Genomic DNA, 57,671 nt, shown 5'->3' with positions numbered 1-57,671 from the left:
AACGTTTGCTCTTGCGTGAGGTACGCGTTCTTGACCAATTGTTGGGTCAATGTACTCCCCCCACCACTAATGTAGTTTTGTCGGAGTACTTTATTCTTGGCGTACAGGAAAAAGGCCCGCCCAATCCCCTTAACGGAGAAACCATGTTCGTGATAAAAATTCCGGTCCTCGGTAGAAATCACTGCGCTCTGCACGTTCGTGGTAATTTTCTTAAGTGGGACGTAGGTCCCCTTCTGGGAGTACAGGGTCCCCGCCTTATTATTGTGACGATCATAAATCTGCGTGGGATTTTCCAACGCCGCCTTCAAGTCACCAACGTTAGCCGACTTGGCCATAAACGTTAAGTACCCACTCATGACCAGGACCATACTTAAGATGATCACAATGATCCAGCGGGTCAACTGAAATCGGTGCCAGATGCGCTTAAATCCAGACTTAAATCCGGACCAAGCATTCTCATTCGGTTCTTGGTTATTCATAAAATAGCCTCTTCTATCTCAATTATAATATGGCTATTTTAGCATAGTCATGGCGCTTAACTACGTTTTCAGGCAAACTTTATGAAGCTTTAAATTAGCTTAACGCGACTGACCTATGTAACTGCGCCTATCTCAAACAAAGGGCGTGACCCGACTTTTGCCGACCCACGCCTGTTCAATCCACAATAACGCCTAGTGAACAATTTCTGGATTCATTTCCGCCGCAATTTCATCATGTAGCTTTTCAGCTACTTGAGCACTTGGACTGATGATAAAAATCGTATCGTGACCTGCCAACGTACCAGCAATCTCTGGTAAGTTCAAATCATCAAAGATGGCCGCCAACAGGTTACCGTTACTCGGCAGCGTTTTCAAAATATTAACAAACTCAACTCGGGTCAGGCCCGTCACCACTTCATTAATGGTCTCTCGCAGATGTTCCTTTTCACTACGATTACCCGCTTTAAAGATTGTATAACGCAGGTGACCATGTCCATCTTGAGCCTTTACAATCTGCATTTCTCGAATGTCTCGTGAAATGGTGGCCTGCGTCGCCTGAATACCGACATCCTCCAGATGATCCATTAATTCTTCCTGAGTTCCAATGGGATACTGATTAATTAATTGCTCAATGCGCGCTTGGCGAATACTTTTCTTCATGACGACGACCCTCCCGCATAAAATTTCACTAAGTATAACAAAGGATGCGGAAAAACGCCACATGTCTCTGCATATTTATAAAGCAAGTGTACCAAATATTCGTTTTTAACGCAAAAAAACGAATCGTTGACCTACTATCTTGCTTACGCTTGAGGATTATCGCTGGACATTTTATCCATGCCTTTAGCACCAATATCCGTTCGAAAAATCAAATCACCAGTGGGCACCTGTTCAAGTTGCTCATAAACTCGCTGTTGTGCGGTGGCTAAATCAGCCGCGTGCGCGCTCACTAACATGACCCGACCGCCTGCACTGACTAGCTGACCAGCTTCACCCCGCACACCTGCATAATCGGCCCCGGCAACAGTCGGGACTGCCACGCCTAATTGGGGACAGCTAGGGTAACCCGGCGCCGCCAACACAACACCTAAATAAGTCACGTCTTCTTGCCAAGTTAACCGCGGTTGCCGATGCGCCATCAGGTCTTGAATCCCCTGGTAAAAATCACTGGTCACCTGTGGGAGGATAATCTGTGTTTCTGGATCACCCAGCCGCAAGTTGTACTCGACCACTTGCACACCTGCCGCCGTCAAAATACCACCCACGTAGAGGATCCCGTTGAAACATAAACCTTCTTCTTTTAAGCCTGCCAAAGTAGGCGCAATCACGCGCTGAATAGTCTCTTGGATAATTTCAGGCGTGATCTGAGAAACTGGTGAATACGCCCCCATTCCACCCGTATTTGGTCCTCCATCATGGTTGCGTAATCGCTTATGATCCTGTGCCGTTGGTAACAGGCTGTACTGCTCGCCCCCGACCAATACCATTTGTGAAAACTCAAACCCACTCATAAATTGTTCGATAAGCACCGTATCGGTCGTTTCAAAGGCCTGCGTTAAGGCATCAGCAGCCATCAAATGGTTAACCGCAACCGTCACACCCTTACCACTTGCTAACCCGTCTACTTTGATTACCTGTGGCAACGGTGCCTGGTTACTATAAGCCAACGCAGCAGCAAGGTCGTGAAATAACTGGTAGTCAGCGGTGGGAATCCCATTTCGCTGCATAAATTGCTTGGCAAACACTTTGGAGCTCTCAAGCCGGGCAACAGCTTGAGACGGGCCAAAAACCGCTAAATCAGCTGCTAAAAAGGCGTCAACAATCCCTGCTGCTAATGGCGCCTCTGGCCCAACGAACGTTAAATCAATCTCTTCTTTGCGAACAAAAGCAATTAGTCCCGCAAAGTCTAACTCATCAATCGCAACTAGCCGCAGGTGATCGGCCACCATCCCCGGATTACCAGGCGCACAAAAAACCGTCGTGACTTGTGGACTTGCTAGCATGGTCTTCGCAATGGCGTGTTCTCGACCACCGCTTCCCACAATTAATACCTTTGCCATTCTCGTTTCATCCTTTTTAAGTTTTAGTGGTTTCTTCGCTTTCCTTCCCAATACTTACAGAACATCCTCATCAATTAAGCGTTGAAGAACCGTCGGATATAAGTCGTGTTCAGCGTCATGAATTCGGGTAGCCAGTGAAGCAACCGTATCGCCTGAATTCACCGGGACTACCCGTTGGGCAATGATTTCACCGGTATCAACGCCAGCGTCAACAAAGTGAACCGTCACGCCAGTTTCACGTACACCTGCTGCCAAAGCGTCCGCAATTCCGTGACGACCAGGAAACTTTGGTAGCAGCGCCGGGTGTAGATTCAAGATTCGATGCGGATACCCTTGCAGCAATGTCGGACCCACGATTCGCATGTAACCAGCTAATAGAACGGCATCCACTTGATTTTCTTTCAAGTTCCGCAAAATCCAGTTCTCAGCCGCGACCTTAGTAGAATATGCATGAAAATCCACAATCAGCGTTGGGATATGGGCTTCCTGAGCACGCTGAACCACCGGCGCTTGCTCATGGTCACACACAAGTAGCACAATTTCGGCCGGAATTTGTCGGTCCTTAATTGCCCGATCCAAGGCACTAAAATTGGTCCCCGTACCAGAAGCGAACACGGCTAAACGTTTAGTCATGGTCAGCCTCCTTAAAGCTAACGGTAGGACTATCAATGGTGTCTGGATCATTAATGGCCACTGACCCCACCTCATAAGCTGGTTGACCATTGGCCTTTAAACTGGCCAAAACTTCGGGTACCTTGTCCGCATGAACGACTAACACCATCCCTAAGCCAAGATTAAATGTTTCCCGCATATCGGTTGGAGTTAAATTACCAGCCTTTTCTAGAAAGGTCATGATTGCTGGGACAGGCCAACTGCCAAGTGTAAATTGGGCTTGCAAACCATTGGGAAGTACCCGTGCGACATTTTCAATCAGGCCGCCACCTGTAATATGCGCAATACCAGCAACTAGCTTCTGCTGAAGCAATGGTAGCACCTGGTTCACGTAGATTGTCGTTGGTCGTAACAGTTCCTCCTGCAACGAATGCCCCAAATCTGATATCTCCTGAGTCAACTGATAATCATTTTGCTTAAATAAGATGTTCCGCACTAAACTGAATCCATTGGCATGCAAGCCGTTTGAGGATAAACCAATCAAAATATCACCAGGATAGACTTTCTCTGGATGAAGCAGATCTGGCTGATTAGCCAGTCCCACGGCAAATCCTGCCAAATCATAATGGTCCTGACCATACATATCGGGCATTTCCGCAGTCTCACCGCCAATCAAAGCAACACCAGCCTCATGGCACCCAGCTACGACACCTTCAAGAATGTCAGCGACCCGTTGCTCTTCCGTATGGCCTAATCCTAAGTAATCTAAAAAGAACAACGGGCGAGCCCCCTGTGCTAAAACGTCGTTGACGCACATGGCTACCAAATCAATCCCAATTGACGTATGTTGCTGCGCAGCAATAGCGACCAACAACTTAGTTCCGACACCATCGGTTCCCGCGACTAAAACCGGGTTCTGACCCATGTCAGTTAATGGCAAAGGAAACAGTCCCCCAAAGGCCCCTAGTTGTGCATTACCACTCATCTCTTTGACCGTTTTTAAAACCTGGTACCCCGCGTTAATGTCAACGCCGGCCTCTTTATAAGCATCACTCACGTGCGTCCCCCCTTTTCTGTTATGGTCGTTTTGCCTGACGAATCTCTTCATCATATTCCGCTTGATAGTCATATAGTGGCGTAGGATAGTCCCCATTAAAATAAGCCATGCAGAGGCCACCGTATGGTGCTGATGTTGGTAATCCCACAGCATCAATGACGCCCTGTTCGCTCAAGAATCCCAATGAATCTACGCCTAAACTTTGTCGCATTTCCGCAATGCTCTCCTGCGCAGCAATCAGTTCCTTGGTTGTTTGAATATCGATTCCGTAAAAGCAAGGATATTTAAGGGGTGGCGACGCAATTCTTAAATGTACCGACTTGGCGCCAGCATCCTTCAATAATTTAACAATCTGTCGACTCGTGGTACCCCGAACAATTGAATCATCGATCAAGATAACTCGTTGACCAGCCACCACACCCTTAACTGCAGAAAGTTTCATTCTGACGCCCCGTTCGCGCAACTCCTGGGTGGGTTGAATAAAGGTTCGCGCTGAGTATTGATTCTTGATCAACCCCATTTCGTACGGTAACCCACTCGCTTCCGCATACCCGCTGGCAGCGGAGAGTGATGAGTTAGGAACACCAACAACAATGTCAGCATCTACTGGTTGTTCCTTAGCGAGTTGCGCCCCCATGCGCTTACGGGCGGAATGCACGTTCACCCCATAGATGTTGGAATCTGGCCGAGCAAAGTAGATGTATTCCATCGAACAAATGGCAAGTTGCGTATCGGTGGTATAGTGGTCAATTTTAAGACCCGAATCGTCAACCGTTAGCAATTCGCCTGGTTGTACATCGCGAATAAAAGTTGCGCCCACCGCGTCCAAGGCACAAGTTTCACTGCACACGACAATTCCGCCAGTTGGTAATTCACCAACTACTAGTGGCCGTAACCCGTTCGGATCTAATGCCGCGAATAGCCGATCATTGGTCAACAGTAGGTAAGCAAAGCCGCCATGAATCTGCTGTAACGCAACTTTGACCTGTTCCTGCAACGTGGAAGCTTGGCTCCGCCGGATCAAGTGCATCAAAATTTCACTGTCAGAACTTGCGTGAAAGATGGCACCAGCCTGTTCCAAGTTACGTCGCAACGTCATGGCATTCGTCAAATTTCCATTGTGCGCCAGAGCAAACTGCGCGTCACTAAAGTTAAATTCTAAGGGCTGGATATTCTCCAAACCATGATTACCCGCGGTCGCATACCGGACATGGCCTACCGCCGCGGTTCCTTGTAACCGTCCCAATCGATGAGGATCTCGAAAGACATCTGCTAACAACCCTAATCCCCGTTCGAAGCTTAAGCTACCAGCATTATTCGCCGTAATTCCCGCACCTTCTTGACCACGGTGTTGCAGGGTATGCAGCCCAAAATAAGTTAAGTTTGCTGCATCAGGCGTTCCCCAAACCCCAAAAACACCACACTCTTCATTGAGGCTCTTTATTTCAGTAGACACGGTAACGCCTCCTCCCACAGTTGTTTGGCAACACTGACTGGAACATCAAATGCTTGATCAGCCGTTTGCACAAACAACCGGTCTGTCGCCGTCACATCCCCCAGATAAGTCACCTGAGACTGCATTTGATTTTCAAAAGCGTGTCGTTTTTCCTGCGGTACGGACACCACGAAACGGGACTGCGTCTCCGCAAAGAATTCCACAGCTCGCAAATCACTGATCAGGCTCACCCCTAAATTATTTCCAAAGCAGGACTCAGCAATGGCCACAATCAAGCCGCCCTCTGCAGCATCGTGTGCACTAGCGACTAGTCCTGCTTGAATCGCACCAAGTAGTAAATCCTGATTCCTTTTTTCAGCTTCAAGATCAAAATCAAACAACCTGCCCGAAATAGAACCGGTCAACATCTTCTGTAATTCACTGCCGTTAAAATCAGCATACGTGTCGCAGAGAACGTAGACCGCATCCCCCGGTTGCTTGAAGTCCTGAGTAGTAATATCACGTTGGTGTTTGATTAGCCCCACCATCCCAATCATTGGCGTTGGGTAGATAGGTTGCCCATTTGATTCGTTGTTCAAAGAAACATTTCCTGAAATAACGGGTGTGTTGAAGAGCTGACAAGCGCGACTAATTCCTTGAGCAGATTCATCCAATTCATAAAACTGTTCCGGATTTTCAGGATTCCCAAAGTTCAAACAATCCGTAATTCCCAAGGGCACACCACCTGAGGCCACGATATTTCGGGCCGCTTCAGCAACTGCCATCTCACCACCAACGCGTGGATTCAGGAATAAATAACGACCATTCACATCTGTCGTCATCGCCAATGCCTTATCCGTTTGTCGGATTCTCACGACCCCCGCATCTGAACCGGGTTGCACCACCGTATTGGTCTGAACTTGTGAATCATAAGTCCGATATAAAGCCCGTTTCGATGCAACGGTTGGTTGTTGGAGAATCTGCTTGAGTGTGGTCGTTACATCCGTGACTACTGGACTAAACTGAACATTTGACTGCTGTGCTAATCGTACAGGCACTCTTTGCTCCCGTTGATAGACGGGCGCATCACTCGCCAGAGCATCTACCGGCACATCGGCCACCAACTTCCCCTGGTGCCATAACCGGTACTGATGACCGGTCGTCACGTGACCAATCGTGACTGCGTCAAGACCGTATTTTTCAAAAACAGCGTTGATTTCTTTCTCCGCACCAGCCTGGACACACAGCAACATGCGCTCTTGAGATTCCGATAGCATCAACTCGAACGGCGTCATGCCACTCTCACGTTGCGGAACTAAGTCTAAGTTCAGCTCCAAACCGCTGCCGGCCTTGGATGCCATTTCAGCGGACGAGGACACTAAGCCCGCCGCCCCCATATCCTGAATACCAACCAAGCTCTCACGGTGATCATGAATGACTTCTAAACAGGCATCCATAAGAAGTTTTTCCATGAATGGATCTCCCACTTGAACAGCAGAGCGTTGCGCAGTCTTGGCATCGTTGAATTCCGCTGAAGCAAACGACGCACCACTGATGCCATCACGTCCCGTCTTAGCACCGACGTAGATGACACTATTACCTACACCAGTCGCCTGCCCCTTCTGAATGTCGGACTGGTTTAAGATACCGACACACATAGCATTAACCAAGGGGTTCTTCTGATAACTGGCATCAAAGGCGGTATCCCCACCAATGGTTGGAATACCGATGCAGTTCCCGTAACCACCGATACCGGCAACCACCTGTGACACTAAATACTTCGTCGCTTCATCGGTCAACTCACCGAAACGCAAACTATCCAGTAACGCAATCGGTTTTGCGCCCATTGAAAAGATGTCCCGGATAATTCCCCCAACACCAGTAGCTGCACCCTCATACGGTTCAATGGCCGAGGGATGGTTGTGGCTTTCTGCCTTGAAAACAACTGCCTGACCATCGCCAATATCAATAATACCCGCACCTTCCCCGGGACCTGCCACGACCTGGTCTCCTTGGGTCCAGAACTTCTTTAAGACCGGCTTGGAATTCTTATAAGAACAATGTTCACTCCACATGCCTGAGAATAATCCGGCCTCCGTGTAATTCGGTAACCGCCCTAAAACTTTTTTAACGATCAATTCATACTCAGCGTCTGACAATCCCCACTCACGGTAGATATGGTCATCACGTAAGGTTTCCGGCGTTGGTTCTATATTTTTAAGCATGGGCACCCTCCCGTTGATGGCTGAGCAGCGACTGAAAGATTCCCAACCCCGCGGTTGAGCCCAGAATTGTTTCCACGGCCCGTTCTGGATGTGGCATCATCCCTAAAACATTGCCCTGCCGGTTCGTAATTCCAGCAATATTGGCAATACTTCCATTGGGATTATCCACGTATTCAAAAACAATTTGGTGATTGGCACGCAACTCTGCTAAGGTCTGCGCATCACAATAGTAGTTTCCTTCACCGTGGGCAATTGGCAATGAGATTTGTGTTTGATTCTCATAAGCCGTGGTAAACATCGTCCGTGAATTACGAATGATCAATTCGCTCGCTTGACAGATAAACTGGGCGGAACGATTAGCTTGCAACGTCCCCGGTAATAGACCGGCTTCCGTCAAGATCTGAAACCCGTTGCAGATTCCCAGTACCGGCTTCCCAGTAGCAGCGAAGTCCTTAACCGCTGCCATAACCGGTGAGAACCGGGCAATAGCACCACTCCGCAAGTAATCACCATACGAAAAGCCACCGGGTAAAACGACCGCATCGTAGCCTTCAAGGTTCGTGGCCTGCGCCGAGACCAAATCAGCCGGAACGTTCAAAATATCCCGCAACGCGTTAACCATGTCATAATCACAATTAGAACCAGGAAAGACTGGTACGGCAAACTTCATAACTTAATCCTCCACTTCCACAATTTTAATTTGATAGGTTTCCATATTTACATTTGCTAATAGTCGATCGCACATTTCGTCGACTTGTTCCTCAATTGGTTGGCCATTCCCAGTCACTTTAAGTTCAAAGTATTTACCCATCTCTACCGATTGAACATTACTGTAGCCCAATCGATGAAGAGCGTCGTTAATGGCTTCTCCTTTAGGATCTAAAATTGATTCTTTATACGTAACAGTAACTTTTGCTAAATAGGTCATTCGGGACTCCCTTCAAGGACGCTGAGCCGATCTAATACTTCCCGGTAAACAGTCGTTAAGGAACCTAAATTTTTACGGAAGACATCCTTATCCAGCGACTTTTTAGTCTGCTTGTCGACTAGTCGACAGCTATCCGGAGAAATTTCATCTGCCAGAAGGACGTGGCCGTCCATCGTCAGACCAAATTCCACCTTGAAATCAACCAGTTGAATCCCCATTTCATCAAAAATGGCCTGCAGGCGCTGATTAACTTGAAGCGCCTGACGCTTCATTTCAGCCAAATTTTCAGGACTCACCAAGCCTAACGCTGAAATTTGTGAGTCATTAATAAATGGATCATCCAGTTCATCACTCTTGTAAAAGAATTCCATGACTGGTTGAACCAACGGCTGCAGATAAGCTACCCCAAACTTCCGCTCAAAACTTCCCGAAGCAGCGTTTCGAACCACTGTTTCCAACGGAATCATCTTGACCCGTTTGACCAGTTGGACGTATTCCGAAGGTTGCGCAATGAAATGATTCTGAATACCATGCTTGGCTAAGTCTTGAAAAATCAAACTAGAAATTCGATTGTTCAGCAACCCCTTCTGCTCAACAACGACCTTACGCTTACCATTTAGGGCTGTCGCCTGATCAAGGTAGTCCACCCATAAAACTTCTGGATCGTTAGTCGCGTACATTTTTTTAGCTTTACCGGTATAAAGTAATGCACCCTTTTCAATCGTCATATCGTTAATGTTCTCCCTTCAATTGCGCTAAGCTTGCTAACAGCTGGTTCACATCTGACCCCAAAACCGTCACGTGCCCCATCTTACGTTGCGGTTTAATTTCCGCCTTCCCATAATCATGAAAATGCCAGGTTGGTTCCGTTAACAATGCTTGACGAGCTGTCGTTAAATCTGCCCCCAACAAATTACGCATGACGGCCGGTTGCACCAGTGTAATGTCAGGAATCGGCAACCCACAGATACTCCGAATATGGGCCTCAAACTGTGAAACGTTGCATGCTTCAATTGAGTAGTGACCCGAATTATGCGGTCGCGGCGCCAGTTCATTGACCAGCAAACTACCATCTTCAAGGACAAAAAACTCAATTCCGAGTACACCACGCAACGTCAATGCCTGAGCAATCGTCGTCGCAATCTGTTGCGCCTGACGATGAACCGTAGCACTAACCGCTGCCGGTGCAATGGTCGTATGCAAGATGTGACGGTGATGCCGATTTTCTACCAGTGGAAAGGTTACTACTCGACCGTTGGCTTGTCGGGCAACCATCATGGCAACTTCCAGTTTGAACGCCTGACGAGCTTCTAAAATGCAGGGCACCTGCAATAGCTCTGACACTTCAACTGGTACGACGACTGAATCTAGGTTCACCTGTCCGTGCCCGTCATACCCGCCGGCAGCCGTTTTTAAAATTGCTGGTGTGCCGATTTTTTGAAGCGCTATTGTCAGCTCAGCGCCATTAGCTACAGCTGCAAATGGCGTCACCGGTACACCGTGTTCCCTGAGGAACTGTTTCTCACGCAATCGATTCCCAGTGATGTGAAGTAGGGCCGTCCCTTGTGGCAATTGGGTATGTGCTTGCGCAGCTTGCAGTGCGTGCTCATCCACATTTTCAAACTCATACGTTAAAACATCACTACGCTGCGCCAATTCCATTAATGCCTCATCATTCTGATACTCAGCCACAATTTGAAAATCAGCGACTTGACCAGCGGGTGCCGCTGGTGTTGGGTCCAATACCCCCACGTGATAACCCATTGCCTTTGCCTGTAAGGCCAACATTTGTCCCAGTTGACCGCCGCCAACAATACCAATCGTCGCCGGTGGCAAAATAATGTCCTCAGAACCGTTGTTCACTCTCTTCCGCCTCCCGTCGCTGTTGCTGCCGAAAGTTCTGTACTGCTGTCTGAATAGTTGTATCTTGTAGTCCTAAAATCTGAGCGGCCATTAACGCTGCGTTCTTTGCTCCCGCTGAGCCAATGGCCATCGTGGCTACCGGTACCCCGCCGGGCATTTGGACAATCGATAATAGCGAGTCCATTCCCTGCAACGCGCGCGACTGAATTGGCACACCAATCACTGGTAGCAACGTATTGGCTGCCAGCATCCCTGGCAAATGAGCGGCACCCCCGGCACCCGCAATAATTACCTGCAGGTCCCGTTCAAGTGCCTGCTCGCCGTATAACTGAAGAGTTGCTGGCATTCGATGGGCCGAAATCACACGCCGTTCATAGCTGATTCCCAGTGACGTCAACAACGCCGCTGTCTGTTTCATCGTTGGCCAATCCGAAATTGATCCCATGACTAACCCCACTTGTACCATGTCAATTCTCCTTCATCTATTTTGAGCTTAAGTTTAGCAACTCCCACGTCCAGTGTCAACGAATTTGAGAACTTTACCGACTATAATCTTTTTAATATTCGGAATTAACAATCACCAACACTTTATCATTTAAAATTCGTTCAGCATCATTCCTTATTAGTAGCTCATTCTAGTTATTACAGCTACCATATCTATTTACCATCAGAATCAACCACCCCTACAATATACGAACTTTAGAATATAATGGCTCCCATGTATTTCTACAAAAAAATTGATTAATGACAAAATAAAAAGGATGCCAACTAAATGGCATCCTTCCTACTTCACACATATTTAAACTTACATTTCATCTGGTGCCTGTACGCCTAAGAGACGTAGACTTTCCTTCAAGACCGTCGAAACCGCCTTAACCAGAGCTAAACGAGCTGGCAATTCAGCATCTTCCGTCAAAATCTTGGAGTGTGCGTAATACTTGTTAAAGGTCTTAGCTAAGCGAATGGCGTACTTGGCAATCACTGAAGGTTCTAGTTCAGCACAAGCCATCTTCACAATTGCTGGGAAGTCAGCCAAGGTTTTAATCGTATCCCAAGCTTCTGGGTCATCAATCTGGTTGCCAGCAGCCTGAACGTCGACCTTTCCGGCTTTCCGCAAAATACTTTCAGCACGTGCATGCGAGTATTGGACGTAAGGACCCGTTTCACCTTCAAACTTCAACTGATCAGCCAAAACGAAGTCAATGTTGTTGGTCCGTTCGTTCTTCAAATCACCGAAGACAATGGCCCCAACACCAACTTGACGAGCAACTTCGGCCTTATTTGGTAAGTCCGGATTCTTTTCGTCAATTTCTTCGCCAGCTAATTTAACGGATTCCTCCAGTACCTTTGCCAACAAGATGATCCGACCAGAACGCGTTGATAACTTCTTACCATCAACAGTGATCAGACCAAATGGGACGTGTTGCAGGTTGTCAGCGGACTTTACGCCCATTTCCTGCAAGACAGCCTTCAGTTGCTTGAAGTAGTAGGTCTGTTCGGAACCAACCACGTATAAGTTCTTCGCTGGTGCGTAGGTCCGGTCACGGTACAGGGCCGTAGCGATGTCACGCGTGATGTACAGAGAAGCCCCGTCACTCTTCAAAATCAGTGCAGGGTTAAGGTCATACTTACTCAAATCAACCACTTGGGCGCCTTGAGATTCAACCAACAAATTCTTATCCTTCAGAATTTGCACAACTTCTGCCAACTTATCGTTGTAGAAGGCTTCCCCATTGTAGGTATCAAACTTAACGCCTAATTCATCGTAAACGTCGTTGAATTCTTGTAAGGAAGCTTCACGGAACCATTCCCACAAATGATGGGCTTCTTCATCGCCATCTTCCAACTTCTTAAACCATTCACGGGCCGTATCGTCCAGTTCAGGCTTGTCGACGTCTTCCTTATGGAAACGAACGTAGTATTCAACCAGCTTGTTGATGGGGTCAGCCTTCACGTCGGCTTCGTTCCCCCACAGCTTGTAGGCCGTGATCAACTTACCAAATTGTGTTCCCCAGTCACCCAGGTGATTGTCCTTGATTGGGTGATACCCGTTCTTCGTCAAAATTTCAGCGATTGAATTCCCAATCACCGTTGAACGCAAGTGACCCATGGACATTGGCTTGGCAATGTTAGGCGAAGACATATCGATGGGGACGTTGCCGCCGTTGCCGGCTTCGTTTTGACCGTAACTGGCGCCATCCGTCAACACCGTGTTCAAGGTATCTTCACTGTAAGCACCCTTGTCAAAGAAGAAGTTCAGGTAAGGACCTACAACTTCGACCTTTTCAAACCCAGTTTGATCAAGCTTTTCGGCTAAGTCCTGGGCAATCTGTTGGGGCGCACGGTGCAACACCTTAGCTAAAGTAAACGTTGGGAACGCCATGTCCCCCTTGTCAGAAGTCTTAGGACGTTCCAACTTAGCCGAAATTTCGTCGGCAGTCAGTTGGCCGTCTAAGGCAGTGGCTAAAGCTGCTGTAACTTTTTGTTTATAATCCATGCTATTTTTCCTCCCTGTAATTTGCTTCATCAATGACATTGTGCTCTTAGTCTACACCATTCAACCGACGGGACAAAAAAACGTCCCCTACAAATAAAATTGTAAGAGACGAGAATTCCCGCGGTACCACTCTGATTGACTTAAAAGTCCACTTAAATGATTAATTTGATTGTCACCAGTTGCTCCGTTCCCAGATGCGTCTTACCCGGCTCACAGCCTCCCGGATTCGCTGAAAAGAAAACGTCTGTCTGGTACTCATGCAACTGCTGGTTAAAAGCTTTCGAATAAATAAGAAAGACGACCCTAAGGCCGCCCCATTCGAAAGCGGGTGACGGGAATCGGACCCGCGACGCAAGCTTGGGAAGCTTGAATTTTACCACTAAACTACACCCGCACAACACAGAAAAGTATAGCATACCATCTGTGAGTTGTCATTATTTTTTTGCAAATAAATTCAAAAGAACTTCAGAAAACTAGTTTTTATCCGCTACATTTCCTGTAATCTTAGCAGCTGACTTCCGTACAACTGCCCGGTTGTTCATATCGCCAACCGCTGTCTTGTCCTTAGGGTCATAGTCCCGGATCTCGACTAAAACTGAATTATCATACACTTTGGTGACTTCTCCCGTGAAATTATGCTCCAGGGGGCCAAACTTCTTGGCCGCGATGATATCGCCAATCTTGATCTCTGTTTCTTCAGCCATGGTTCGTCGCTCCTTTCATATGCAAATAACTATTATAGTCATGTTTCCCGGTCATAGCAAGTAAAGCCTTCCTGCTTCGCAATCAAATTGTAAGGTGTTTGAAACAAAAGGCAAAACCCGAATAACTTTTTTGGAACATTAACGTTGGCTCGCAAAACCCAATTGAATTCACCAATCCGCCCAAATTATCAGGCAGTCGTAGCGAGTTTCCGAACAACTTGTAATGTTACATAACCTTGTAAACCATATCCATCTCACCATAAATACGTTATACTTTAGGCGTTGCGTTACAACGTTTTTTATTCAATTGGGAGTAATTTCACAGGAGGAGAAGATAATATGAAAAAATGGCAACGATGGGCCGTTCGGGGAATGGCCCTCACTGCGGGGTGCTTAGGCCTCTTCTGGTCAAGTACAACCGCCAGTGCCAACTCAATCAACACCTACATCGCCAATCAACAGTATGCGACGCCGAAGATCACCACCAACATTTGGCCGACCTTCCCACAATATGGTTACCGAAATGGCAAGCCTGAGGGAGTCGTAGTCCATGAAACGGCTAACCCCAATTCAACCATTTATGGTGAAATCAATTATATGAAGAATAATTACAATTCCGCATTTGTTCACACCTTCGTAGATGCAAGTAGCATTATCAACGTGGCAAACACGAAGTACCTCTGCTGGGGGGCTGGTCCAATTGCCAACCAACGCTACGTGCAATTTGAACAAGTAGAGGTTCACTCCAAGGCGGCCTTCGCTTCCGAGTTGAACAACGCCTCGTACTACACAGCCTACATTTTGAAAAAATATGGTCTGACGCCAAAGCGTCACACCACGGTGCTTTCTCACCATGACGTTTCCACTAACCTAGGTGGCACTAACCATACCGATCCCGACGGTTATTGGTCCAGTAACGCCAAGTCCTACTTTGGGACAACTTACAACATGACGGACTTCTTAGCCTTAGTGAAGACCCAATATGCCGCTCTGGGTGGCAGTGTTGATACTACGACGGACACGACCGATACAACTGACACCACGGATACGTCAACGGACCATACCACGACGACCCCCAAGAAAAAAACGGTCACCTATAACCACGGTAGCAACAACGAAACAGCTACCCTGGCGCAGAATTACACGAAGTGGACCGTCTACAACCACATTAAAGGCACTAGTGGTGCCTACAAGATCGGTTGGAGTCGTCTCTACTCTGATCACCGTGGCACTAAAGTTTACGTCGACAGTCGCGGAGTCAAAAAAGGCGGCTGGAGTGGCACTTGGTACCGCATTCGTTTCAGCAAGAACGCAACAACTAAGTACTGGGTCTACAGCAAAGTCCTGAACTTCCCAAAGGTCACTTACAGTGATGCTAGTGGTACAGTCACGTTGAACAACGCGAAAAACTACCCCATGTACAACCACGTCTTGAACTCGAACTATCTATCCAAGACCACTGCACATACGCAAGATTTCGCTAGTGGCACGACCGTAAAAATCAACAAGGCCGGTTACAAGGCCAGTGACAAGTCTTCCTGGTACCGGGTCACACTAAGTGGCAAGAGCTACTGGTTGAAGGCAAGCAGTGTTAACGGTAACGCTTAATAGGCACCTCTCAAGGGTCTGGGTCAAACGCCCAGGCCCTTGTTGTCTCTTCAAGCTTATATCCACCAACAGGTAGCTACTACCTGCTGAATCACTCTCTCAAAAGGAGTTAATCATATGGGTAAAATTCAATTCTACGGAGCCACGTCACTTGATGGCTACCTCGCAACTACGGATAACAATATTGATTGGCTAACTGGGCTAAACGGCATCCCCGCAGACGTGGGCGCCCAAACCTTGTCACAGATGACCAGTGCCATCATGGGCCGGGTCACCTACGACTATGTTGCTCAATTTGCCCCCAACGCCCCCTTCAATCCACAGAATCCTCAGATGCACAGCTACGTCATGACTCACGCGACCCGCGAAGACACGCCACAGGTCACCTTTACCGCTGGTTCAGTCACAGAGTTAGCAAGTCACCTACGATTGAACCCAGGCAACGTCTGGGTTGTCGGCGGTCAGCAGATTCTGACACCACTACTCGAAGCTGATTTAATCGATGAGCTTTACCTGCAAGTGGCCCCCATCGTGCTCGGCCAAGGAAAACGTCTCTTTGGTGACCTTACCACGACGCATAAATTTGAGTTGACCGCTGTACATCAATACGGTCCCCTCTCTGAAATGGTCTTTCGCCAGGGAAATTAATTCCGCCACCACGCTGAGTATGGTACGCTTAAGATATTGAGTAAGTAAGGGAGCGGTTTTTTATGTGGCTGGCACTACACTTTTGGACGTGGATCATCCTAACGATCCTAGTGATTTTAGGATTGACTCGCCATTCCGAGAAACGCATCACGCAATTTCTGCTCATCGCAAGAATTGCCTATCTTGTCATGATTATCAGTGGGGTCGTTTTAAGTATCCGGACATTTGTTCACGCCCCCTTCCTCATCAGTTTGAAGTTTCTCTTAGGCATTGCGACGATCGCCTTAATTGAAATTAGCTTTGGTCGCAAAATGGAACGGGACACCCCACACATTGTCTACTGGATTCTGGGGGTCGTCGCCCTGATTACTGTTGGCCTTGGACTCACTTTAGCGTTTAAATAAACTGCCCGCTGAGAGCCTCGGTTATATTCAGTTAATTTAAATAAAAATTTCAAGTAAAAACGCCTAGGATTAATTCCTAGACGTTTTTAGCATCTTAAACACTACTAGCGCGTATATTAGATAGCCTCCCATGAGTGATATGCGTAATCCCTTCAGTTCTAATGGCGTACATTGCGAGATTTCACGATTTTCTATGAAGGCAACTGAATCGCCCGTTCCAAAATCTTATAGATATCCTCCGGTCGATCAGCCGTCTGTAATTCTGCGTACAACCCCGCATCCTGTAGTAAGGCTAACAATTGGCTCAAGGCGTGAACGTGCGCGTCCCGATCAACCGGTGCCAGACCAAAGACAACGGCTAATTGGCGGCTCTGCCCTTGTGCAACTAAAGTGGTCGGTTGCTTCAGAAGTAACAGTGACATCCCCAGACTGTTTACGCCATCCTCTGGCTTAGCGTGAGCCAACATCACACCATCTTTGATCATCATGTACGGTCCCTTTGCCAAGGTAATCCCTACAATCCGATCAGCGTACATCGGTTGGACCGTCCCATCGATTTGCAAAGGAACCAGCGACTCATGTACCGCTGCTTGCCAATCCAATTCTTCCGTCGCAATCTGAATCCGTTCCGGCGTAATCAGGTCTGCCAACGAGGGCCGACTGTTCTGCACCGCAGTCGTTTCTAACGGTGTTTTCTGGAAGTAATCCCGCAAACTCGCTGTTAACCCGTTAAAATCATCGACCCGGGCGTAATCCGTAATGATGTCGAGCACCGCGTGCACCAGCTTCGTTTCCTGTGAATTATCCAACAAGCCTAGTTGCCGAAATTCTTGGCTCAACCGCTGAAAATCACTCGAGGTTGGAATGGCCTGGACCCATAGAGTTGGTACGTCCACTGGCTCCTGCAGCTTAGCCGTAGTTAATACCAACTTAGGCGCCCCCTGGGTCAAATCAATTTTCTGAAACTCCTCTAAACTTACTGGCTGAGAGAAGCTAATGTTTGGATAGCGGGCCGATAGCTGTTGATACAGCAACAGACTGGTCCCCACCCCACTGGTGCAGACCAGAATAACGTCCGGCTGCTTCTCCGACTCCAACCAATCCGGTGAGAGCCGTTTGACCTCACCACCGAAATAAACCGCAATCAGTGCCAACTCGTCGCTGGAAACCGGTGCGTGCAAGAATTCCTCAAACGGCTGCAGCGCGTACTTGGTCAGGTTCATCAAGTAACTGTATTCCAGCTTCACATCCGTTAGGTTAGCGTGGTGGTATTGCACATTATACTTGATTCGAAAGTACGTCGAATACAAGTGGGTCGCCAGCGCCTCTAAGAATTTATCAGTCACCATATCGATTCCCGATACAGAACTAAACCGCCGTGCCACCTTCTGCGTAGTCATCAACAATTCCTTGGCAAAGCGGTCATCATCATTAACTTGTTGTAGCTGACCAGCTAGCAACAGTTCCCGCAAACTTCCAACCTCTCCGGGCGTCACCCGTCCATAGCGTGACAACAGGTCCTCACACCATTGGCTGAACCGATCTAACGGATAATTGTTGACTGTCGTCAATGCCCGATCTGCCATCTGGAGTCGATTCAGCAGCCAGGCAATATACCAGATCAATGTCTGGGCAGCGTCCCCCGTGTAATAGTTGCCGGTATCCGCCTGTAACTGAGTCAATCGCTCAGTCAGCATCTGAATGTGCGGCAACTTCTGAATTTTATGAATAATCAGTAAGTTTTGCTGAGCTAGCTGACGGTACACCCACCGGCGTTGCATCACTTCACTACCAGCTAGAGCCTTACCATGACTCGTATTAATGATCTCCGTATCCGCCGGTAATAATGGTGGCAGCGCCCGCAAATCTTTAATAATGGTATTTTTGGAGACGTTTAACCGTTCTGACAGGTTCACCAGCGACAGATGGGCGTCCTGCTGGACTAAGTACCAGATAATCATTTGCCGCCGCTCAGCCACGTTTAACAGGGGCTGTGTTTCGGACTGGTCGTGCTGCTGCAGTTCGTCCAACGTGGACTGCGTCAAAAAGTAGCCGCCCTGTGACAGACGTTGCACATCATCCAAATCCAGCGACTTCAGTGTGGCGTTGACCTGCTTCAGCCAGTAAAACACACTGCGCCTGGAGAGGCCCATCTTAGCCTCCAAATCGGCCACGGTTTTGTACTTCTTCCCCTCGGCCAGAATGGAAACTAATAGATTAATTTGTCCTTTCTTACTAATATTCAGCATAGCATTACCTCAACAATCTCTCTCAATTCCAGCAATTAACCTTCACGTTGATCTGACATAATCACTTATCACCGGCCACCCAACAATTACGATACCACCCAGCGGGAGTCGAACCCGCCGGATAGTTGAGACACGTTTGACTTAATTAGTCTTGATTGTACCACGGCATACAGATAGTCAGACTAAGCAACGTCGCCAAAACTGTCCTAAAAACACTAAACGCATGACGCCAATTTGCCTGGCAACCATGCTGTTTAGTGAACCATTATTCTTTTAGTGCTTCCCAATCATGGTTAAGCCTGAAGGTGCTTTTCCACTAGGGCCTTGACCTCTTCGTTGGTCTGACAAGTGGTGATGGCTTCATCAACAACTTGTGCCCAATCAGTTGTATCAAGGTGTTTCATTTGGCTCCGAACTCGGAGAACGGACGTGGCACTCATTGAGTACTCATCCAAACCCATCCCCATCAGTAATGGAACCGCAACCTGGTCGCCGGCCATTTCTCCACACATCGCCGCAATCTTGCCTTCCTTATGAGCGGCATCGATCACGTTCTTGATCAACCGCAGCAAGGCTGGATTGTAAGGCTGGTAGAGGTAAGAAACGTGTTCGTTCCCCCGGTCAGCAGCAAAGGTGTATTGAATCAAATCGTTGGTCCCAATACTAAAGAAGTCAACTTCCTTAGCAAATTGGTCAGCGAAGACGGCGGAGGCCGGAATTTCAACCATCATTCCGAGCTTGATGTCGTCCGCAACGGGAACCCCGTCAGCGACCAACTTGGCCTTTTCCTCAGAGAAGACTTGCTTGGCTGCGCGGAATTCATCCAACGTCGCAATCATTGGGAACATGATCCGAATCTCACCGTAATGGGAGGCTCGAATCAAGGCCCGTAGCTGCGTTCTGAAGATTTCCTGCCGGTCCAATGAAATCCGGATTGCCCGGTAACCCAAGAATGGGTTCATTTCTTCGGGAAGTGGCAAGTATGGCAAGTGTTTGTCCCCACCAATATCCATGGTCCGAATAACCACGGGCTTACCGTGCATGGCCTCAGCGACCTTCTTGTAAGCCTCAAACTGATCATCTTCGGATGGTAACTTGTCACTGTTCATGTAAAGGAATTCCGTCCGGAACAAACCAACTGCTTCGGCTCCGGCGTCAACAACGGCGTCGATGTCATCGGGCGTCCCAATATTGGCCGCAACCTCAAAGTGTTTGCCGTCTTTGGAGACGGACGCAGCATCCTTGAGTTTCCGCCACTCAGCACGTTCCGCAGCGTATCGCTTAGCCTGTTCCTGATATTGGGCAATTTCAGCCGCATCGGGGGCAACTAAAGCAAAGCCATCCAACCCGTTCAAGACCAGCGTATCGCCATCCTGTACCGTCTGAGTTGCTTGCTCAGTGCCGACGACCGCTGGGATTTCCAAAGTTCGTGACATGATGGCCGAATGACTCGTCCGGCCGCCTAGATCAGTCAGAAACCCCTTCACGTAATTCGTGTCCATCTGAGCCGTGTCAGAAGGCGTCAAATCATGGGCGATCACGATTACTGGTTCGTTGATCAAGGCCGGGTTAGGAAGTGACTTGCCTAACAAATGACTCATGACCCGCTTGGTAACGTCCTTGACGTCTGCCGCCCGTTCTTGCATGTATTTGTTATCCGTCATTCCTTCGAAGATGGTGATGAATTGGTCAGTGACCTCTTTCAAAGCCTCTTCAGCGTTAATCTTTTGACTCTTAATGAGTTCCTCAATCTGGGAAGTCATTTCAGGGTCAGCCAGGATCGTCATGTGGGCGTCAAAGACCTCGGCTTCACTTTCACCTAAGTTTTCAGCCGCCTTGTCCCGGATAACTTTTAAATCATCCGTAGAATCACTCATGGCCTGTTCGAGACGCTTGATTTCAGCATCAGCGTCCGTAATCGACTTCTTTTCAAAACTCAAATCTGGATCTACTAAGCGGTAGGCCTTGGCGATACCAATACCGTCACTTGCCGCAATACCCGTAATTCTCTTTGACATGTAATCCTTCACCTCAAATGCTTATTCCGACTTCTTCCATAATTCTTCGTACTTTTTAACGATTGTATCCGTGTTAAAGCCGAACTTTTCGATGATTTCAGGACCCTTACCACTCAAACCAAAGGTATCCACACCGATATTGGCACCGTTCAAGCCGGTATACTTACCCCAGCCAAACGTACTGTCCATTTCGATAGAGATCCGCTTATCAACTTGTGGTGGTAAGACAGAGTTCTTGTATTCCTCACTTTGTTGCTCAAAGAGTTCGAAACTAGGAATAGAAACAACGGAAACATCGTATTGCTTTTCACATAACTTAGCTTGGGCCTTCAAGGCTAACTGCACTTCAGAACCACTGGCAATCAGAATGCCATCGGAAGCTTCACTCTTAGCGGGTGAAACAACGTAACCACCACGGGCAACGTCTTCTGGATGGGTTTGTTCTAGCAATGGTAACCCTTGACGGGAAAGAACCAGGACAGTTGGCTTATCAGTTGTCTCAGCAATCGTCTGCCAAGCCCCCAAAGTTTCGTGGGCATCGGCCGGCCGAATAACATTGACGTTTGGAATTGCCCGCAGACCGGCTAATTGTTCGATTGGCTCATGAGTTGGTCCATCTTCCCCAACCGCAATGGAATCATGCGTGAAGACGAAAGTTACCGGTAAACCTTGTAAGGCAGCTAAACGAATAGCAGCTTTCATGTAGTCTGAGAATGTGAAGAAGGTACTCCCAAAGACCCGTGAACCACCATGTAAAGTCATCCCATTCAAAGCAGCGGCTTCACCAAATTCACGAACACCGAACCAAACGTTGTCGTTGGCAGGACTTTCGGGACTAAAGCGTCCTTCATCCTTCAACTGCGTCTTATTGCTGGAAGACAAGTCAGCAGCACCACCCCAGAAGTTCGGGTTGTACTTCGCAACTTGTTGCAAAATCTCTGAGTTAGTGACCCGCGTAGCAACTTCCTTGCCAATCGTTTCATCACTCAGTTTAACCTGACTCATGTCTAATTTAGGACCCACTTCTGGGGTAAATTCGGCAGCCAGCTTGGGTTCGTTGCGTTGGTAATTCGTGTAGAGTTCCGTCCATTCATGGTGAGCAGCTTCCCCACGTTCTTCAATTCCCTGCTTGAATTCAGCATAGGCATCTTCGGAAACGGAGAATGGCGTTTGACTCCAGTGATAGAATTCCTTGGTCTTCTTGATATTTTCAGCACCTAAGGCTGCACCGTGGACCTTGTTGGTCCCTGCTTGTGGTGAGCCATGGCCAATTTGTGTTTTAACTTCAATAATCGTAGGTTGGGTTGCCCGCTTAGCTTCGTTAATGGCGTTGTTGATAGCTGCTAAGTCTTCACCGTCTTCGACGAAGAGGTAATTCCAGCCAGCACCCTTGAAACGGTAGCTTTGTGTTTCAACAGAACCATTAGCCAACGGTCCATCCAACGTAATGTCATTTGAATCGTAGAGCACGATTAATTTGTTCAACTTTTCCTTACCAGCAATGTTGATGGCTTCTTGACTGATACCTTCCATCAAGTCGCCATCACCAACAATGGTGTAAGTCCAATGGTCGATCAAGTCGTAATCTGCGGTGTTGTACTTAGCTGCTAAATGCTTTTCAGCTAATGCCATCCCCACAGCCATGCCGATTCCTTGGCCCAGTGGACCAGTCGTTGCATCAACGCCTGGTGTGTGACCGTATTCGGGATGGCCTGGCGTTAATGAACCAGTCTGCCGAAATTGCTTCAAATCATCCAGCTTAACAGCGTACCCACTCATGTGAAGTAAGCTGTAAAGCAATGCTGAACCATGACCTGCTGAGAGAACGAATCGGTCGCGGTTAATCCAGTTTGGACGCTTGGGGTCAGTTTTCATGTGGTAGTTCCATAAAACATAAGCCATGGGTGCTGCATCCAAGCACAGACCTGGGTGCCCTGACTTAGCCTTTTCGATCATGTCCACACTCAACATTCTCAAAGAATTGACGGCTAATTCGTCTTTCTCTGTGAAGTTTGCTTGAACTTCACTTGTGCCTGTATTTGTCATTAACGATTACTCCTTATCCATGGACCAAAATTTTGAAAAGTTGTGACTCAAGGTTATGTTAACCTTCAGCCTTGACACCATCTTTCTTGTCTCCCTTAAGGAAGAAGGACCAGATGATAACGACGACAGTAAAGCCAATGATACCAGTGATAACAGCGGCTTCACCATAGTGACCCAAGTTACCAAGTAAGATACCAGGTACCAAGTAGTCGGTGTCGGCGAAAGTTGAAGCAGCCAACTTCAAACCACCCAGAACAGGCAGGATGAGTAATGGTAACCAACTGATCAGCAGACTGTTAACAGCGGAACCGATGATGGCACCACGACGACCACCAGTAGCGTTACCGTAAATCCCAGCGGCACCCCCACAGAAGAAGTGACCAACAACACCAGGAATGATAACCGTGGTTCCCATGCCGATCATAGCGAACATACTGAGCGTCCCAACGATAAAGCTGACGAAGAACCCAATCAGCAAAGCGTTTGGTGCGTATGGGAAGATGATTGGTACATCCAAGGCTGGCTTGGCGTTTGGAACCAATTTCGTAGCGATCCCTTGGAAGGCTGGCACAATTTCACCCAAGATCATCCGAACACCGGCTAAAACAACGTAGAAACCAGCGGCGAAAGTCCCGGCTTGTGTAAGCGCGTAAACTAAGAAGTTAGTTCCTGAACTCAACTTGGTTTCGATAAAATGTGGACCTGAAACTAGAGCTAAAACTAAGTAAACAATTGCCATAACTAAAGTAATAGAAACCGTTGAATCCCGCAAGAAACTTAAGCCCTTAGGAACGTTGATATCTTCGGTAGACTTCTTAGAGTTACCGAACCACTTACCCATCAAACCGGCAGTTGCGTAACCAATGTTACCCGTATGTCCCATGGCAACCGCGTCACCACCAGTAATCTTACGCATGAATGGTTGACACAAAGCTGGCGTTACGGTTAACAAAGTCCCTTCAAACAACCCACCTAAGAGAATCGTGGTTGCACCGGACTTCATCCCAGTGGAAATCAGGATAACGGCAGTTAAACAAGAAACGTAAAGCATGGCTTGACCAGTTAAGAAGATGTACTTAAACTTCGTGAACCGTGCCAAGAGAACGTTTACAATCATACCAACAAACATGATCAAAGCGGTCGTCGTCCCATACTGTTGCAACGCAATGGCCACAACGGCTTCGTTAGAAGGAACAACCCCTTGAACGTGTAAGGCGAATTTAAACATTGATGCAAATGGTGTCAATGAAGCTTGTAAGATACCAGCACCACCGGTCAGAACTAAGAACCCAACGAAGGTCTTAACAGTTCCTTCCATGATCTTGGTACCAGGCTTCTTTTGCAGTGCCAGCCCTAGACAGGCGATTAACCCAACTAGGATGGCAGGCGTACTAACAATAGAAACAATAAAATTAATAGTTGCTTGCATAATTGCTATTCCTCCAATCAAACGTTATAAACACTAATCGTGCTTAATGCCTTCTCTGTCGAGCAATTCATTGAGCTTTACAGTTAATTCGTCCTTGTCGATGATACTCTTCAAAACGAACACTTTTTCCTGAGGCAAGTCTGAAGCTTGTTCTGCCAAATCGCTACCTAAGAAGAAGTAGTCGGCAGCGTTTACATTCATACCACCAGTATCAAAGTGGGTAACTTCGATGTTGTCCGTGTCAACGTTCTCAGCCTTGAGAACGCTATCAATATTCATTTGAATCATGAAGCTGGAACCTAAACCTGATTGGCATACCGCTGCAATTTTCATTATTATTCCACTCCTTTGAATTCGTTAACCAGTTCTTCAACAGTCGTTGCATTTTCCATTCTGGCAAAACTGTCAGCATCTTGAAGCTTCGTTGCTAATTCTTGTAGCGCTTCCAAATGCTTGGTGTTATCGCTTGCTGCCAGAACGAAGAACAACATAATCGGATGTTCATCACTGACCAAATTGATAGCCGGATCGACCTTCATCAGTGCCATGCCCATTTCGTTGACCCCATTTTCGGGACGCGCGTGAGCTAAAGCAATGTGGGGGCCAATGTTGATGAATGGACCATTCTTCTCAACAACATCAATCATTGCATCAACGTAGGATTGTTCAACCTTCCCTAAAGTTAACAGGGGCGTTGCTGCTTGTTGAATTGCCTCCTTCCAATTAAGATCGCCGGCCTGTCGTACTTGGACAGTATCGGGTGTCAATAACGTTTCTAACATTCTAGTCAACCTCCGCTTCTTAAGACACCTCATACTTTAAACCGTACGGTAAGCGTTTCCAAGTGCAATTAATGCACACGCTATCAGTGCAAGAAGTGCACTCTTTCACTTACGCTTACATCACAAGGATAGCAAAAAACGGGCCTTCTCTGCAAGAGAAAGCCCGCTTTTATGCGATTATTCCTGAACTTGTTGACTTGTGAACGATGATTGATTTAGGGGTCACCCCCGGTTAAAAATCACCTGATTCGGCCGATAACTGCGTTAACAGCCACCAGCCAGTCATCTAGAATCCGTTAGTTTCACTAAAAAACTAGGCTTCTTGACGACTCTTCATTGCCATTTCAATGGTCCGGTCAACTAAGACGGATTGGCCATCGACAACTGGTAATTCAGTTTCAGGTTCACGTTCTTGAGCTAATGATAATTCGGTGCAACCTAAGATAACAATGTCAGCCCCTTGATCTTCAATCATTTCACGAATGATGTGGTGGAATAATTTCGCATCAACAGTATCCTTTTCCTTGATGTCATCGTAGATCAATTGCATGGTTTCTGCTTCGATTTCTTTCGTAGGCAGAACGGGGGTCAACCCAGCCTTGTTAATTTCATCTTCATAAACCTTGTCAGTGATGGTCCCCTGTGTCCCAGTGATCCCAATCTTCTTGGCATTAGGGAAACGACGTTGAACTTCTTTGACCGTTTCACGAGGCATGTGCAGGATAGGAACATCCGTAGCAGCTTGTAATTCGTCATAGAAATAGTGGGCCGTGTTGCAAGGTAACGTGAAGAATTCAGGGCCAAATTGCGCTTGTTGACGAATATCTTCTAACAAGTCAACTGATGGGTTAGGCTTGCTGTGATCCAGAATGTAAGCCGTGCGGTCAGGCACAGTGGCATGGTTTACCAGAACATAATCTAAATATTCTTGATCCGCATGTGCAGGAGTCCGCTTGTTCAACAGATGAATGTAACTTTCTGTAGCCATGGTACCCATACCGCCGAGAATCGTAAAGAATTTTTTCATGATTATTACCCCTTATTTTCTGCAAAGTATTTTTTGAAGTTAACTGTGTAATTATGTTGCATCCATTGGATCAACGCCCAGCGCTTCAGGTTCATATCTTCGTCATACCGATAAGTAGTGCCGTATTTACCAGCGGCAATCAGTTTCAAAGCACGATCTTTGTCCGCATTTTCACGGGTGTACTGCTTGAAGACTTTGACAGGAACACCCATCCATAAAGCATGGGTCTTCTCGTCTTTGTTAGCCCGAACCGTTGGCGCATCAACTAATTCACCCTTAACATAATCCTTCACGACCCAATCAGCCAAGTTATACCCGGCTAAGGTCACGAAGAAACTACTCCGACCCTGACGCAAGTTGATATCAAACAACTTAAAGGTCTGATCACGGTCATCATACTTCATATCGAAGTTTGCATAACCAGTGAATTCAATGGATTCAAGGAATTTCTGAATTTGATCATAGATGGTGTCATTGTATTCAGGAATAATCGCAACGTAATTTCCGATAGCTGATGGTGCGGGATCTTCCAATAATGGATGACCCAAACACATCATCTTCACATGATGGTGTTGGTCAACGTAAGCGTTAACCACACGCATCCGACTGTCATCCCCTGGAATGAAGTCTTGCAAAATCATTTCAGAAGTATAACCAGCGTCATAAGCCTTCTTCAGGATGTCCTGGAATTCAGCTTCAGATTGAATCCGGTAAGCTTTCTTCCGTCCATCGAAGTGGATATCCAACCATTCAACACTGTTAGCGGGCTTTAAAGCCACTGGGTAATCAAATGGTTGATCAACAGGCTTGTTGCCCTCGACATCTGCCTTCGTGATGATTCGCGTAGCTGGATATGGCAAGCCATACTTTTCGCAGACATCGTAGAAGCTCCGCTTTTCACTCAAGGTGATCAACAAGTCGTGATCAATGTATGGGCAGATGAAGACGTCTTCAAGTTCAGCCTTGTGACGACTGATCAGATCGGCGTACCCATCTCCACAACCAATTAAAATAACGGGTTCTGGATGGTTGGCATACCGTTCCTTCAGCTTCCGCATGGATTCAATCCAAACGGGATCTTCATCAAAACCTGGAATTAATTCCAAGTTGACCACCTTCGTGTAACGCGTTGGCGCTAACTGAATGCTGGCAAAGGCTTGAACGGGTTCATGGTAGAGTTCGTAGAATGACCGGGCCATCCCATAAACATTGAAGTCACTACCTAAGAGAATCGGGGTGAATTTTTTTCCATCTTTGGTTTCCATAACGAGTAAAGTCCCTTCGTGATAACTAGATTTTAATGACTAATAACCTGAATTAAATACGTGCTAAGCCCTAGGATTCCGTGAAGAATCCCGTCAGAACAAGGCTTTTCATCACGTCAATAATTAAACACATTATAAAATAGGCGTCGCGAATACAATAAAAACTGCCAGTAAAGCTCTACCGGCAGTTTTTCATCGTGATTAGCAAACCGTTGCCGGTGCTTGGTCTATTAAACTTGTGTGCGGCGAACCAGGTCCACCGTCTTAGCCGTTGTATCTTCTGGGAAGTAAACTTCATACCAGAGAATGAACGTGTAAATCGTAAAGATCTTTTGCATGCTGGACTTACCGTTGATGTGTTCGTGCAAAATATCCATCAAGGCGTCCGTGTTAAAGAACTTGTGGGCTACGTCGGAATTAAACGCTTCAATGATCCGGGACTTGTATGGTTCCGTCTTGATCCACGTTGCGATTGGAGATGGGAAGCCCATCTTTTCCTTCTTAGCAACCCGTTCTGGTAATTCTGCCTCAGCGGCGGTCCGCAGTGAAATCTTCGTTTCATCGGGACGAATCCGCGTCTTAACCGGCATAGTAGCAGCAAACTTCGCCACTTCTTTATCAACTAATGGTGTCCGCACTTCCAGCGAATTCGCCATACTCATACGGTCAGCCTTGTGCAAAATATCAAAAGGCAACCACGTGTTGATATCAAAGTATTGCATTTGCGTCATTTCATCCAAGCCCTTAACGTCGTCAAAGAGGTGCTTAGTGTAAGCACCAGCATCTTGGTTAAGACTAGGGTTCTTCAGAATCTTGTTCCGGTCATGGTAGTCAAAGACGTAGTTGACCCGGTAGTAGCGTTCACTCAATGGTTGCGCACCACGAACCAGGAACCGCCGACCATGGAACCGTGGGAACTTTTCAGCGATGCCACCCAGCATCTTCCGAATCCCCTTAGGAACCCACTTCTGGTAACGTTCGAACGGAATTGCTTCCAGGTAAGTGTTATACCCACCGAAGAATTCATCGGCACCTTCACCAGACAAGGCTACCTTCACAGACTTACGCGTTCCCTTTGACAGGTAATACAATTGCATAGCTGAAGGGTTAGATAATGGTTCATCCATGTAGTACATGATGGTTGGCAAGATATCAAAGTAATCATCACCCGTCATGTACAGTGGCGTATTCTTTTGCTTGATTTCCTTAGCAAATTCTGAAGACCAGCTCAATTCACTGTACTTAGAGTTCTTAAACCCTAAGGAGAAGGATTGAATTGGTTTTAACTTAGAAGCTTCGTTCAAGACGTAGGAAGAGTCGATCCCACTGGATAAGAAACTCCCAACCTCAACGTCGGCAATCATATGCGACTTAACAGATTCGTCAACGATGCTGCGAATCTTCTTAGCATCCTCTTCGATCGTTTGGCTATTGTCGATATGATCATAGCTAAACTTGAAGTAACGGTGCGTTTCAGTTTCGCCATTAGCATGGTGCAAGAAGTATTGACCAGGTAAGACCTTGTAAACATTCTTGAACATGGTGTCGCGTGAAGGAATGAACTCAAAACTCAAGTGGATTGGTAAGAGTGCTTCGTTGAATTCCTTCTTGAAGTTAGGGTGTTCCAAAAACGACTTGATTTCTGAGCCCCACATGAATGACTTGCCGTCATCGTAGTAGTAAAGGGGTTTGATACCAAAGTGGTCCCGGGCACCAAAGACTTCATTCTTAACTTGATCGTAGATAACGAAGGCGTACATCCCCCGTAACCGGTCCAACAACTTAGGACCCCAAGCGTCGTACCCGTGAATCAGAACTTCTGAATCCACGTCCGTTTGGAACTTGTAACCAAGCTTCAATAATTCTTCCCGAATTTCTTGATAGTTATAAATTTCACCATTAAAGGTTAAAACTTTTGTTTGATCATTGTTATACATGGGTTGCTTACCATGCGCCAAGTCGATAATTGACAGGCGCCGGAAACCCATTACGGCTTGTTCATCATGGAAGTAGGCCTCGTCATCGGGCCCTCGGTGTTTGATCCGATCCGCCATATCATTAATTGTTGTGGTCGGAACGTCCTTTTGATTAACATAGCCAACGAATCCACACATGTGCGTATCCCCTTTTTCATACGTAAAATCTTACGACTTAATTAGTTGTTCATTAAATTTAAATAATTCACAATTCCCATTTTAGCAAATTTAATTTGTGAATACCATATTATTAAGGATTCTTAAGGGATAGCTATTGATTCCCTATTCTGGAGCTACAGTAGCGAGTTCATCAGCATCCGTCACCCGAACTTGCCGCCGACCAACCGTTTCGATTACCCCATCAGTGGTCAATTGCCGAAACTTTCTGCTCAACGACTCTGGGGTCATGCCCAAATAAGCGGCCAAATCCTGCTTACTCATCGGCAAGTCAAATGTTCCTGCCTGATGGCCACTCAGCTCTTGCAGGTAGCCTGCAAGCCGGGGCAAAGCATCCGGGATAGCCAGCAACGTTGCTTGTCGCTCAGCCGACTTTAGCCGATCTGCCAGGGCACCCAGTAAATTCATCGAAAGTTCTGGCATCCCCGCAATTAGCTTAGTCAGTGACTGGCGGGAGATTGTGCACAGCTCTGTTTTCTTGGTCGCTTCAGCGTACGACGAATGGACTTCATCAGTGAATAAGGCAATTTCGCCAATAAAGTCGCCAGGATTCAGGACTCGCAAGACTTGTTCACGACCATCATCCCCTAAATGATAGAGACGAACTTGACCCGTGTTGACGATGTATAGCGTCTGGGACACTTCCCCCGTACTGAAGACGGTTCCCCCCTTATCCGCGTGAATCGGTCGCGTAACCTGGGCAACGGAAATCAGCTGTTCATCGGCTAGGCGCTGAAAGATAGGCACCTGTGAGACACATTCTAATTCCCGTTCGATCGAGTGTTCGTGCTGGTGTGCGTGATCCATGACGACATCTCCCTTTTCTAAATAACCAGTGAAACCACAGTCCTAGTGGCTTCACCATCATTATACTCATAATAGCAAACTAAATCGGGTAACCGGTGAAATCCGCTCAACAATCTCATTTATGCTATAGTACTAAATGTTGAAAACTTTTGACTGCCGATTGAACTGGTTCTAACAACATTCATGTTTTCATCCGCCTTACCGGCCGCCAGATATGAGCTGGAACAGTGCGGACACAGCTTGAGCTCATATCTGGCGACCTCTCGGCTTACATCGTACCCTACTGATACTTAACACGTTATCTATTAGCTCATTTATACGGATCTGACCACGAACAATTTGCAGCGGCCAACATGCAACGGAATCAGATCAGCCAGGATCTCTGACTTCCAGAGTGCATCCAAGTCAACAACACTGATGCTTGCTAAGACTAAATTGGAACAAACAATCTATCTTTCAATTTTTTTAGACTAACTAGATGATTTTGCAAGAAGACATCCAGCAAAGTAAAACAACCGGAAGTCGCTAAAACTTAATGACCTTTAAGGAGGAATTCTATGAACCGCCACACCCATCAAGCCTGCACCTCATTTTTAGCCGGCAAGCTCGCCACCATTGATGGCAGTACCCTTATTGCTCGTAACGAAGATAACTTCGTTGCCATCTGGCCCAAACGAGCCCTGAAACACGCTACCGACGCAGTCAATGACTCAGACTTCATTTCCAAAAATAATGGTTTCCACACCCAGCTCCCAACTCACAGCTTTGCCTACACCGCCATGCCCGACACGGATCCCAGCGAAGGCTATTATGAAGAGAGTGGTATCAACGATCAGAACGTGGCCATGAGCGCCACCGAAAGTGCCTATACCAACAGCCACGTCCTAGGTATCGACCCGTTAGTCACCGACGGTATTGCCGAGGACGCCATGTTGACGGTCGTTCTCCCCTACGTTGACTCAGCTCGAACTGGGATTCAACGGCTAGGCGACCTGGTCACCACCAACGGTGCAGCCGAAACCAACGGTGTGCTGTTCAGTGATACTGAGGAAGTCTGGTACATGGAAATCGTCAGTGGCCATCACTGGGTCGCACAACGGATCCCGGATGACGCCTACGCCGTGGTAGCCAATCAGCTGGCCATTGAAGACATCGATTTCACAAACGCCCAAAATTTCATGACCTCGCCAGACATCCGCCACTTTGTTCAGGCTAACCGCCTGAATCCGGACGGTAACCGATTTAATTCGCGTCACATCTTTGGCACCCACAACGCTGACGATGCTCATTACAACACGCCGCGCGTCTGGTACGGCCACAAGCTCTTCACGCCTAGTGCCTTTGAGGAACCCATTAGTATGGAGCTGCCCTTCATTCAGCATGCTGAACATAAAATCAGTATTGAAGAAGTTGAGGCCTTCTTGGGATCTCACTACCAAGAAACCCCATTCGATCCGCTGGGTCACGGGACAGATGAGGAGCGGCATCGTTTCAGAGCTGTTGGACTGGCCCGGACGCAAAACTCCCATATTCTTCAGCTACGACGCCACGTTTCACCCCTTCTGACTGGTGTTATTTGGCAGTGCTTAGGCAACCCTGCGTTCAGCCCTTACGTGCCATTCTACGCGGCTGGAGATCAGCTTGGGTCGGCCTGGTCGGCTAACAACGCTGACTACAGCCCAACCAACCCGTATTGGGCAGCTAAACTGCTTGATGTTTTGAGTGAAGATCACTACCATCAAAACCGCAAGTTGCTGGCTGATTTCCAAAAGCAAGCCCAGATTGCTGGCCTACATCGGTTAACCATTGGTGACGCCACCGGGCAGCCAACGTCAGCTACCCTGGGATCGTTCAACGCGGCCACGGCTGATGAACTAGCTCAAGCTATCCACCAACAGACCGCTAAACTCGTCCAGGCCAACGCTGAGCTGTCCCAACTGACCTTTACAATGGACCAGAACTTGTAAATTGATATCGTTTTCAAGCTAAATGCGCTATAATGAAATCAGCAGCTAGCTTCGAAAGGAATGATAACGATGGATGAAGTAGTATTATTCAACCCAGGCAATTCAATTGGTAACTTTCATGATTATCACGAAGCCGTGCAAACGGCCCAGATTTACCGTGATCGGCATCTTGATTCTGGCCACGTTTTAGTCGTTAAGAGCGAACACGGCGAACCTTCATTTGATATTTTTTTAGCTGAACAGCAACTAAAAGACCAGAAGCAACCGTCAACGACGGAGCGCTACACAGTTTCCAAGAAACTTTAATTTTAAAACATAAGGGCACTAACAGCTTTGACTGTTGGTGCCCTTTTTCTTCATTCATAGATTTGGATGAGCTTAGCGTGCTAAATTTAAACCCTGATGACCCATTAGCTATTTCTCACCACAAATAAGTTGGCTTATAAATTCATCGCCCTATTGGCTGATATTTTTGATATGCTTAACAACAGAACCCTAGAATCGGTTCATCTGGACTAGTTACCCCAAGCAACGTACCAGACTCATCATTTACTTACATAAGGAGACGCTCACTCATGAACAAATGGCTTTCAACATTCTTCGCCGTCATCATTCTCTTCACTCTAACCGGCTGCACCAGTCAGGTGAAGTCGGCCGGCAAGCCCAGTGCGACTAACCAACGGGTCGCTCGCAACGTGGTCAAGAAACTCGGTCACTCGGAAGTCACCGCCAAGGTCGAAACGGATGTCGTCGACAATCAATCAAAAAAAGACAAACGAGGCGACCAACTCCCCCATCAACAGATTCAGGTCATCTTTAAAAACCGTGCTACCATCAAAAAGGTCGAAGCGGCCCGAACTAATCTTCAAAATGACAGTGCCACCAAGTCTGAAAAACGCTTAATTCGCAACTATCAACGGGTTATTAGTGAGGCTGCGCTACAATTAAAAGGCCATGATGTTCTGCTATTAGGTTACGCGGTCAAAACCTCTAACAGTATCGCTGTTATTGCCGAGTCCCGAAATGGTAAGGACGTTGTTCCGGAGGTCGTCGTTTAATCTTATTCTGCCAAAATACGCAAAAAAAGCCGTTCGCTGAATAAATTCAACGAACGACTTTTTATCAGTTATTCATGATGCCCCGAGCAGGATTCGAACCTGTACTTGGTCTCCCAAACAGCGACCTGAACGCTGCGCGTCTGCCAGTTCCGCCATCGGGGCAACTCAACAACAAATAATATATTACACTAAGTCTGTATAAAATGGAACCCCTTATTCAGATTTTTTTTGATTTGGAAATTTAACTGCGGTTCCGTAGCCGTGAACCACGATAAACTTAGGAGCGACGTTCATTTGAGCAATTTCAGTGTTGAACCGCACCTCAATCAAACCATCCGCGCCCATTGTTTGCGCTTGCTTCATCAGGTCTTGCTTCACCTCATCAAACAACCCATCAAACAGCGAAAATTCATCCGGTTTCTCCGACCGCAGCATCGTGTGAGCCGTTGCCGTTAAAATCCCTTGAATTGCATGGGCCCGATTCAACCCACCAGTGGTCATAAACATTGTGTCTCCTCCTCTAATAAACGCTTTCTCAATTTTGTTGCCGGTAACGCTGGACGAGCCACCAACTTGCCGCGCCAATCATAACGCCCAGACAGTTGGTAATCACATCATTAATATCAACCCACCGGCCCAAACTGACGACCCAATTGCCAAGGGCCTGACCAGTTTCCAGTGTCAACCCAGTTGCCAGGCCAACTGCAAACCACTGCCACCAACGACTCCAGCGATGATTTAATTGCCACAGCACGCCTTGAGGCACCGTCATCAAAATATTTAACCAAAACGAGATGTCCATACTTGCGGCCTGCAAGGGGTGGATGACCCAGATTCCTCCAAACCACCAGTGGGTCGTAATTTCACCAATGGTGCCCCCAAAGTTCAGGGCCACGGGTGTCCAGGTTAAGCTAGCTAGTCCCCAACAACCCAACCACCACAATGCCTGCCGGTACTGTCGTCGTGAAATTGTTCGAAAAATCAAGCTGACCAAAACCAGACTGGTAACACCATACGGTAACCAACGATCCATACGCACCCTCCTCAATATTTATAGTATACCGACTTCTCCAGCCAGCGACAATAAGAAAAGCCAGCTCCCCCAACCGATACTTATCTCTGCCGGCTTAATCACTACCTAAAGGTTGAAAGTTCGAAAACCGTTATCAAGCCAAGAATAGTAAGGTGCTATAGACTTAAAACTAGTCTTCTCCATCCACCTACGGCTGTCAGAGATTTCGCCTGCTGTGGGGAACGCCTACGGCCTGAAAAACGGTCCTTCGGCTCGGTTTGAAGCCTGGAAAAACCACCAGTCTCCCAACACGTCCCACGATGTAAGCCAAGAATCGGCTAACATCGTCGACACAGCTGGCTCCATCTCTGACCTCCTCCGGTTAAACGGGCTCCTGAAAACTCAGCTAGCTTAAATGCCTGAGTGATAGCACTTGCTCAATATTATTGGCGCGCCACTAGGTAGCCGAGAGTGAGTCAAATTTGGACACAACCGTGAGATTTTCAAGTGACTTTCTTGAAAATGGCGACTTGAAGACATGCTTTTCGGCTTCAAGCGAGGGGCAAGACCGCCCTTTGGCTTGTCCCGTCCTTCCCACCGCGTTCCAGTCCAAATTTGACGAATGGCAAGGCGGTAATTTCCCACTATATCTGGCTAAATTCCAATACCAAACTCTTATTGTATCAGACATAGTTGGTGTTTCAGTGCTTTCAATCTTTAGTCACTACTAAAAAAGCCAAGACGATTGTCCCGACTTTCCTGTGTACAAATTCATCAGCTTATTCATGACGCCGTTTTTGCCAACCAGCTAAACCTAGCGCCCCCATCAGGGAAGCTAGTCCTGCTGCCACAATGCCAACACTGGATTGTTCATTGGTTTGTGGCAAAGTCGTCTTAGCTGACTGCTTAGCCACGCTCCGACCATCAGTTGCCAGGTTAACCGCCTGAGCGCCTTGACTAGCATGAGCAACCTGCGAACCAGCAACCGTGCTCTGACTCTTTTGATGGTCACTAGCAATAACTGCGGCTTGACCACTGGTACTCTTCTTCACCGTTTGACCAGTCTTCTTAGTAGTTGGTTTATCTGCTGGATCAACCGTATCTGCACCGTCACCAGTCGTGACAGCACTGTAGGTGAAGGTCACCGTCGTTCCATTAGCCGTATAAACGCCAGAAGCTTGACCGCTACCGTTAATTTGGTAACCATCGATACTGTCCGCCTTAACCGTGTAGCTGTCACCAACGGTTCCAGTTTGAACCCGCTTGCTAAGCACGTTGCCATTTTGATCAACGTTGACGATAGTAACTGTCCCGGTCGTTTCACCCGGCGTAGGCGTTTCCGGCGTCCCCGGATCAACCGGTGGTGTCGTCATTTGATTGTCAACCGTAAATGCCACCCAAGCGTTATATTGACCACTGGTATCACCGGCCGTCATCACCCGAACAACATAGTTGCCGGACTTTGCCTTACTATTAGCTACCAGTGAGAACCCTTGCGCATTCTTTGGATCAGCCACTACCGTGAACCAACTGGAGGCATCCGTTTGCGTCGCTGCCCAAGCTGGATAATCTGTGAGACCAGCCGTACTGCCAGTCGTGTAAACAATCGTCACACCATTGCCAAAATTACCCAGGGTATTTTTCACAGACTTATCTGCCTGACCAGTCGTAAAGTCTTGATAACTGATCACGTTGGTAACTGGGTCCAGACTTGGTTGACTGTTCGTCACTGCAAATTTACCGGCATTTAAGGATTGACCACCAGCACGAACGCTACCATACTCTTTATTTGCAATTGACTCAGGTGAAAGCCCCATTGAAATCATGTTCCGGGCATAGTCGACGGAGTGCAAATTAGCAGCACCTAGGTCTGGCAAGACCCCAGTCAGCAAATTGTCACTGAAATCCACCGTGGTCAATTCTGGTGTCCACGTCCCGATTTCTGGGATACTTCCAGTCAATTGATTATTGTTTACTCTGAAGAAGCTTAGCTTCGGTAGGTAAGCATATGAGGCGATTGTGCCCTTTAAGTTAGCGTGAACCAAGTCGATAAATTGCAAATCTTGATAACTAGACAAATCAGGCATCACATCGGCCGCGGCCGCTGTACTGTCCAAGTGCGTCAAGCTTAAAAATTGAAGCTTTTGATTGCCGGACAGGTACTTTTGCACGGTCTCATTGGCCGATGAGTTCCAAGTCGTCCCACTAAAGTCAATCTGGAAAGAAGTCAGGTTCTGTGCAAATGCAAACGAAATCATTTCTGATTCAGGTACTTGGAATGTATCCGCGCCTAAAATAAATTGATTCAAAACGGTAAAGTACTCCAGTCCAGTCAAATCGGTAATTGGACCCTTAGCAGCAACTCCAACCTCACGAACGTTAACACCGGCCTTAAAGCCAGCATAGTTCACACAAGTCCACAAATTACTGTCATTGATGGCTTGAGTCCCACTGTAATATTGGTAGTTTAAATTATCTTCAATCAATTGACGAAGGTTCGCATCTGGCAACCAAATTGATGCATCTTGATTATAGATATCTGCCTGGTCACCGGCCACGGTTCCCAATAAAACAGGGGCTGCTGGCGCCGCCATTCTGGCCATCTTTTTAGGGGCTGCCGGTTGATCATTGTCAGACTTTACATTTTCTGGCTCCTGATTAAGGGCGTCACCATTCTGAGTAGGTTGCTCCTCTTTTACCGGATTAACCACTGGCTTCTCATCCTGCTGTGGCTGTTGAACAGCTCCCACTTCAGAAGTAACAGGTTGCTGTTCTGGCTTGGATTCCGCCGTTGTCGGCGTCTTTTTGTTAGCGCTTCCATCGAACTGTTGCCCAGAAACTTCATTTTGCTTTTGTTCAGGTGCTCCCGCTTGTTCACCTGCTTTAGCCAGGTTAACTTGCTGTTCAGACTTATCAACTTGGCCACCAACTGCAGTTGATTCAGCCGTACTGTCCGCAGCCGCATCTGCTTTGGCAGTCACATTAACACCCGTCACACCTAATCCTAACGAAATAACCGTAATGCTGGCAAAAACCCAGCGTTTGCCTGCCTTGTAGCTCTTGTAATGTTGCTTAGATTCACCCAAAACACGCTTCATCATGATAGCATCCTCCTTGTGAAGTTTGCCACTATATGTAAGTGGCTTCCCTAGTAAGCACATAGATTAAAATAACTGAATCAGCAGATAGCTAGTTAACCTCAACTTTCTAAATCAAATCGTTCATAAAATATTTACTCACACATTCACTGATTTGGATAGTTTGATTACACCCTCATTGTACCTGATTTATAGTAAATATCAAGCATAATTGTATAGGCATGCAACTGATTCCCCCATGTTACTTATTGGATATTAACAATGCCTAATAACAATCAAAACTATCGTCTGATAAAGTTTTCACATTGTGAGGTTACTTTTTGTCAGGAAGTCACTCAGGACGGGGTTTCTTTGTATAATTTCACTAATTTTACTTTTCTTTTACAATAGGTCTGCTATACTTAGATTGGTTAGAAAGATAACTAACTTATAATGATGCCAGCTTATTTTTAGTGTCATTTTTGTTAATTCGTTACAGTGATGATGGGACCTTTTAAGAATAAATTTAACTAGAATCATTTGGTTGAATCAACCTTAATCTTTAGCTGATCCCGCCTACCAAAATAGCGTAAAATAAGCTTTTTGATAAATAGAAACTTATTTTATCAATAATCATTGTGATTGGTTATCATTCTACTGTACAATTATTCTGAGGTTACGTTATCGTGAAATTGTGGTCATGCATTAGTGCTTTTTCGTTAACGGTTCATTAGAATATCAATAATTAAAGGTTTATTGCTTGCCAGTAGCAATTTAATTGTATACAATACTCTTCGAAAGTATTTGAAAGGAGGCCTGTGCCATGCCCAAAGTTTCCCCAGTTTTGCTGGACGAACAGTTATGTTTCTCTATTTACTCCGCCAGCAAAAAATTTAATCACTTCTACCAAAGCGCGTTGGCACCCTTTGGTTTAACTTATCCGCAGTACATTGCAATGCTGGTGCTCTGGGAAGATGCACCGTTGACGGTTCATCAGCTTGGTGAACGCCTTGAGCTTGATAGTGGGACGTTAACGCCCCTCCTCAAGCGCCTTGAAAAGCAAGGATGGGTCACACGTGTTCGGAGTCGAACTGACGAACGGCAAGTGCTCATTCATTTGACTGAAACTGCTGAAGCCAAGCGTGATGAAGTCTATTCTCGAATTGGCCAATGCCAAACATTATTGGGAATGACCGACAATGAGATCGATAGCATGATGACTGAGTTAGTCACCGTCAAAGATCAACTGGATACGGTGAGCCATCAACGACTGATTGCTAAAGAAGTCGACAAAGATTAGTTTTTAGGAACCAACGACCATTTTGGGCGCTGATTCCTTTTTTTTGCATTTAACCAGTTAGATTAGTCCTCAAATCATAAAATCAAGCAACACCGTTGCGACGGCAATCAATTGTTTGCAAAAAAAAAACGGCCCTCACTGGACCGCCAACTTATTTTAGTCTATTCGTTCTCCTACCAACCGGTTACCTATAGGTTATCCCATCTATGCCGGCAATGCCGGTAGCCAATCAATGGCCAAGTGTCGTTAGCATAATAGCAACAGCAATCAGGTTATTAAAAGCGTGCATTAGGATCGTACTCTGCAATTTACCTGTACGTTTATAAACGTAGGCGAAAGTTCCGCCCATCACTGCGTAAATAATCCAGCTCACGGGATTATTACTGGCATGGGGAATGGAAAAGACAATCCCACTGATTACAATGGGTAGCCAAAATGACTCCGCTGAGAAACACCCGTCAATTAACAGACCTCGGAACGTCAGCTCCTCGATGATTGGCGACGCACAGACCGCTGTTACCGCTAAAAGCACCATCGTCAGCGTGCCACGATCCATCAATGTCGTAATCGTCTGATTGTTCTGCGTACTCGTTTCATGGTAGAGCATTTTATTCAAGACGCCCAACACAATTTCCGCAAAAATCATGAATGCGTAGCCCTTGATCATTAACCCCCAATCCTGGCCAGTCAATCGTTGCCATTTAGGATGTAACCGATGATATTGCCACCCACCAATAGCAATCGTGACCACGAAACCTAATAGGTAGATTATCGACCACATTGTCCGGTCAAGTGTCGTTCCGTGGTTTAACTTGAGCAGTGGTAATTGCACCACACTAACTAAAAACACCATTAGGATGATCCAACCCCAACTCATAAAACTTCCGACTTTTGGCTGATTTCTTTGCACAATATTCGCCCTCTCTTTTTTGTTATGCAGGCTAACTAACTCGGGTAAAGCCTGTTAATAAGCGACAAAACGTTACTTTACATTAGTTAGCCAAATCGATTTTATGAATTATTTATTTTTTAATAGCATTTTTATATAGAATGCGGTACTATATGGTTGCGGGCAAGTTTAGCTTGTTCGTGAGGCTTCTGTCCTCATTCAACAGACAGATTTCATTTTACTCCCCCAAAGTAGATGAAATTTTTTACAACATAATCCCCCAATTATGTTGTAACCTTACTCTTTGGCCATTGCGATTTCTCGTAATGGCTTTTTTTGTTGGGTTAAAGACAGAAGTCTTAGACTCTTTTTGCTCGCCAAATGTATCTAGCTAAAGGTTGAAAGCGCTGAAATACCCACTATACCTGATACAACAAGGGTTGATGGTTAGTCAGAACTAGTGGAAAGTTACTGCCTTACCGTTCGCCAAATTTGACTCACTCTCGGCTACTCAGTGTGGGCGCCTTTAATGCTGAGTAAGTGCTGTCATTCGGGCATCTGAGCCAGCTAACCTGTTTAACCGGAGGCAGTCAGAGGTGGAGCCAGTTGTGTCGATGGTGTTAGCCGATTCTCGGCTTACAGCGTGAGACGTGTTTGAAGACTGGTGGTTCTTCCAGTCTTCAAACTGAGCCGAAGGACCGCTTTTCAGGCCGGAGGTGTTCCCCACAGCAGGCGGAATCTCTGACTACCTCCAGTGGCTGGGTGAGATTAATTTTAAGTCTATAACGCCTTACGATTCTTGGCTTGATAACGATTTTCCAACCTTCAACTCTTTAGTATCTAGTCGAAACGTGTGACAACAGGCAGTCAACTCCGCTTGTTTCACTCTTTTTTATTGCCCTCATTCGTCCTCTTCGGACTCCTCGGACTCAAGTGACGTCGACCGTGGCCATAGGAACCAAAAAAGCCCCAGGTTGACCAATGTACTGAGCGTTAACCCAGCAAACCCTAGCAAGGCTTCCAGCCAAGCCACTAGCTGTAAGCTCAACATCAGCCAGAGGGTACCGCCTACCAACCCGGCAGTCAGTAAAACCATTAATACGGTGGTCACAACTTTCAAAGTCATTCACGCCCCTTTCTCAGAATCGCTGGTCAACCACGCCCGTTTAAAAAACAGACGCTTGAGGTCACCACACCCTTTAGCATGGTGACCTCAATTTGCTTAGATACAGCGATAGCCTATAAAATTGAGCCATCCGTGAATATTGGAGATAGCAGTTGATGCCTTCTTTAGACGTTCAGTCAGATCAGCGATTCGCTTCAAAACAAGCGTAATTGGTGTTTTAACTTTCTTCAGCCAAAATAGATCATTGTTCATCCCGTTCATTTCGTTGTAAATGAAGCGACTAGCATCACTGTTACGTTTAATCAGCCGTTTTTGTCCGGTTGAAGGAAAGACTCTAACCTTAACCCCATAATGATAAGGTAATTGTGCCATCGTTTTCGCCATAAACTGCCATATCCCTTTGCTTGATAACCAGCGTACCATATGAGTATACTATATCCAATAGTAAAGTGTCTTACAATAATATTTATGGAGGTAACATATGAGCAAAACTATTGGCGGAGTAATTCACGAACGAGGCTATGTTTACAACTTTCATTTTCACTTAGTCTGGGTCACTAAATACCGGCACGAATCGTTTACAACACCAAAGTTAGTCGCTGAAATGACTGACATTCTAACAAAAATAGCCCGACTGAACGAAGTGACCATTGAGCAAATAGAAGTAATGCCTGACCATATTCACTTACTACTAAGTTTTAAGCCCAAGTACGCACCAACTAATATTGTCAAAGCCTTTAAGGGCGGTTCGGCTCGCTTATTTTTCGAACTACATCCAGAGATAAAGGCTCAAAAATTCTGGGGTGGACATCTTTGGTCTCCTAGTTACTTCATGAGTACCCTGGGTGACATGAGCAAGACGACCGTGGAAAAATACATTGCCAATCAACAAAAAGTATAAGGGCATTCATCCCTTGTTTGAAAGTAAGGGAATTCTGCCTAATTTATATTAAAAGCTTACCACGTTTAATCCGACATTTCATAGGAGAAATTCCGGATGGCGTGCTTTCTCTGATGAAAGCGGATACAATAGAAGTAGTACCTATTCAATGAAGGAGTGACATGTATGAGTCGTGTATTTGTCAGCGCACCAATTCCCCAGTCGGCCCTCGATATTCTAAATCAGGCGGGCCTGACAGTTGAAAGCTACAGCGGTGATGGCTTGATTACCAAGACAGAACTCCTGCAGCACGTCGCCAACATTGACGCTCTGATTACCCCCCTATCCACTCAGGTTGATCAAGACGTTATTGATGCAGCACCTCAGCTAAAATTGATTGCCAACTATGGTGCTGGTTTTAACAACATCGACACGGCGTACGCCAAGAGTAAAGGCATCCCCGTCACCAATACCCCTAAGGTCTCGACGACCTCCACGGCTGAAGTAACGACCGGTTTGATTATCGCCCTGGCCCACCGGATCGTTGAAGGTGATCAGCTGATGCGGACCAAAGGTTTTGCCGGTTGGTCCCCACTCTTCTTCCTGGGTCACGAGTTAGCAGGCAAAACTTTAGGTGTCATTGGTATGGGCCAAATTGGCCAAGCGGTGGCGAAACGGTTAGCTGCGTTTGACATGCGGATCATCTACACCCAACGCCATCCCCTACCAGCCGCTACGGAAGCCAGCATGCACGCTTCCTATGGCACCTTGGATGAAGTCTTGGCGCAAAGTGATGTCTTAACCATCCACTGTCCCCTGACGCCAGACACACATCACTTGCTGGGAGCAGCCGCCTTCAAGCAAATGAAAGACTCCGCCATGTTGATCAATGCTGCACGGGGGCCCGTAATCGATGAAGCTGCTCTGCTGGCTGCCCTGCAACGCGGTGAATTAGCCGGTGCTGCCCTAGACGTCTACGAGGCTGAACCGCACGTTGACGATGGCTTTAAGGCACTGAACAATGTCATTTTGACTCCGCATGTCGGCAATGCAACCGTTGAGGCTCGAGACGCCATGGCCACCATCGTGGCTAACAATGCAGTCAGAGTCGCAAGTGACGAACAACCGTTATACGTCGTCAATCCTTAATTGATCCGTGATTGTGTGCAATCGCCTTACCGGCCGCCAGCTACGGACTGGAACGCGATGGGAAGGACGGGACAAGCCAAGAAGCGGTCCTGTCCCTCACTTGAAAATACCACGGCTAGGTACTAATTTGACTCACTCTCAGCTACCTAGCGGATTACCGATAATATTGAGTAAATGCTGTTGTTCAGGCATTTAAGCTAGCTTAGTTTCCACGAACCTGTTTAACCTAAGACGGAATCTTTGACAGCCGCAGGTGGACGGCAATTGACTTCAATTAACTTAAACTTTTTCAATTCGGAGTCTGAGACGTAATCGTTTCAGACTCTTTTTATGCCAAATATTTTCAATTGACTATGCTAAACCACTTTTAGACGCCTAGTAAGGCCACTTTACCCATCCAGGCCAAAATACTGCAATCGGTTGCAATGGCGCCATTTAGCCATTTATAAGTAAAATTATTTTTAACGAATTGAAGGGGATTAATTGCTTATTGTCTGGCGGTAGCCTAAGATAAATGGTGAAGAATACGCTAACATTTAGCAGAAAGGATGACGAATTAATTTGAAAATCATTACATTACACGTCTTAGATGACTCCTTAGAAGTCAGTTATCAACCCGCTGATCGGTCCGGACAACGTCAATTTATCATTGCCTATAACGCTGAACAAACCATTGGCGAGAACCTCGAAAATTTACGACTTAAACTCGCTGGCTTGGATGTGGACGCTGCTATCATTGACAACGCCCTCAGCTACCCATTTTCAGACACAGTCGTCGGCATCAACCACCAACGAATTGACATTGGCTTGGCCATCACTAACATGTTGAACATCCCCGTCGTTAGCAATCAGGCCATCGCTGAACACGGCTTGACCAAGGCCCTAGCCGCCAAGCGCGACTATCTTAGCTGGCATCTTGATTATTACGGTCAGTATGCTGGCAAACGCAACTATGGTCAGGAAGCGATGCTGACAGTTGGCAACGGTTTCTTTGGCCTTCGTGGTGCCTATACGGAGGCCCACGCTGATGCAGACAACTATCCGGGCATGTACACCGCTGGACTCTACGATCAACTGACGACCAATCTCAACGGCCGGCAGGTTAAAAATGAAGACTTAGTCAATTTACCAAACGCTCAAGCCCTCTCATTTGGTGTCGACCATCAAAATCCCTTTCAAATCAAAGCGGCCGACATTCAGGATATTTATCGCAGTCTCGACCTGCACACTGGCACGCTGACTACCACCATGCTGGTTCAGCTCTCAACCGGACACGCCCTGCGGATTCGGACATCTAAACTGGCCAACTTCAAAGACTGGCACCGTTTGGCCATTAGGTACGAAATCACACCTCTTAACTTCGCCGGGACCTTGCAGGTCTACTCTGCCATTGATGGCGGCGTCGTTAACGGTAACGTTGAACGCTACAATGCCTTTGACCAGCATCATATTCAGGTCACCGGTACCAGCCAACAACCAGACCGAATTTTCCTGGAAGGTAAAACGCGGTCTTCGCAGGTTCACTTTGCCATTGGTTCGCACCTGAGCGGACCCGGTGATGCTTTAGCTGCTCCAGCCAATTCACCCGTAGATGGCCAACAGGTTCGACAAATGCGCTCCGTTAGTGTCGAACCGCAACACACTTATACCTTTGAAAAAAACGTTGTGCTCTTCACCAATCGTGAAACCACCGGTGACCTTCTGGAAACGGCGACGGCAGACTTGCAGGCTGCGTCCTACGACGATACCTTGCAAAGCAGTACCCATTACTGGGAGCAACGTTGGGCAGATGCTGACATTCAGATTAAGGGCGATATTACGTCGCAAAAACTGACCCGCGTCAACCTCTACCACTTATTTTCCGCCGTGCAATCAATTCGCTCCGGTAAAATTGATGCTTCCATCAATGCTCGGGGGCTTGACGGTGAAGCGTACCGTGGTCACGTCTTCTGGGACGAAATGTTTGATCTCCCCGTCTTCGCGCTACACGATCCAAAATTAGCGCGGCAACTGCTCATGTATCGGTACCGGCGCCTACCCGCTGCTAAGAAGAACGCACAAGCGGCTGGCTATGCTGGTGCCATGTATCCCTGGCAATCTGGTGAGATTGGCGACGAACAATCGCAAATTGTCCACCTGAACCCCCTCACCAATACCTGGGATCCCGACTATTCCTCGTTACAACGTCACGTTTCGCTAGCCATTGCGTACAACGTCATCATGTACACCCGCATTTCTGGTGACTGGGACTTCATGGCAAAGTACGGCTTGGAAATGTTGCAAGAGATTGCGCAATTCTGGCTGAGCAAAGTTAAGTTCGACCAGTCCAAGCACCGTTACACCATTGACAAGGTCATGGGTCCCGATGAATTCCACGAAAATTATCCTAACTCAGATACAACTGGCTTGGCCAACAACGCCTACACTAATTTAATGGTTGCTTGGCTGTTTAATCAGCTGGCAGACATTCGCCAGCAGCTTTCAAAAGAAACGCTAACAGTGGTTGACCAAAAGACCGCCGTCACACCGGAACTTTTACAGAAACAGGCTGACGTGGCGCATCATCTTAAATTGGACATTAATAGTGACGGTATCATTGGCCAATTTGAGGGATACTTCAAGCTCCCTCGGCTCGACTTCGGTAAGTACCGGCAAAAGTACGGCGACATCTCCCGGATGGACCGAATCTTAAAGGCCGAGGGGAAGACTCCCGACGCCTACCAGGTTGCCAAGCAGGCTGATGCCCTAATGGCGTTCTATAACTTGGACGCGCCTCAGGTGTTGGGCTTATTAAAACAATTAGGCTATGACTTGCCGCAACAGGCGCTGTTAAACAACCTACAATTCTACCTGGATCGCACCACTCATGGGTCCACCCTCTCCCGGATCGTGTACGCAGCGTTGACCGCTATGGCTGGCAATATGGATCAATCGTGGCGCTTCTTCTCACAAGCTTTGTTCTCCGATTACTATGATATTCAAGGGGGCACCACTGCTGAAGGCATTCACCTTGGTGTCATGGGCGCTGTCACACTAATGTCCACCCGGTTCTATGCCGGTGTTGATTCACTGGCTTCTGAGTTGACAATCAATCCACACCTGCCAGCAGCTTGGCAGAGTGTGCAGTTCCACCAACTCTTACGGGGAACCCGATTCACCTTCAACATCGACCATCACCAAATCACCGTGACGGCCGATCACGCGGCCACCATCAAGGTAGGCACTCATTCTGTTTCACTTAAACCTGATGCTTCACAAACTATTACCTATTAAGGAGTGTTTTACATGACAAAATTTGCTGATATTAAAGGATTCGTCTTCGACCTCGATGGGGTCATTACTGATACCTCAATCCTCCATGGAACCGCTTGGCACCAACTCGCCGACAGTCTCGGTGTTGCTTGGAGTAAAGAACTGGGCGACGGTCTCAAGGGTATTAGCCGGATGGACTCTTTGGAAATGATTCTAAAGGCTGGTAGCAAGGAAAACGACTACACCCAAGCTGAGAAAGAAAAATTGGCTGCTCAGAAGAACACCAATTACGTCGCTGAAGTCGACAAGATGACGCCTGCCAATATTTTGCCTGGCATGAAGGACTTCCTCGATAGCCTGCGGGCCAAGGGATACGACCTATCATTGGCTTCCGCTTCAAAGAATGCGCCACGCGTGTTAGGCAAGCTACAGTTGGCCGATTACTTCCCTAAGATCGTTGACCCAGCAACGTTGACACATGGTAAGCCAGATCCTGAAATCTACACCCGCGGTGCTGAACTGCTGAACCTCCCACCAGAACAATGTATTGGTGTGGAAGACGCTGCCGCTGGGGTGGCTGCCATCAACGCGGCTGGTGAAGTCTCCTTGGGAATTGGTGATGCCAAGGAGCTCGGTGCTGCAGATATGGTCTTTAGCAACACGGCTGAGGTTACCCTGGAAAACATTGCAAAGAAATTAGGCTAAATCACGCGTTTAGATTAACCACTTAGTCATTAAGGAGTTGAGATAATTTCTCAACTCCTTTTTTTAATGGCCCTGCCACATTGACCTAAACGAACGACTCATTTATTACTAACGAAATCTAGCGAAGATTTGTCACCCACTTTCTAACATCTTAAGAATTCTTTACTTATCCATCCCTCCAAACAAAAACAGCCATGGCCAGCGCCATAGCTGTTTCTTGGAATTAAATAAAAATGCTCATGATTCAGCAGTCAAAGGTGGTGATTTGCTTCCTTGGACATTAGTCACAACGACAAGCTAACAATCGTAAATTGAGCATTCTCCTACTACCACCGAGACGGCCTACAATTACCAACTAAGCCGATAGGTTGGCAGATATGGGCTCAGGCGCGAAATTATTCTTAGTCGGCGGGTGATTTCCCCACTGGCTTAGAATAAGGCCAAGCTTGTAGACTCGTGGTTTTCGAGGCTTCAAGTTGTGCCCGCACCGTTCCAGCCCATATCTGCCAACCGGCAAGGCGAGAAGAGTGTCTACTTGATGAGGCCAAAGTGCCGGAGGCCATGAACGATACCGTCCGTTGTATTCGTTGTTGTCACGTACGCAGCCTTCGCCTTGGCCTCGGGAACACCATTCCCCATGGAGATGGGCACGTCGACCTCATCAAACATCTGGAGGTCGTTGTAGCCATCCCCGAAGGCATAGGTCTTAATTCCCTGCAAGCCGGCCTTGTCAATCAACGTGCGAATGCCAGACTGCTTGCTGACACCGTGAATCATGGTATCCAGGCAGCGCGGATTGTTACGCACGAGATCTAGCTTACCTGCAAATTTTGCCTGATAAGCCTGATCCTTGTCTCGGTTAAAGACGTTCAAAAAATTAATTTCCTGGTCCTGATACCACTCGGCATCGACCACCGGATGCAGCCGTAAAAGCTGAAAGTTCTCCGTTGTATCAGCATTGGCCTGACTCAACCGAAACCCCTGGCTGGTATAGTACGCCAACGGGTCCCCTTGCTCGCTCGCAAACGCTGTGATATCATTTAGCGTCTGCTGGTCAATCACGGATGCGGTCAGGCGTTTGCCTTCTAACTGGACATAACTGCCATTGGCCCCGACCACGGAATCAATCCCCGTGGCGTCCAAAACATATTGAATCTCAAAAATGTTTCTTCCAGTCGCGATAACTGGTAGAATATGATGTTGTTGCATCTCGTGAATAGCGGCGATGCTGGCTGGCAAGACATTCTTGTCGTCGTCAAACAACGTACTATCTAAATCAAAAAAGACAATTGCTTGATACATACCATAACCTCCTAATCAACAACTCTACGGCTCCATTATACAGCCTAACCAAAGTTAACGAAATGGAGAAAAATCTGTCTAGCAGATGTAGTACAGAGCATTTTTATGGTACACTATATCTTGTATTTCTAATTAAAGAGGGGCTATCATGGTGATAATTACAGCTGGAATGATTGGTGTCGGTAAAACGACCCTTACTGGAAAGATTGCGACACACTTGGGAACTCAGGCATTTTTCGAGCCCGTTGGGGACAACCCTGTGCTGCCACTTTACTACCGGGATCCTAAGCAATATGGTTTCTTACTGCAAATTTACTTCTTGAACAAGCGTTTCAGCATGATTAAGCGAGCGCTTGCCGACGACAACAACGTCCTCGACCGTTCCATCTATGAAGATGCCCTCTTCACGCGCGAAAACAACGCTGAAGGGAACATCACGGATACTGAGCTTGAGGTTTACTTAAACCTCCTCGACAACATGATGAACGAGCTGGACGAATTGCCAAAGAAGGCGCCAGACTTGTTAGTTTACGCTGATGCTGACTTTGACACGATTCTTCACCGGATCAAGAAGCGTGGTCGTGACTACGAACAATTCGATAACAATCCAGAATTGGAAAGTTACTACAAGAAGATGTGGACCGCCTACCAGGGCTGGTTTGCCGACTACGATGTTAGTCCTAAGATTAAAATTGACCTGCAAAAGTACGACTTAGACGTACCTGGCAACACCGACCTTGTTTTAGCACAAATCGATGACGCCTTAAAGGATATTCGCTCCAACGCTACCGTTTAGGAACCACAAAAAAAGATCACAAGCTGTCAAAGCTTGTGGTCTTTTTGTTTTATCTATCAGCTGTTTCGGATGGTAAAAGAATAATCTGGCTGTCACCATCATCATAAGCCAATACCGTTTCCGGGAGCTCGGGGGTATACCCAAATTCAGTATCAAATCCCGCCCGTAACGTCATCTGTTTATCATCCGTTTGAACATACTCGAACGTTGTGTTGCCCTGATTGTTGTGCAACTTAAACGTCAGCAGGTTATCCAACGGGAATAGCCCTTGGAGGTCGCGGTCAATAATCTGCCAAACGGCATCGATCATATCACCAGGCATGGCCGCAACGGTACCATAGCTGGCATACCGCGCATGATTGGTTTCAAACATCTTCTCGCCTCCACTTTCGGTCATTTAGCACTATTATACCGTAAGTTATTTGAAAACGGGAATATTTACGCTTACCTCTAGACAACGTCCTGGGTGCTCCGTCGATCTAAAATATTCACCAAAAATGAAATGACAATCAACAAGGCTCCTGCGATGAAGATGGCATGTAACCCCTGATACAAAATACCGTGAAGCGTTGGTAGCAGATGGGCTGGCAAGTCTTTTGCCGTCTGCGGATTGATCAATTTGTTCATCATTGCCATGGTCGTTCCTGGGTGACTGGCCACACCACGCGTCATCGCAACGTTCATGATGATTCCAAAAATAGAGACCATAATGGTCTGTCCCAGTGTCCGGGCTAACGTATTAAAGGAAGTCGCCACACCCACTTCATCAGTCGCCACGTGACTTTGGACGGTCACGGTGGTCGTAGTAATCGTAATCCCAAATCCAGTCCCACAGATGGCCGCAATCACGAAGAAACTCCAAAACGGCGTGCTCATAGGCAAGACTGCCATGGTGACCGCACCAATGATAACCAGTGTTAACGCAATGTTCACAATCTGATAGGGTGAGCGGTCCAACAACAGTTTACCAGCAATGAATGACCCAACGATCCACATTAAGGAGCTGGGCGTAATGGCAAACCCTGCTTGCGACGCTAATAAACCAAGAAGTCCTTGCGTCCAGGTTGGCAAGTACACTTCAAAACCCATGATAAATCCACTTAGCAGTGCCGCAATTAAATTTTGAATGACAAACGTGCGGTCTTTAAATAATGACATTGGAATCAAAGGATCCGCTACCCGCCGTTCCTGATGAATAAACAGGCCAAATGACACCACGGCCACGATAAAGCCTACAACGACCCACGTCAGACTAATACCACCGTCACCCAGCAACTGGAACGTTAACATCATAGCTAGTAACCCGACTGAAAGCCAGATACATCCCCCCCAGTCCATCGTAAATGCCTTGCGCTGGGTGGATTCGTTAAGGTTGAACCAAATCAGCGCCATGGTAATCAACCCAATTGGAATATTAATGAAGAAGATCCAATGCCAGGAAAGTTGGTCCACGATAAAGCCCCCCAGTAACGGGGCCACCACGGCCGCTATTCCCCACGCTGAGCCGTTTAGTCCCATAACCCGGGCCCGTTGTTCGACCGGATAAATATCGGCTAAAATCGTAAATGAGACGGGCATAATGGCCCCAGCCCCAATTCCCTGCAGAGCTCGCCAAGCAATTAAGGTTTCCATGCTATGAGACATCCCCGACAGCATCGATCCCAAGACAAAGACAAACAACCCCACCAAGAAAACCAGTTTACGACCCACTGTATCAGCCAACTTACCGTAAATAGGGGTGGCTAACGCACTGGTTAGCAGAAAAATTGAGAAGACCCAGTTCATCAAGGCCACCCCGTGCAAATCACCGACAATGGTGGGCATGGCAGTCGAGACGATGGTTCCTTCAATGGCGGACATAAAAGTTGCGACGAAGACGGCGCCAGTAACGACACCAACGTTAGTTTGTTTCTTAACCATAATTTCCTCCTACCGTTGGCCCCGCCACACAACGTATTTGAGTGGCCAAAAACTGCCACTTCCCAATTTCTATTCGAGATAGTAATAGATTAATTATCAGGGGTAACCTTTGAAATATCAAGAGTTTATGCTTAATTATTTGCGACATCCCCGTCAACACACTTCCCGCGACCCGCCGGAGCCAGTCTGTTGTTGGCGGTCTCCCCTAACCGACACTAAAAAGTTCCGACCACCCCATGGGCAATCGGAACTCTTATAGATTTTAAAAATTATTTTGTTGCTACTTCACAAGCCGCCTTCAAAGCGTCGACCTTATCAAGGTGTTCCCAAGGCAAATCGATGTCGGTCCGACCAAAATGGCCGTATGCGGCAGTTTGCTTATAAATTGGCCGTTGTAAGTCGAGCATCTTGATGATTCCGGCTGGACGAAGATCAAACAAGTCACGAACGGCTGCGGATAATTTACTTTCCGCAACGGTCCCCGTGCCAAAGGTGTTCACGTACACAGAAACTGGTTCGGCCACACCAATGGCGTAGGCAATCTGCACTTCACATTCGGATGCCAACTTAGCAGCCACAATGTTCTTAGCAATGTACCGCGCTGCGTAACTAGCAGAACGGTCAACCTTCGTGGCGTCCTTCCCTGAGAAGGCCCCACCACCATGATGAGCAGCACCACCGTACGTATCAACGATAATCTTCCGACCCGTTAAACCAGCATCCCCTTGGGGACCACCAATAACGAACCGGCCAGTTGGGTTGATAAAGTACTTGGTCTGATCATCAAGCAGGTTAGCTGGAATAACTTCCTTAACCACTTGATTGATCACGTCTTGACGAATTTGGTCTAACGTCACGTCAGGATCATGTTGCGTACTCAAAACCACCGTATCGACTCGCATTGGCTTGTCATTGTCATCGTATTCGACCGTAACTTCAGCCTTTGCATCTGGCCGTAGGTAATCAATCTCGTTAGTCTTCCGCAACTTAGCGATGCGTTGCATCAAGGCGTGACTTAACATGATTGGCAGTGGCATGAGTTCAGGCGTTTCATCAACTGCGTACCCAAACATTAACCCTTGGTCACCAGCACCAATTTGGTCCAGTGGATCCACGTCACCCTTCCGCGTTTCCAAGGAATCATCGACCCCTTGCGCGATATCAGGTGATTGTTCATCAATGGCAACTAAAACGGCACAGTTGTCGCCATCGAAACCATATTGGCCGTCCGTGTAGCCGATTTCTTTAATCGTTTGGCGAACAACCTTTTGGATGTCAACGTAGGCCTTGGTGGAAATTTCACCGAAGACCAGGACGAGCCCCGTCGTAACGGAAGTTTCACAGGCAACCCGTGAATCGGGATCTTGTGCAAGCAACGCGTCTAAAATGGCATCACTGATTTGATCAGCGATTTTGTCTGGATGGCCTTCAGAAACGGATTCCGAAGTAAATAAATGTCTTTCTTGCAATGGATATTCCCCCTAGATAGTGTTGACGGCAAGTTGACCGATAATCTCGTCGCCATTCGGTTACAAGGCAGCTTCACTAAACTCGTGAATCCTATCGGGAATTGACTCATAACCCAAGAATTTTAACATAAATCAGGCCGATTTAACAAGGAAGGGATGTGAATTTTCAAAAACAAACGTTGACCAAACCCATAATTTTCACTAAGATAAAAGGCAATACTATAACCAGTCGAAACGGAGCGATTCCATGACCACACTCATGGCCTTCTTTAAAAACCGCACAGTGCAGCAATTATTTATCTTCACTCTGTGTCAAAATATTCTTTGGTGGGTCGCCGGTTCGACGGCTTCTACCGGCAATCCTTTAGGAACCGACGTCAAGTTCTTCCTATTAGTGTACGGCGTTTTCTTAGCAGCCGGCTACTTTCTCATCTTGAAGCGCCATTTTCAAACAGCGGTTGGCCCAATTCTCGTCGTTGCTGCGGGAACGATGGGTTTTCTCGCCGCTCCCCAAGCTCACTTGGTACAACTCTTTGCCCTGCTGATCTGCATTTTTCTCGTGTTAGCTTGTATCCCACAGTTAGGTCTACAATCGGTGTACGGGCTAGTTGTCTTTAGCTTTCTCGCCGGTTTAGGGGTTCCCGTAGTCCTGTTCTTTCTCAGGAACCACTACCTGGCCGTCCAATTTCTCGCACCATTAATTCCGCTAATGGCCAGTTACCTGGCATTCTTTGAACCATACTACGTCACGGGTACTCAGGACTGGCGGCGACGTTTGATTACCCCATTGATTTTTGTGGTCACCCTATTTTGGTTGCCCTTCAGTTGGCGCATCATCTTGATTATTTTACTGACCGCCGCTCACTGGTGGCTCCAAGGTCGTCTGAATCAGCGCTACCGTTTGGTCACGACGGGCCTCTTTCAACTGATTGTTGGTCTGTTAATCCTTCTATAGCCTCAGTCTTTTAAAGTTTCGCTAAACTCCACAGTTGAACGCCCGCTTGTACCACTAGCTGTGCTAGAATGGGGCATCATCTAGTTAATGGAGGAACGGAAATGACGGAAATCAAAGTGATTGGCGACATCTTAAGCGGCAAATTTCAGCCTAGCTTAACCGGTAATCAAATTGTAGATGCGGCCCTGATCGATCACTTTTGTCAGAATCTGGCAATTGCTTTACAACTCTCTAGCGACACCATTCAAGCCGAACATCACTGGGATCTGACGATTAACCCAAATGTTGTCTATATTATTGACACCCAAATTTTGCGCGTTAGCGGCCATCAAAGAGGCAACGGGAACGTTATCCCAGTTAGCCACACAGACCTACTACGTGGGCAAATTACAGCTACTAAGCAACAGTTAATCTCCCAAGACTCGCTACACTATTCCGTTAACTAATTGGTCCGGCCATCGCATGGTTGGACTTTTTTGTTGTCTTAATTAACGCAGATTCTGATACCAGCGATAGAATCGATTTTCCTCATCCCCTCAGGTCAGATCGGCGATCCGAAAATTGGGCCCCTGAGGCCAATCCTTCACCTGATTAATCTGTTTCTGTAATTGCATTAACCCCTCGTCGACTAGCACTCTTTTGCCATTCACAAAGAACTGGGTCTTCTTCCAGTAAATCCGCGTATCTACTATTGTAAAGGACCTACGAATACGATAGCCCACTAGCGGGTAGAAAAGGGTCTCCACTAGATCCCCCTCCTCTGCTTGGACAAACCGAGCATCTCTCAGCCGGTCCTTGGTAAAGCTATGCTTGCGGTGAGACTTTCGATCCCATACTTCCAGCTGATAGCCTATTCCCAAAACGTCGATTAGTTTTTGAATGGGACCAGCGAAGAAGTTGAGCCGAAAGTAAGCCAAGTCGCGAATGTCCTCGTAAAGTAAATGCTGGTTACGAAACTCCGACCACCCCGCCTCGGGGAGATAATCATACAAAGCTTGTTCGGATTGCTTACACGCCATGACATTTTTCTGATGAGCTGCTCCGAGCTTAATGGCTGTGTGATCAAACGGTGATGGGGCTGCTTCCAAATTGTGGCTCCTCACATCAGATTGAAGCTTCATATTCTTATTCATGAATTCTCCTCATCGCTGCCCTTAATAGAAGCTGACGATAGAGTTAAAGATAGCACGTTTAAGCTGAACTTAATAGTCCTAATTATTAATAAACCGCACTTCAAAAAACCTCAAAAATAGACTTGTCATCAAAATAATGTATCTTATTCCCGCGAGACTTCTAGTAAGACGTATAAACAGCCAAATGGCTCCGCCTTCATGCACTTTTGTCATATAAATAGACTAATTGAAGAGTTTAAACTTATTTTTTCTTTAGTCACTTGTCGTTGCTATTCCTGCCATATATGGGTATATTAACTACATCACCTGAGGAGGAATTACTATGTCAGATATTTTAGTCACTACTACCGAGAACATTCCCGGCCATCAATACGAAGTTATCGGTGAGGTCTTTGGACTCACCACCCAGTCTAAGAACTTAATCAGAAACATTGGTGCTTCACTAAAGAACGTTGTGGGTGGGGAAATCCGTGACTACACCAATATGCTCGATGAAGCCAGAAACGTTGCCGTCGATCGTTTAAAGCTAAATGCTGCAAATATGGGAGCCGATGCGGTGGTTATGATGCGGTTTGATTCCGGTTCCATTGGCACGGACATGCAATCCGTGGCCGCTTACGGGACCGCTGTGAAATATATCTAAACTTTCGTATTTTACGCAAAAACTAGCCACTTTCGCCATTGTGTTGCATACAATGTTCGTTACACTTCGAATTAGTTGCCCAAATATACCAACAATCCAGCCCAATCAGCCGCCAAACCGCGGCAGACCGGGCTGGATTTTATTTTGGCCAAAAAGATTGAATTGGACACCCGGTTACGTAGTTATCTTTATAGCCACAATCATTGATGTGTAACCATTTATCCCCACACAAAAGGCTTTCTGGGACAATGTTTGTCCACAATCGAATTATTGTCCCCCGGAAACTATCCATACTCGCTTATGTGTCCGTCCTACTCCTTTGGAACCCGTTCTATACTTATGTCAGTCAATAAGATAGCAAGCAATTGAAAAAGAGATAATTCGGATTTTAAGAAAGCGGGTATTCATCATGTTAGAAAAAATCATTAAAGGGACAGTCTTAATCGTCGCAACCATCGTCTTAACTTTAGCAGCATGTAGCTCAACCATCTTCGCCGCAGCTAAAGCACCTGTTACACCTTCATGGGGTAGCTGGAAAGACACCACTATTACATATAAGACTAGCAACACTTCTTCTTACTACAAGGGTGTTTGGAAGAACGCCGTTAAGCGCTGGAACAAAGTTGGCGTTGTTCAATTGAAAGCTGCTAAGAGCGGCGAAAAGGCTGACATCACATTAACCTCTTCCGCTTCACTCAGCACCAAGAGCGGCAAGTTAGCTGGTTACACCAACTACTCATACATCAACAAAGGTAACGACAACAACCAAATCGTTTCTGCTAAGTCTACTTTGAACCGTAGCTTACTTACCAAGTACGGTTACACCAAGAACCAACGGACGAACGTTGCTACTCATGAAATTGGCCATGCCCTCGGCTTGAGCCACTCATCCAGCAAGAAGAGCGTTATGTACGCATCCGACCGTTACGCATCCATCGACCACCAAGACAAAGTTGGCTTGGACCAAGCTTACGGCGAATAAGAACCAAACCTCTATCTAACATTGACATAGTAATACCCGCGAAAGCCTAGCCGTCCCGCTAGGCTTTTTTAATACGCTAAATTTACTATACATAGTCAACGCACAACTGCAGCCTGACTAGATAGCACCACACAACCTGTGAAGCCCCAGAAACTGGCTAAACCAGGAGCACCGTGACTTTCCCTACCCATCACTCTTGATGCCAACGAAGTAACTCCCTACTCTCTGAATACCTTTCAAAAAGACACCGGTTGAAGCAACTTTACTGATCAGCTTAGGATAGTAAACTAGCAGTCCCCAGCAGAAATTGCCTTTGAGTACGCATTACCCACGATTTGCCGAGTGCTCTCTCAGCTTCAGTGATTCCAGCGAAAGTAGTCGCTGACATAACCGCTAAATAATTCAGCATTAAACGTCTTTTCACCAAAATGAGCTTATCTTCCTTCCTAAGCGTTTTTATCACATTCAGGTATACTTACCTAAAAAGAATAGAAAAGTCTCTGTATCACCAATTCTCGAGGCCGTTTTTCGACATATTCGTCATTTTCACACGATATCGGTTAGTCACTCCGAAAGATTCCTCATCATTTACTACATCGATGAGGGATTTAATCTATAACAAAACTGATACTGAAAACTAGTATAACGGCAGCTTGCTAAAACGACTTAACCGATCACCAGTCACCTTGTCCCATGTTCATTGTACATTTGTTAAATACCGATCCATGCAAAGCGCAACTGTTCCTGGGATGATTTTAAAAAAAACTAGGACCTTACTACTCCAGTCTGTCTGAAACGGATCTATTTTTTCAAATAGCGCTTAATTTGCAACTTTACCTTTCCATTTGCCATTCATTCCACAACTTTCCTTTGCCTATTAAAATTGGCTCCCAACCTTCATGGTAAGGATCCTAAGACAACTCTCTACTAGAAAGAAACTGAGAAATGTGTCAGTTCACCTGCACCTGTCAAGCCATTAACTTTGCTTAGCAGCCGCCATTAGCCCTTAGCCCTGTCAATTCTCCGTGAACGTCCCTCAGCGGCTCACTGACACAACTGATAACCTCAGATAGCGTCTCAGTTACAGTCATCACGGCCGCCTATCCGCAATCAATACAGATTACGCCTAAAAATACGCAAAAAAAAAGCCATTGCCTAATGCAATGACTACCGAGATGAAACTTCTTATACCGGAGGTGGGGTTCGAACCCACACGTCCTCAACGGACACTGGATTTTGAGTCCAGCGCGTCTGCCAGTTCCGCCACTCCGGCAAAAAAATTCTGATTGGATACACCCAGTCAAAGGTGGTAATCGGATTCGAACCGACGATGAAGGTTTTGCAGACCTCTGCCTTACCACTTGGCTATACCACCATAATCGTCTATCCAATCTGACTGGACCAACTGTTTCTTGAAGATGCCCCAATCTAGGGCGGTATGTGGGAATCGAACCCACGCGTGCCGGAACCACAATCCGGTGTGTTAACCCCTTCACCAATACCGCCATCACATTACAAACAGGGATAGTAGGAGTTGAACCCACATCGACGGTTTTGGAGACCGTTGTTCTACCATTGAACTATATCCCTATAATGATGGTGGGGAGTGGATTCGAACCACCGAACCCGAAGGAGCGGATTTACAGTCCGCCGCGTTTAGCCAGACTTCGCTACCCCACCATAAATGGCGCGGGACGGAATCGAACCGCCGACACATGGAGCTTCAATCCATTGCTCTACCGACTGAGCTACCGAGCCAT

51 protein-coding genes, 8 tRNA genes and 1 riboswitch (1 of these 60 running past the window's edge) are annotated in these 57,671 nt (G+C 46.9%); of the genes, 16 read left to right on the top strand and 43 right to left on the bottom strand.

Translation table 11 applies throughout. The features are described from left to right. The 15 genes from EKM75_RS07580 to EKM75_RS07510 all read right to left on the bottom strand — a co-directional run. Nucleotides 1-479 carry the start of a PBP1A family penicillin-binding protein gene (locus EKM75_RS07580; RefSeq protein WP_125693426.1) on the bottom strand. It extends 1,609 nt beyond the left edge of the window, so 479 of the gene's 2,088 nt are visible here — the first part of the coding sequence; it begins with the start codon at nucleotides 477-479; its stop codon lies off the left edge, out of view. 192 nt (nucleotides 480-671) lie between these two features. Beyond that, complete coding sequence (locus tag EKM75_RS07575) at nucleotides 672-1,139, bottom strand: arginine repressor (protein ID WP_125683904.1); 468 nt, start codon at nucleotides 1,137-1,139, stop codon at nucleotides 672-674. Nucleotides 1,140-1,282: 143 nt separating this feature from the next. Further along, nucleotides 1,283-2,539 (bottom strand): phosphoribosylamine--glycine ligase, encoded by a 1,257-nt coding sequence (gene purD / locus EKM75_RS07570; RefSeq protein WP_125693424.1) that lies wholly within the window; start codon nucleotides 2,537-2,539, stop codon nucleotides 1,283-1,285. A 54-nt stretch (nucleotides 2,540-2,593) separates the two neighbouring features. Next, entirely contained in the window at nucleotides 2,594-3,172 is a 579-nt protein-coding gene (purN, locus tag EKM75_RS07565) for a phosphoribosylglycinamide formyltransferase (protein ID WP_125693422.1), read from the bottom strand. Next, complete coding sequence (gene purM / locus EKM75_RS07560; protein WP_125693420.1) at nucleotides 3,165-4,208, bottom strand: phosphoribosylformylglycinamidine cyclo-ligase; 1,044 nt, start codon at nucleotides 4,206-4,208, stop codon at nucleotides 3,165-3,167. The genes purN and purM overlap by 8 nt, the downstream gene beginning before the upstream one ends. Before the next feature lie 19 nt (nucleotides 4,209-4,227). Then, on the bottom strand, nucleotides 4,228-5,664 hold the full coding sequence (gene purF, locus EKM75_RS07555) for an amidophosphoribosyltransferase (RefSeq protein ID WP_125693418.1): 1,437 nt from the start codon (nucleotides 5,662-5,664) through the stop codon (nucleotides 4,228-4,230). After that, a complete protein-coding gene (gene purL / locus EKM75_RS07550; RefSeq protein ID WP_125693416.1) occupies nucleotides 5,649-7,868 on the bottom strand; it encodes a phosphoribosylformylglycinamidine synthase subunit PurL in 2,220 nt (739 codons plus the stop codon). Before purL ends, purF begins: the two co-directional genes overlap by 16 nt. Beyond that, nucleotides 7,861-8,538 (bottom strand): phosphoribosylformylglycinamidine synthase subunit PurQ, encoded by a 678-nt coding sequence (purQ, locus tag EKM75_RS07545; RefSeq protein WP_125693414.1) that lies wholly within the window; start codon nucleotides 8,536-8,538, stop codon nucleotides 7,861-7,863. The genes purL and purQ overlap by 8 nt, the downstream gene beginning before the upstream one ends. Nucleotides 8,539-8,541: 3 nt before the next feature. Continuing rightward, nucleotides 8,542-8,796, bottom strand: coding sequence for a phosphoribosylformylglycinamidine synthase subunit PurS (purS, locus tag EKM75_RS07540; protein ID WP_125693412.1), 255 nt, complete (start codon nucleotides 8,794-8,796; stop codon nucleotides 8,542-8,544). Continuing rightward, entirely contained in the window at nucleotides 8,793-9,524 is a 732-nt protein-coding gene (gene purC, locus EKM75_RS07535; protein WP_125693410.1) for a phosphoribosylaminoimidazolesuccinocarboxamide synthase, read from the bottom strand. Before purC ends, purS begins: the two co-directional genes overlap by 4 nt. A 4-nt stretch (nucleotides 9,525-9,528) precedes the next feature. Then, nucleotides 9,529-10,659 carry a 5-(carboxyamino)imidazole ribonucleotide synthase gene (gene purK, locus EKM75_RS07530; RefSeq protein WP_125693408.1) on the bottom strand — a complete coding sequence of 377 codons (1,131 nt, stop codon included), beginning with the start codon at nucleotides 10,657-10,659 and terminating at the stop codon, nucleotides 9,529-9,531. Further along, nucleotides 10,643-11,125, bottom strand: a complete 483-nt coding sequence (gene purE, locus EKM75_RS07525) for a 5-(carboxyamino)imidazole ribonucleotide mutase (protein WP_125693406.1) — start codon at nucleotides 11,123-11,125, stop codon at nucleotides 10,643-10,645. Before purE ends, purK begins: the two co-directional genes overlap by 17 nt. Nucleotides 11,126-11,464: 339 nt before the next feature. Next, nucleotides 11,465-13,156 (bottom strand): arginine--tRNA ligase, encoded by a 1,692-nt coding sequence (argS, locus tag EKM75_RS07520; RefSeq protein ID WP_125683926.1) that lies wholly within the window; start codon nucleotides 13,154-13,156, stop codon nucleotides 11,465-11,467. Nucleotides 13,157-13,479: 323 nt separating this feature from the next. Further along, nucleotides 13,480-13,550 (bottom strand) — tRNA-Gly (locus EKM75_RS07515). Between the two features lie 79 nt (nucleotides 13,551-13,629). Next, complete coding sequence (locus EKM75_RS07510) at nucleotides 13,630-13,860, bottom strand: DUF2187 family protein (RefSeq protein ID WP_125683928.1); 231 nt, start codon at nucleotides 13,858-13,860, stop codon at nucleotides 13,630-13,632. A 339-nt stretch (nucleotides 13,861-14,199) separates the two neighbouring features. Here EKM75_RS07510 and EKM75_RS07505 point away from each other — a divergent pair, with 339 nt between their 5' ends. From EKM75_RS07505 to EKM75_RS07495, 3 genes are all read left to right on the top strand, one after another. Next, the gene (locus EKM75_RS07505; protein ID WP_125693404.1) at nucleotides 14,200-15,468 is read left to right on the top strand and encodes a peptidoglycan recognition protein family protein; all 1,269 of its coding nucleotides are present in this window, start codon (nucleotides 14,200-14,202) and stop codon (nucleotides 15,466-15,468) included. A gap of 117 nt (nucleotides 15,469-15,585) precedes the next feature. Beyond that, the gene (locus EKM75_RS07500) at nucleotides 15,586-16,116 is read left to right on the top strand and encodes a dihydrofolate reductase family protein (RefSeq protein WP_125693402.1); all 531 of its coding nucleotides are present in this window, start codon (nucleotides 15,586-15,588) and stop codon (nucleotides 16,114-16,116) included. 62 nt (nucleotides 16,117-16,178) lie between these two features. Continuing rightward, entirely contained in the window at nucleotides 16,179-16,520 is a 342-nt protein-coding gene (locus EKM75_RS07495) for a DUF1516 family protein (RefSeq protein WP_125693400.1), read from the top strand. Between the two features lie 191 nt (nucleotides 16,521-16,711). On the opposite strand, the gene EKM75_RS07490 is transcribed toward EKM75_RS07495, so the two are convergent. The 10 genes from EKM75_RS07490 to EKM75_RS07445 form a co-directional block, all read right to left on the bottom strand. Continuing rightward, nucleotides 16,712-18,769: a BglG family transcription antiterminator gene (locus EKM75_RS07490; RefSeq protein WP_125693398.1), complete on the bottom strand. Its 2,058-nt coding sequence runs from the start codon at nucleotides 18,767-18,769 to the stop codon at nucleotides 16,712-16,714. Nucleotides 18,770-19,062: 293 nt separating this feature from the next. After that, the gene (ptsP, locus tag EKM75_RS07485; RefSeq protein WP_125693396.1) at nucleotides 19,063-20,787 is read right to left on the bottom strand and encodes a phosphoenolpyruvate--protein phosphotransferase; all 1,725 of its coding nucleotides are present in this window, start codon (nucleotides 20,785-20,787) and stop codon (nucleotides 19,063-19,065) included. Between the two features lie 21 nt (nucleotides 20,788-20,808). Continuing rightward, the gene (gene tkt, locus EKM75_RS07480; protein ID WP_125693394.1) at nucleotides 20,809-22,833 is read right to left on the bottom strand and encodes a transketolase; all 2,025 of its coding nucleotides are present in this window, start codon (nucleotides 22,831-22,833) and stop codon (nucleotides 20,809-20,811) included. Nucleotides 22,834-22,891: 58 nt separating this feature from the next. Further along, complete coding sequence (locus EKM75_RS07475) at nucleotides 22,892-24,262, bottom strand: PTS ascorbate transporter subunit IIC (protein WP_125683943.1); 1,371 nt, start codon at nucleotides 24,260-24,262, stop codon at nucleotides 22,892-22,894. Nucleotides 24,263-24,295: 33 nt separating this feature from the next. Next, nucleotides 24,296-24,595 carry a PTS sugar transporter subunit IIB gene (locus EKM75_RS07470; protein WP_125693392.1) on the bottom strand — a complete coding sequence of 100 codons (300 nt, stop codon included), beginning with the start codon at nucleotides 24,593-24,595 and terminating at the stop codon, nucleotides 24,296-24,298. Between the two features lie 2 nt (nucleotides 24,596-24,597). Continuing rightward, nucleotides 24,598-25,044: a PTS sugar transporter subunit IIA gene (locus EKM75_RS07465; RefSeq protein ID WP_164508758.1), complete on the bottom strand. Its 447-nt coding sequence runs from the start codon at nucleotides 25,042-25,044 to the stop codon at nucleotides 24,598-24,600. 313 nt (nucleotides 25,045-25,357) lie between these two features. After that, the gene (locus tag EKM75_RS07460) at nucleotides 25,358-26,071 is read right to left on the bottom strand and encodes an aspartate/glutamate racemase family protein (protein ID WP_125683949.1); all 714 of its coding nucleotides are present in this window, start codon (nucleotides 26,069-26,071) and stop codon (nucleotides 25,358-25,360) included. Between the two features lie 5 nt (nucleotides 26,072-26,076). Then, complete coding sequence (locus EKM75_RS07455; RefSeq protein ID WP_125693388.1) at nucleotides 26,077-27,336, bottom strand: carboxylate--amine ligase; 1,260 nt, start codon at nucleotides 27,334-27,336, stop codon at nucleotides 26,077-26,079. A gap of 230 nt (nucleotides 27,337-27,566) precedes the next feature. Then, nucleotides 27,567-29,450 (bottom strand): asparagine synthase (glutamine-hydrolyzing), encoded by a 1,884-nt coding sequence (asnB, locus tag EKM75_RS07450; RefSeq protein WP_125693386.1) that lies wholly within the window; start codon nucleotides 29,448-29,450, stop codon nucleotides 27,567-27,569. Nucleotides 29,451-29,594: 144 nt separating this feature from the next. Continuing rightward, a complete protein-coding gene (locus EKM75_RS07445; protein ID WP_125693384.1) occupies nucleotides 29,595-30,296 on the bottom strand; it encodes a Crp/Fnr family transcriptional regulator in 702 nt (233 codons plus the stop codon). A 557-nt stretch (nucleotides 30,297-30,853) separates the two neighbouring features. Between EKM75_RS07445 and EKM75_RS07440 the strand changes: the two genes are divergently transcribed. The 3 genes from EKM75_RS07440 to EKM75_RS07430 all read left to right on the top strand — a co-directional run bounded on the left by EKM75_RS07440 (nucleotide 30,854) and on the right by EKM75_RS07430 (nucleotide 33,321). Beyond that, nucleotides 30,854-32,263, top strand: a complete 1,410-nt coding sequence (locus tag EKM75_RS07440; protein WP_125693382.1) for a C69 family dipeptidase — start codon at nucleotides 30,854-30,856, stop codon at nucleotides 32,261-32,263. 69 nt (nucleotides 32,264-32,332) lie between these two features. Continuing rightward, nucleotides 32,333-32,569 (top strand): hypothetical protein, encoded by a 237-nt coding sequence (locus EKM75_RS07435; protein ID WP_125693380.1) that lies wholly within the window; start codon nucleotides 32,333-32,335, stop codon nucleotides 32,567-32,569. A gap of 269 nt (nucleotides 32,570-32,838) precedes the next feature. After that, nucleotides 32,839-33,321, top strand: a complete 483-nt coding sequence (locus EKM75_RS07430) for a hypothetical protein (RefSeq protein ID WP_125693378.1) — start codon at nucleotides 32,839-32,841, stop codon at nucleotides 33,319-33,321. A gap of 78 nt (nucleotides 33,322-33,399) precedes the next feature. Here the strand turns inward: EKM75_RS07430 and EKM75_RS07425 are convergent. The 4 genes from EKM75_RS07425 to EKM75_RS07410 all read right to left on the bottom strand — a co-directional run bounded on the left by EKM75_RS07425 (nucleotide 33,400) and on the right by EKM75_RS07410 (nucleotide 37,434). Continuing rightward, a tRNA-Leu gene (locus EKM75_RS07425) sits at nucleotides 33,400-33,483 on the bottom strand. A 51-nt stretch (nucleotides 33,484-33,534) separates the two neighbouring features. Continuing rightward, the gene (locus tag EKM75_RS07420; RefSeq protein ID WP_125683962.1) at nucleotides 33,535-33,828 is read right to left on the bottom strand and encodes a heavy metal-binding domain-containing protein; all 294 of its coding nucleotides are present in this window, start codon (nucleotides 33,826-33,828) and stop codon (nucleotides 33,535-33,537) included. 28 nt (nucleotides 33,829-33,856) lie between these two features. After that, nucleotides 33,857-34,354, bottom strand: a complete 498-nt coding sequence (locus tag EKM75_RS07415; RefSeq protein WP_125693376.1) for a VanZ family protein — start codon at nucleotides 34,352-34,354, stop codon at nucleotides 33,857-33,859. Between the two features lie 758 nt (nucleotides 34,355-35,112). Then, nucleotides 35,113-37,434 (bottom strand): MucBP domain-containing protein, encoded by a 2,322-nt coding sequence (locus tag EKM75_RS07410; RefSeq protein WP_164508757.1) that lies wholly within the window; start codon nucleotides 37,432-37,434, stop codon nucleotides 35,113-35,115. A gap of 799 nt (nucleotides 37,435-38,233) precedes the next feature. Here EKM75_RS07410 and EKM75_RS07405 point away from each other — a divergent pair. Continuing rightward, entirely contained in the window at nucleotides 38,234-38,710 is a 477-nt protein-coding gene (locus EKM75_RS07405; RefSeq protein ID WP_125693372.1) for a MarR family winged helix-turn-helix transcriptional regulator, read from the top strand. A gap of 229 nt (nucleotides 38,711-38,939) precedes the next feature. On the opposite strand, the gene EKM75_RS07400 is transcribed toward EKM75_RS07405, so the two are convergent. From EKM75_RS07400 to EKM75_RS13105, 3 genes are all read right to left on the bottom strand, one after another. Next, the gene (locus EKM75_RS07400; RefSeq protein ID WP_225426676.1) at nucleotides 38,940-39,620 is read right to left on the bottom strand and encodes a CPBP family intramembrane glutamic endopeptidase; all 681 of its coding nucleotides are present in this window, start codon (nucleotides 39,618-39,620) and stop codon (nucleotides 38,940-38,942) included. An 880-nt stretch (nucleotides 39,621-40,500) separates the two neighbouring features. After that, the gene (locus EKM75_RS07395) at nucleotides 40,501-40,725 is read right to left on the bottom strand and encodes a hypothetical protein (protein WP_225426675.1); all 225 of its coding nucleotides are present in this window, start codon (nucleotides 40,723-40,725) and stop codon (nucleotides 40,501-40,503) included. 96 nt (nucleotides 40,726-40,821) lie between these two features. Further along, nucleotides 40,822-41,109, bottom strand: coding sequence for a helix-turn-helix domain-containing protein (locus EKM75_RS13105; protein WP_382338500.1), 288 nt, complete (start codon nucleotides 41,107-41,109; stop codon nucleotides 40,822-40,824). A 97-nt stretch (nucleotides 41,110-41,206) separates the two neighbouring features. On the opposite strand from EKM75_RS13105, the gene tnpA reads away from it, so the two are divergent. The 4 genes from tnpA to pgmB all read left to right on the top strand — a co-directional run bounded on the left by tnpA (nucleotide 41,207) and on the right by pgmB (nucleotide 46,711). Then, nucleotides 41,207-41,626: an IS200/IS605 family transposase gene (gene tnpA / locus EKM75_RS07385; RefSeq protein WP_125693368.1), complete on the top strand. Its 420-nt coding sequence runs from the start codon at nucleotides 41,207-41,209 to the stop codon at nucleotides 41,624-41,626. Nucleotides 41,627-41,791: 165 nt separating this feature from the next. Next, nucleotides 41,792-42,754, top strand: a complete 963-nt coding sequence (locus EKM75_RS07380; RefSeq protein ID WP_125693366.1) for a 2-hydroxyacid dehydrogenase family protein — start codon at nucleotides 41,792-41,794, stop codon at nucleotides 42,752-42,754. 561 nt (nucleotides 42,755-43,315) lie between these two features. Beyond that, nucleotides 43,316-46,027 carry a glycoside hydrolase family 65 protein gene (locus EKM75_RS07375; protein WP_125693364.1) on the top strand — a complete coding sequence of 904 codons (2,712 nt, stop codon included), beginning with the start codon at nucleotides 43,316-43,318 and terminating at the stop codon, nucleotides 46,025-46,027. 12 nt (nucleotides 46,028-46,039) lie between these two features. Further along, nucleotides 46,040-46,711 (top strand): beta-phosphoglucomutase, encoded by a 672-nt coding sequence (pgmB, locus tag EKM75_RS07370; protein ID WP_125693362.1) that lies wholly within the window; start codon nucleotides 46,040-46,042, stop codon nucleotides 46,709-46,711. Nucleotides 46,712-47,242: 531 nt separating this feature from the next. Here pgmB and EKM75_RS07365 read toward each other — a convergent pair. Further along, complete coding sequence (locus EKM75_RS07365; protein WP_125693361.1) at nucleotides 47,243-48,013, bottom strand: Cof-type HAD-IIB family hydrolase; 771 nt, start codon at nucleotides 48,011-48,013, stop codon at nucleotides 47,243-47,245. Nucleotides 48,014-48,161: 148 nt separating this feature from the next. Here EKM75_RS07365 and EKM75_RS07360 point away from each other — a divergent pair, with 148 nt between their 5' ends. Next, nucleotides 48,162-48,809: a deoxynucleoside kinase gene (locus EKM75_RS07360; protein ID WP_125693359.1), complete on the top strand. Its 648-nt coding sequence runs from the start codon at nucleotides 48,162-48,164 to the stop codon at nucleotides 48,807-48,809. A gap of 49 nt (nucleotides 48,810-48,858) precedes the next feature. Here EKM75_RS07360 and EKM75_RS07355 read toward each other — a convergent pair whose 3' ends face one another. From EKM75_RS07355 to metK, 3 genes are all read right to left on the bottom strand, one after another. Further along, nucleotides 48,859-49,182 carry a DUF960 domain-containing protein gene (locus EKM75_RS07355; protein WP_125684954.1) on the bottom strand — a complete coding sequence of 108 codons (324 nt, stop codon included), beginning with the start codon at nucleotides 49,180-49,182 and terminating at the stop codon, nucleotides 48,859-48,861. A 77-nt stretch (nucleotides 49,183-49,259) separates the two neighbouring features. Beyond that, the gene (locus EKM75_RS07350) at nucleotides 49,260-50,729 is read right to left on the bottom strand and encodes an MDR family MFS transporter (protein ID WP_125693357.1); all 1,470 of its coding nucleotides are present in this window, start codon (nucleotides 50,727-50,729) and stop codon (nucleotides 49,260-49,262) included. A 269-nt stretch (nucleotides 50,730-50,998) separates the two neighbouring features. Further along, nucleotides 50,999-52,198, bottom strand: coding sequence for a methionine adenosyltransferase (gene metK / locus EKM75_RS07345; RefSeq protein WP_125693355.1), 1,200 nt, complete (start codon nucleotides 52,196-52,198; stop codon nucleotides 50,999-51,001). Continuing rightward, nucleotides 52,196-52,315: riboswitch (SMK box riboswitch) on the bottom strand. (Overlaps the previous gene by 3 nt.) A gap of 130 nt (nucleotides 52,316-52,445) precedes the next feature. Here metK and EKM75_RS07340 point away from each other — a divergent pair. Further along, nucleotides 52,446-53,153: a hypothetical protein gene (locus tag EKM75_RS07340; protein ID WP_125693353.1), complete on the top strand. Its 708-nt coding sequence runs from the start codon at nucleotides 52,446-52,448 to the stop codon at nucleotides 53,151-53,153. Between the two features lie 101 nt (nucleotides 53,154-53,254). Beyond that, on the top strand, nucleotides 53,255-53,599 hold the full coding sequence (locus EKM75_RS07335; RefSeq protein WP_125693351.1) for a hypothetical protein: 345 nt from the start codon (nucleotides 53,255-53,257) through the stop codon (nucleotides 53,597-53,599). 90 nt (nucleotides 53,600-53,689) lie between these two features. Here EKM75_RS07335 and EKM75_RS07330 read toward each other — a convergent pair whose 3' ends face one another. Next, the gene (locus tag EKM75_RS07330; RefSeq protein WP_125693349.1) at nucleotides 53,690-54,286 is read right to left on the bottom strand and encodes a hypothetical protein; all 597 of its coding nucleotides are present in this window, start codon (nucleotides 54,284-54,286) and stop codon (nucleotides 53,690-53,692) included. Between the two features lie 322 nt (nucleotides 54,287-54,608). Between EKM75_RS07330 and EKM75_RS07325 the strand changes: the two genes are divergently transcribed. Together EKM75_RS07325 and EKM75_RS07320 are read left to right on the top strand one after the other, a co-directional pair. Then, nucleotides 54,609-54,929, top strand: coding sequence for a heavy metal-binding domain-containing protein (locus EKM75_RS07325; protein WP_125684942.1), 321 nt, complete (start codon nucleotides 54,609-54,611; stop codon nucleotides 54,927-54,929). A 409-nt stretch (nucleotides 54,930-55,338) separates the two neighbouring features. After that, nucleotides 55,339-55,911 carry a matrixin family metalloprotease gene (locus tag EKM75_RS07320; protein ID WP_125693347.1) on the top strand — a complete coding sequence of 191 codons (573 nt, stop codon included), beginning with the start codon at nucleotides 55,339-55,341 and terminating at the stop codon, nucleotides 55,909-55,911. 1,188 nt (nucleotides 55,912-57,099) lie between these two features. Here the strand turns inward: EKM75_RS07320 and EKM75_RS07315 are convergent. From EKM75_RS07315 to EKM75_RS07290, 6 genes are all read right to left on the bottom strand, one after another. After that, a tRNA-Leu gene (locus tag EKM75_RS07315) sits at nucleotides 57,100-57,184 on the bottom strand. 31 nt (nucleotides 57,185-57,215) lie between these two features. Then, nucleotides 57,216-57,286 (bottom strand) — tRNA-Cys (locus EKM75_RS07310). 57 nt (nucleotides 57,287-57,343) lie between these two features. Beyond that, nucleotides 57,344-57,416, bottom strand: a tRNA-His gene (locus EKM75_RS07305). Between the two features lie 14 nt (nucleotides 57,417-57,430). Continuing rightward, a tRNA-Trp gene (locus tag EKM75_RS07300) sits at nucleotides 57,431-57,501 on the bottom strand. Nucleotides 57,502-57,508: 7 nt separating this feature from the next. Continuing rightward, a tRNA-Tyr gene (locus EKM75_RS07295) sits at nucleotides 57,509-57,591 on the bottom strand. A 5-nt stretch (nucleotides 57,592-57,596) separates the two neighbouring features. Next, nucleotides 57,597-57,669 (bottom strand) — tRNA-Phe (locus EKM75_RS07290). Between the last annotated feature and the right edge of the window lie 2 nt (nucleotides 57,670-57,671).

Origin of the sequence: Levilactobacillus tongjiangensis (assembly GCF_003946345.1) — a bacterium.
Classification (GTDB): Bacteria; Bacillota; Bacilli; order Lactobacillales; family Lactobacillaceae; genus Levilactobacillus; species Levilactobacillus tongjiangensis.
The sequence above is the reverse complement of the archived record's forward strand: the minus strand, read 5'-3'. Positions and strand labels throughout refer to the sequence as shown.

What these genes read in the sequence shown, in the direction of transcription:
- EKM75_RS07490 (WP_125693398.1), bottom strand. Translation starts at nt 18,769, where the DNA reads ATGCTGAATATTAGTAAGAAAGGACAAATTAATCTATTAGTTTCCATT.
- EKM75_RS07445 (WP_125693384.1), bottom strand. Translation starts at nt 30,296, where the DNA reads ATGGATCACGCACACCAGCACGAACACTCGATCGAACGGGAATTAGAA.
- purN (WP_125693422.1), bottom strand. Translation starts at nt 3,172, where the DNA reads ATGACTAAACGTTTAGCCGTGTTCGCTTCTGGTACGGGGACCAATTTT.
- argS (WP_125683926.1), bottom strand. Translation starts at nt 13,156, where the DNA reads ATGGATTATAAACAAAAAGTTACAGCAGCTTTAGCCACTGCCTTAGAC.
- asnB (WP_125693386.1), bottom strand. Translation starts at nt 29,450, where the DNA reads ATGTGTGGATTCGTTGGCTATGTTAATCAAAAGGACGTTCCGACCACA.
- EKM75_RS07330 (WP_125693349.1), bottom strand. Translation starts at nt 54,286, where the DNA reads ATGAATAAGAATATGAAGCTTCAATCTGATGTGAGGAGCCACAATTTG.
- EKM75_RS07495 (WP_125693400.1), top strand. Translation starts at nt 16,179, where the DNA reads ATGTGGCTGGCACTACACTTTTGGACGTGGATCATCCTAACGATCCTA.
- EKM75_RS07505 (WP_125693404.1), top strand. Translation starts at nt 14,200, where the DNA reads ATGAAAAAATGGCAACGATGGGCCGTTCGGGGAATGGCCCTCACTGCG.
- purS (WP_125693412.1), bottom strand. Translation starts at nt 8,796, where the DNA reads ATGACCTATTTAGCAAAAGTTACTGTTACGTATAAAGAATCAATTTTA.
- purQ (WP_125693414.1), bottom strand. Translation starts at nt 8,538, where the DNA reads ATGAAGTTTGCCGTACCAGTCTTTCCTGGTTCTAATTGTGATTATGAC.
- EKM75_RS07470 (WP_125693392.1), bottom strand. Translation starts at nt 24,595, where the DNA reads ATGAAAATTGCAGCGGTATGCCAATCAGGTTTAGGTTCCAGCTTCATG.
- purD (WP_125693424.1), bottom strand. Translation starts at nt 2,539, where the DNA reads ATGGCAAAGGTATTAATTGTGGGAAGCGGTGGTCGAGAACACGCCATT.
- EKM75_RS13105 (WP_382338500.1), bottom strand. Translation starts at nt 41,109, where the DNA reads ATGGCGAAAACGATGGCACAATTACCTTATCATTATGGGGTTAAGGTT.
- tkt (WP_125693394.1), bottom strand. Translation starts at nt 22,833, where the DNA reads ATGACAAATACAGGCACAAGTGAAGTTCAAGCAAACTTCACAGAGAAA.
- EKM75_RS07435 (WP_125693380.1), top strand. Translation starts at nt 32,333, where the DNA reads ATGGATGAAGTAGTATTATTCAACCCAGGCAATTCAATTGGTAACTTT.
- tnpA (WP_125693368.1), top strand. Translation starts at nt 41,207, where the DNA reads ATGAGCAAAACTATTGGCGGAGTAATTCACGAACGAGGCTATGTTTAC.
- EKM75_RS07510 (WP_125683928.1), bottom strand. Translation starts at nt 13,860, where the DNA reads ATGGCTGAAGAAACAGAGATCAAGATTGGCGATATCATCGCGGCCAAG.
- EKM75_RS07320 (WP_125693347.1), top strand. Translation starts at nt 55,339, where the DNA reads ATGTTAGAAAAAATCATTAAAGGGACAGTCTTAATCGTCGCAACCATC.
- EKM75_RS07325 (WP_125684942.1), top strand. Translation starts at nt 54,609, where the DNA reads ATGTCAGATATTTTAGTCACTACTACCGAGAACATTCCCGGCCATCAA.
- EKM75_RS07575 (WP_125683904.1), bottom strand. Translation starts at nt 1,139, where the DNA reads ATGAAGAAAAGTATTCGCCAAGCGCGCATTGAGCAATTAATTAATCAG.
- EKM75_RS07420 (WP_125683962.1), bottom strand. Translation starts at nt 33,828, where the DNA reads ATGTTTATGACCACTGGTGGGTTGAATCGGGCCCATGCAATTCAAGGG.
- EKM75_RS07440 (WP_125693382.1), top strand. Translation starts at nt 30,854, where the DNA reads ATGAACCGCCACACCCATCAAGCCTGCACCTCATTTTTAGCCGGCAAG.
- purC (WP_125693410.1), bottom strand. Translation starts at nt 9,524, where the DNA reads ATGACGATTGAAAAGGGTGCATTACTTTATACCGGTAAAGCTAAAAAA.
- EKM75_RS07395 (WP_225426675.1), bottom strand. Translation starts at nt 40,725, where the DNA reads ATGACTTTGAAAGTTGTGACCACCGTATTAATGGTTTTACTGACTGCC.
- EKM75_RS07455 (WP_125693388.1), bottom strand. Translation starts at nt 27,336, where the DNA reads ATGGAAACCAAAGATGGAAAAAAATTCACCCCGATTCTCTTAGGTAGT.
- EKM75_RS07500 (WP_125693402.1), top strand. Translation starts at nt 15,586, where the DNA reads ATGGGTAAAATTCAATTCTACGGAGCCACGTCACTTGATGGCTACCTC.
- EKM75_RS07340 (WP_125693353.1), top strand. Translation starts at nt 52,446, where the DNA reads ATGACCACACTCATGGCCTTCTTTAAAAACCGCACAGTGCAGCAATTA.
- EKM75_RS07410 (WP_164508757.1), bottom strand. Translation starts at nt 37,434, where the DNA reads ATGATGAAGCGTGTTTTGGGTGAATCTAAGCAACATTACAAGAGCTAC.
- EKM75_RS07415 (WP_125693376.1), bottom strand. Translation starts at nt 34,354, where the DNA reads ATGGATCGTTGGTTACCGTATGGTGTTACCAGTCTGGTTTTGGTCAGC.
- EKM75_RS07405 (WP_125693372.1), top strand. Translation starts at nt 38,234, where the DNA reads ATGCCCAAAGTTTCCCCAGTTTTGCTGGACGAACAGTTATGTTTCTCT.
- EKM75_RS07365 (WP_125693361.1), bottom strand. Translation starts at nt 48,013, where the DNA reads ATGTATCAAGCAATTGTCTTTTTTGATTTAGATAGTACGTTGTTTGAC.
- ptsP (WP_125693396.1), bottom strand. Translation starts at nt 20,787, where the DNA reads ATGTCAAAGAGAATTACGGGTATTGCGGCAAGTGACGGTATTGGTATC.
- pgmB (WP_125693362.1), top strand. Translation starts at nt 46,040, where the DNA reads ATGACAAAATTTGCTGATATTAAAGGATTCGTCTTCGACCTCGATGGG.
- EKM75_RS07465 (WP_164508758.1), bottom strand. Translation starts at nt 25,044, where the DNA reads ATGTTAGAAACGTTATTGACACCCGATACTGTCCAAGTACGACAGGCC.
- purL (WP_125693416.1), bottom strand. Translation starts at nt 7,868, where the DNA reads ATGCTTAAAAATATAGAACCAACGCCGGAAACCTTACGTGATGACCAT.
- EKM75_RS07360 (WP_125693359.1), top strand. Translation starts at nt 48,162, where the DNA reads ATGGTGATAATTACAGCTGGAATGATTGGTGTCGGTAAAACGACCCTT.
- EKM75_RS07355 (WP_125684954.1), bottom strand. Translation starts at nt 49,182, where the DNA reads ATGTTTGAAACCAATCATGCGCGGTATGCCAGCTATGGTACCGTTGCG.
- EKM75_RS07460 (WP_125683949.1), bottom strand. Translation starts at nt 26,071, where the DNA reads ATGAAAAAATTCTTTACGATTCTCGGCGGTATGGGTACCATGGCTACA.
- EKM75_RS07335 (WP_125693351.1), top strand. Translation starts at nt 53,255, where the DNA reads ATGACGGAAATCAAAGTGATTGGCGACATCTTAAGCGGCAAATTTCAG.
- EKM75_RS07475 (WP_125683943.1), bottom strand. Translation starts at nt 24,262, where the DNA reads ATGCAAGCAACTATTAATTTTATTGTTTCTATTGTTAGTACGCCTGCC.
- EKM75_RS07350 (WP_125693357.1), bottom strand. Translation starts at nt 50,729, where the DNA reads ATGGTTAAGAAACAAACTAACGTTGGTGTCGTTACTGGCGCCGTCTTC.
- EKM75_RS07430 (WP_125693378.1), top strand. Translation starts at nt 32,839, where the DNA reads ATGAACAAATGGCTTTCAACATTCTTCGCCGTCATCATTCTCTTCACT.
- purE (WP_125693406.1), bottom strand. Translation starts at nt 11,125, where the DNA reads ATGGTACAAGTGGGGTTAGTCATGGGATCAATTTCGGATTGGCCAACG.
- EKM75_RS07380 (WP_125693366.1), top strand. Translation starts at nt 41,792, where the DNA reads ATGAGTCGTGTATTTGTCAGCGCACCAATTCCCCAGTCGGCCCTCGAT.